The organism is Streptomyces sp. NPDC088261 (genome assembly GCF_044740805.1).
GTDB lineage: Bacteria > Actinomycetota > Actinomycetes > Streptomycetales > Streptomycetaceae > Streptomyces.
On the sequence record NZ_JBIURL010000001.1, the window covers coordinates 1 to 55951 of the forward strand.

Sequence of the window (55951 nt, forward strand, 5' to 3'; positions counted from 1 at the left end):
CTCCGGGCGCTTCCCTTCGGTATTTCGTGTTCCCGACTCTATCAGATGCTTTCGTATCCGATTTCCCCGGCCGGCGGGGCTCGCCTTCCAGGTTTTCGCTTTCGCGTTTCCCTTTCCAGCGATTCCGACTCTACCAGAACCTTTCGGGCCTGATTCCCAGTCAGAGGGGGCTTGCCTTCCCGGCCCTTCGGCCGTTCCGACGAGTGAGACTTTAGCGGAATCACTGGTCCCGACGCTAATCGGGGCCGCGTCCCTTCGAACGCGGATTCCTCATTTCGCAAAGGCGCACGCAAAACAAGGCGACCTGTTGTCGCTTGCTTGTCGTGTTGTCCTGCGGAATGACTGCCCGGGGACCGGACCTAGCCGGTGCTCACGTCGGACAGCTCGCAGCACATTACGGAGGTGTGTACCGCGTGTCAAATCGAGGGCCGGCGGCTAGTCTTGGGGCCGTGACAACGCATGCGTGCATCCTTCAGTGGTGGACCGCCTGACGGCGGCCGCCCCACGCATGTGCTCAACGGCCGCCGCTTTCGGCGGCCGTTCGCGTTTCTCCCCCCGGGAGGCGGCCGCACGGGCGGCGGCTCCGATCAGGAGGGTGATACGAGATGACGCGGATCTTCAGCGGGATCAAGCCCACGGGACATCTGACGCTGGGCAACTACCTCGGAGCCGTGCGGCGGTGGGTCGAGGTCGACCAGCACCGGGCGGACGCGGTGTTCAGCGTGGTGGATCTCCACGCGCTCACCGTCGAGCACGATCCGGCTCGCGTGCGCAGACTCACCCGGCAGGCCGCCACGCTGTTGCTGGCGGCCGGACTGGACCCCGCCCTGTGCACCGTATTCGTACAGAGCCATGTGGACGAGCACACCCGGCTGTCGTACCTGCTGGAGTGCACGGCGACGGACGGCGAGCTGCGGCGCATGATCCAGTACAAGGAGAAGAGCGCCGAGGCGCGGACGTCCGGGGAGAGCGTGCGGTTCTCCCTGCTGTCGTATCCGGTGCTGATGGCGGCGGACATCCTGGCCTACCGGACCGACGAGGTGCCGGTGGGTGAGGACCAGACGCAGCATGTGGAGCTGACGCGGGATCTGGCCGTGCGGTTCAACCAGCGGTACGGACACACGTTCGCGATTCCGAAGGCCACGCGTCCGCCGGTGGCCGCGCGGGTCATGAACCTCCAGGACCCGACGTCGAAGATGGGCAAGTCCCACGACTCCGGCGCCGGGATCGTCTATCTGCTCGACGAGCCCGACGTGGTGCGGAAGAAGGTCATGCGGGCCATGACCGACAGCGGCTCCGAGGTCGGGTACGACCGGGAGGCAAGTCCGGGTGTGGCGAATCTGCTGGAGATCCTCGCCGCGTGCACGGACGGGAACCCGGTCGACCTGGCCGGTGGATACGCGTCGTACGGCGCGCTGAAGAAGGACACCGCGGACGCCGTGGTCGAGGTGCTCCGGCCGTTGCGCGAGCGGCACGCGGTGCTGGCGGCGGATCCCGGTCAGGTGGACGCGGTGTTGAAGGAGGGGGCGGAGCGGGCGAGAGGGATGGCGCGGCCGGTGGTCGACGCGGCCTATCGGGCGGCCGGTCTGCTGCCCGCGGGTTGAGGGGGCGGACGGAGGGGAGGGGGCGGGCCTGGCCGTGTGGGGTGGGGGGACCCGCAGCCCAGCGCCCGCCGCCCGCCGTCAGCCGTCAGCCGTTGCCGGAGGCGAGTTCGCGGCTGCGGTCGCGGGCCGCTTCGAGGGCAGCGATGAGGGCCGCGCGTACGCCGTGGTTCTCCAGCTCGCGGATGGCGCTGATGGTGGTGCCGGCCGGGGAGGTCACGGCTTCGCGGAGCTTCACCGGGTGTTCGCCGCTGTCGCGGAGCATCACGGCGGCGCCGATGGCGGCCTGGACGATGAGGTCGTGGGCCTGGGCGCGGGGCAGGCCGAGGAGGATCCCGGCGTCGGTCATCGCCTCGACGAGGAAGTAGAAGTAGGCGGGGCCCGAGCCGGAGAGGGCGGTGGCCGCGTCCTGCTGGGACTCGGGGACGCGGAGCGTCTTGCCGACTCCGCCGAAGATCTCCTCGGTGTGGGTGAGGTGCTCGGCGAGGGCGTGGCCGCCGGCGGAGATGACGGACATGCCCTCGTCCACGAGGACGGGCGTGTTGGGCATGACGCGGACGACGGGGGTGCCGGTGGCGAGGCGTTCCTCGATGAACGCGGTGGTGATGCCCGCGGCCGCGCTGATGACGAGGCGATCGGGGGTGAGGTGGGGGCCCAGCTCGTCCAGGAGCTTGCCCATGTCCTGGGGTTTGACGGCGAGGATGAGGGTGTCGGCGCGCTTGGCGGCGTCGGCGTTGGTGACGGGTTCGACGCCGTAGCGGTCATGGAGTTCCGTGGCCCGTTCGGGGCGGCGGGTGGTGACCAGGAGGTGCGCGGGGCGCCAGCCGGCCCGGATCATGCCGCTGAGCAGAGCCTCGCCGATTTTTCCGGTGCCGAGGACTGCGACTGTCTTGCTCATTACGGGGTCACCTCGCCGGTGGGTGGGTGGGGCGGTCGTACGTGACCATCCTCGCACCGGGGGCGGCGGGGAGCGGGCGGTGTCCGAGGGGCGGGCGCCGGGTCGCGGGTGGGCCTGGGGCCAGGCACGTACGAGGGTCGGGCCGCACGGCGGTCAGGGTGCGGCCGTCAGGCCGTACGGCGGCGGAGGGTCGCCGCGCCGAGGGCGAGGACCAGGACGGCGCAGCCCGCGACGACCAGGGTGTCGCGGACGAAGTCGCCGGTCATGTCGGTGTGGCGGAGGACCTGGTTCATGCCGTCGACGGCGTACGACATGGGCAGGACGTCGGAGATCGCCTCCAGGACGGGCTGCATGGCGGGGCGCGGGGTGAACAGTCCGCACAGCAGCAGCTGGGGGAAGATCACCGCCGGCATGAACTGGACGGCCTGGAACTCGGACGCGGCGAAGGCGGAGACGAAGAGGCCGAGCGCGGTGCCGAGCAGGGCGTCGAGGAGCGCGACCAGCAGCAGGAGCCAGGGGGAGCCGGTGACGTCGAGGCCGAGGGCCCAGACGGCGAGGCCGGTGGCGAGGGTGGACTGGATGAGGGCGAGCAGGCCGAAGGCGAGGGCGTACCCCGCGATCAGGTCGCCCTTGCCCAGGGGCATGGCGAGGAGGCGTTCGAGGGTGCCTGAGGTGCGTTCGCGCAGGGTGGCGATCGAGGTCACCAGGAACATGGTGATGAGCGGGAAGATGCCGAGCAGCGAGGCGCCGATGGAGTCGAAGGTGCGCGGGCTGCCGTCGAAGACGTACCGGAGCAGGAAGAGCATCACGCACGGGACGAGGATCATCAGCGCGATCGAGCGCGGGTCGTGGCGGAGTTGGCGCAGGACGCGGGCGGCGGTGGCGAGGGTCCTGGCGGTGGAGAGGAGGCCGCCGGGGCGGGAGCCCGGGGCGGGGGCGCTCGGGGTGCCCGCGCTGTCTCCGGTGGCGCCGGTGAGGGGGGTCGTGGTGCTCATCGGGCGCTCTCCTGGAGTGCGTTGGCCTCGTCGACCAGGTGGAGGAAGGCTTGTTCGACGTTCTCGGAGTCCGTACGGCGGCGCAGGGCGTCGGGGGTGTCGTCGGCGAGGATCTCGCCGTCGCGCATGAGGAGCAGGCGGTGGCAGCGTTCGGCTTCGTCCATGACGTGGGAGGAGACGAGGATCGTGGCGGCGCGACGGGCGGCGATCCGGTGGAAGAGCTCCCAGAGGTCGCGGCGCAGGACGGGGTCGAGGCCGACGGTCGGTTCGTCGAGGACGAGCAGTTCGGGTGAGCCGAGCAGGGCGACGGCGAGGGAGACGCGGTTGAGCTGGCCGCCGGAGAGGCGGCCGGCGAGCGCGTCGGCGTGGGAGCCGAGGTCGACGTCGGCGAGGGCGCGGGCCACGGATTCCTCGCGGGCGTCGCGGCGGGCGCGTCCCGGGTCGAGGACGGCGGCGAAGTAGTCGAGGTTCTGGCGGACCGTGAGGTCCGTGTAGACGGACGGCGCCTGGGTCACGTAGCCGACGCGTGAGCGCAGGGTGGCGTGTCCTGCCGGGTGGCCGAGGACGTCGAGTGTGCCGGTGACCTGGGCCTGGGTGCCGACGACGGAGCGCATCAGGGTGGACTTGCCGCAGCCGGAGGGGCCGAGGAGGCCGGTGATCCGGCCGGGCGGCACGGCGAAGTCGAGACCGCGCAGGACGGTCCTGTCGCCGCGCCGGACGGTGAGGCCGCGGGCCAGGACGGCGACTCCCAAAGAATTCATCATGTGATGAATAATGCGAGCACCGGCTGCCGCCGTCAAGGGGGTTGGCGGCGGCGGGGCCTTCGGGTGGCCGCCTTCCCGGGGCCGGGTGGGGGAGCCCGGGTAATTCGTTGGCGGGGCGCGGCGACCGCTGCTAGGTTTCCGGTGGCCGTGCGAGAGAACGAGGAGGTGGTACCCGTGAACGCTGTATCGACATGGGTGCTCCTCTCCGGGGTCATGGTCGGGCGATAGGTCGTCCGGGAGCGCCGTACACGCGCACTCCCGAAAGGCACGACCATGCGATTCACTTCCGAACAGCGCCTCGACAGCGGCGTTCTGGAACGCGAGTTCATCCTCGGCGAGATCCCCGGCACCCTGTGGACGCCCGCGTCCGCCGCACCTGCCCCGCTGGTCCTGATGGCCCACAACAACGGCCTGCCCAAGGCGGAACCCCGTCTGGTGGCCCGGGCCCGGTACACCGCGGCCCTCGGCTACACGGTCGCCACCATCGACGCCGCCGGGTGCGGGGACCGTCCCCGTTCCGCCGCCGACGAACAGACCCGCACCGAACTCCGCCGGGCGATGCGGGCCGGCGAACCGGTCGACGAGATCTTCGAGTCCTTCATCGGCCCGCTGGTCGACCGCGCGGTCCCGGACTGGCGGACCACCCTGGACGCGCTCCTCGCGCTGCCGGGGATCGACGGCCCGGTCGGGTACTCCGGGGGATGGACCGCCCTCGGCATCCGCATGGCGGTGACCGAGCCGCGCATCGCGGCCGCGGGCTTCTTCGCCGGGGGGTACGTGCCCCGCGCCCTGCGCGAGGAGGCCCGGCGGATCACCATTCCGCTGCTGTTCCTGGTGCAGTGGGACGACGAGGGGAATCCCCGGCAGCGGGCCCTGGATCTGTTCGACGCCTTCGGCAGCGAGGAGAAGACGCTGCACGCCAATCTGGGCGGGCACACCGGCACCCCGGCGTTCGAGCTGGAGGACGGCTGCCGGTTCCTGGACCGGCACCTGAAGTAGCGGTGGGCGGGCCCCCGGAGAGGAGACATCCGGTCCGGGGGCCCGTCGCCGGACGCCCGCCGGACGTTACGGGCGCGCAGGCACCGCCATACGGCCCTGAGTTGCGGTCGCCGCGAAGAGGGCGGGCGGGGCCGGCCGGCGGGCGAACCGGCTCCCCCGCCTGGTCAAAACGCCTTCGCCCCAGGTCTTTTCGTCGGCACGGACGCGATCTCCAGGAGGACATAGGGGACTTTCGGTGATCTTCTTCCCCATGTGAGCCGGCCCGGTCCCGGGCCGGCCGGGCCTTTGGAGTCCGTATGACGATCCACCGCATCGCTCTCGCGTCCCTGACCACCGTCGTTCTCGCGGTCGGCGGCACCGCGTTCACCGTGGCGCCCGCCGGCGCCGCCCCGGCTGCCGCGCAGCGCGTGGCCGTCCCCGACCCCGCCGCCTGCGCCGCCGCCACGACCACCACGGAGGCCGCCGTGACCAAGGCCCGTACCGCCGCGGTCGCGGCGGCGGCGGACGCGGCCGGCGCCGCAGCAGCGCTCAAGACCCTCACCGCGGCCCTGGCCGCCGTCCCGCCGGACGCGGCCGCCGTCACCGCCGCCGCCACGACCGCCACCGCCACGGCGGCCGCGGCGGTCACCTCCGCCGAGGCGGCGGTCGCCGCCAACGCCGGCGCGGTCACCGCCGCGCTGGCCGCGGTCACCACCTGCAAGGTCTAGGAGGAGGAGCGGTGCTGCGCCGTGACCCCGCGCAGCCACCGGACAGAGCCCGGGACGAATCCCGCACCGCGTCGTCCTCCTTCCCGGTTTTCGCGGCTACTGGGAAGACGACGCGGGAGGCCGGAACGTGAGGGTCAACTCGACCACGTACGACTCCTCCACCGTCCCGTCGGGGAAAAGCCTCAGCAGTTCGTCGCGCTCCCGGTCGAGGAAGGCGGTCGTGGCCTCGTCCCCCAGCACGCGGAAGACGGAGTGGCTGCCCAGGTTGTCCAGGTGGGTGCGGAGAGGGACGCGGCGGGACCACGGCACCCGCCGCCGCACGGTCTCGGGCCCCGTCGGCAGGTGCCGGTCGCGCTCTCCCGTGCCGTGGGCCCCGTGGGCCTGGCCGCCCGTCTCCTCCCGCAGCCGGGCGTCCTGCTCGGCGATCCAGGGCACGGCGCGGTCCGAGACGTTCCACCACAGGGCCAGCGCGCCACCGGGCCGCAGCACCCGCATCGCCTCGGGCAGGGAGCGGGCCGGGTCGGTCCAGTGCCAGGCCTGGGCGTACGTGATGAGGTCGGCGGAGGCGTCGGCGAGGGGCAGCGCGTCGCCGAAGCCGCGTACGAGCGGGACGTCCGGGACGGAGAGCCGCAGCCGGGCCGCCATCCCGGGGCCGGGTTCGACGGCCACGACGCGCGCGCCGCGCTCCCGCAGCAGCCGGGTGGCGATTCCGGTGCCCGCGCCGACGTCCACGACCCGCGCACCCCGCAGCGGGCGGCCGGTCGCGGCCTCGATGGCGTCGAAGAGGGCGGGCGGATAGCCGGGGCGGGCGGTGTCGTACTGCTCGGCGACGGCGTCGAAGGAAAGAGCGCGCTCGTTCATACGGCACATCCTGGCTTGAGCCGCGTTTCCCGGGCCACGTTTTACGGGCCGCGTTTCCCGAGCAGCCTTCGCCGGGCTCGCGTTCCCGAGCAGCCTTCCAGCCGCGTCCTAGCGGCGTTTGGGCCGGCGCCCCTTCGCGGTGCTCCGGGCCGCCGGGTTGCCGGTACGGGCCGACCTCCGGCGTTCGTACTCCGTGACCGCCGTCTCGTACTCGCGGCGCCGCAGGCCCTCCCCCGGCGCCTCGGTGAGCGAGCGCACGAAGTACGCGAGCAGCGAGCCGACAAAGCCGATCATCTTGAGACTGCGCAGGGACGCGTCCCGGTCCGGGTCGGCCGGGCGGCGGGAGAAGCCCGCCCACGTCTGGCGGAACGCGAGCACACCGCACACCGCGAACATCACCACCAGCAGCACGTCCACGAAGCCGCCGACGCCCGCGATCGCCAGCCCCTCGTACGCGAAGTTCAGCACGAAGCACGCGACCACGACGGCGGTCAGCGAGCCGGTGGCCGCGCCGGCGCGGCGCAGGCCGTAGCCGCCGTCGTGGCCGACCCAGGTCGTGCCGAAGAAGGGCAGCGCCTCGGGCTCGGGACCGCCGGCGGGACCGGTGGCGGGACCGCCGGCGGGACCGGTGGCCGAGGCGGCTGTAGCAGCTGTGGCCGCCGGAGCCGTGGCCCCCGCAGCGGTCTTCGCCTCGGTGGGGCGCTCGGGTCGTTCGGTGTGCTCGCTCACGGGATCGAGTATCCCTGGTCCCCTGGCCGGATCCCGCCGTACGCACGGTGACGGTCGTGTCACCGTGCGCACGGCGCGGCGGCGTCAGGAGCAGTGCGGCGCCACGTACCCGTCGGACCCCGTGTGGACGTACGAGTCCGAGACGAACTGGCCGTTCGCGATGCAGTCCCAGAGGTTGGTGGTCCCGTACGGCCCCGAGATCCACTCCCCCGGCTTCTGGCAGTTGATCGGCACACTCGCGCCGTACGCCAGCACCCGCACGATCTGGTAGTTCGTCCCCGGCCCGCTGCGGACGTTCACCCGGTAGCCCGGCGCGACCGGGTACCGCGTGGCCGTCGCCGCCATCGTCTCCACGGCCGGTTCGGGAATCGTGGCCTCGGCCGGTTCCACCAGCGCCACGGCCGGCTCGGCGGTCCCCCCGCCCGTCTCTTCCCCGGCCACCGGAGTGTTCTCCGCCTCTTCGATCGACATTCGTCCTCCCCCATTGAAGGTGCGCACCCTGCGCCGCGCAGGCTAGCAACCCGTGGCTGGATCGCACGCATCATCGACTAGGCTCCGTGCGTCGCGCTTGCGCACAACACACGGGGGTGGGCGATGCCACCACTGCGCAACACCGGGCAGGCCCCGGAAGCGGAGCGTCCGGAATACGCCGGTCGCTACCTGCTCGAATCCGACCTGGGTTCGGGTGGAATGGGTGCGGTCCATCTGGCCACATCCGCTTCGGGGTTGCGCCTGGCCGTCAAGATCATTCACTCCCATCACGCCTCGGATCCCGAGTTCAGAGCCCGTTTCCGGCAGGAGATCACGGCCGCCCGCCGGGTCAGCGGCGCGTTCACCGCGCCCGTCGTGGACGCCGACCCGGAAGCCGAACGGCCGTGGATGGCCACGCTGTTCATCGACGGCCCCACCCTGTCCGAGCGGGTGAAGCGGAGCGGGCCGCTGAGTACGGACGAGCTGATCCAGCTCGGCGCGGGCCTGGCGGAGGGGTTGCGGGACATCCACCGGGCCGGGGTGGTGCACCGCGACCTCAAGCCCAGCAACGTGCTGCTCGCGGCGGACGGTCCCAAGGTCATCGACTTCGGCATCTCGCGTCCCACGGACAGTGATCTGCACACGGAGACGGGCCGGTTGATCGGCACGCCGCCGTTCATGGCGCCGGAGCAGTTCCAGCGACCGCGTGAAGTCGGCCCGGCGGCCGACGTGTTCGCGATGGGCGCGGTGCTCGTCCACGCGGCGACCGGCAAGGGGCCCTTCGACTCGGACAGTCCGTACATCGTGGCCTACCAGGTCGTGCACGACGAGCCGGACCTGTCGGGCGTGCCCGAGCGCGTCCAGCCGCTGGTCGCCCGCTGCCTGGCGAAGGAGCCGGCCGACCGGCCGACGCCCGACGAGCTGATGGCCGCGCTGCGTACGGACCAGAAGGGGACGGCGACCGCGCTCGTACCGCCGAGCCGACGGCCCAGGACCGACGGCGGCGACCCGACCCCCACCACCCATCCCAAGGCCGGCCGGTCCCGCGGTGGCCGGGCGTGGACCGTGCTGTCCCTCAACCGCCGCCGCCCACGCGCCCGTTGGGCCGCGGTCGCCGCCGTCCTGGCCGTCACGGCCGGGGCGGGTCTGGTGGGGATGCACGCGGCGGACGACGGGCACGGCCCGGCGCCCGCGAAGACCCGCCCCGGCCAAGCGGGCGCCGCGCCAAGGGAGTTCCGCCCCTGGGACCTCCAACTGCGCGGCGGTACGGGCGAGAACCGCATACCCGCCTGCGCGGCGGACGGTACGGGCGTCTACTGCGCGGCTCCGGGCATCAAGGCGGCCCGGCTCGACCCGGTGAACGGCCACCTCGACTGGTCGAAGAAGAGCACCGATACCACGCCGGACAGCGTGGGCGGCGCGGCCCCCGTCCTGTCGGGCGGCCTCCTGCACGTGATCACCGGGAACGGCGGCCGCCTGGAGGCGCTCGACCCCGCTTCGGGCGCGAAGCGCTGGGACGCCGACCTCTCCTCGTACCCCGTCGTCCGCCACGCCGGTGACACGGTCCTGCTGGTGGCCGGCGACGGCATGGTCCGCGCCCTCGACGGCGCGACGGGCAAGGAACGCTGGACGGAGCCGCGCGGCGGTCCGGGCTCGCTCTGGGTGGCGGCGGACGGCGGGGGCTCCGGGCCGAACGGCGGACTGTTCGCCGTGACGGCGTCCTCCGACGGTACGTCCACACAGGTCAGCGCGGTCGATCCCGCCACCGGCGCCCTGCGCTGGGAGAAACGGATCACCGGCACGCTGACGCCGGTGTCCGCGTCGGACGGCGCGCTGTTCCTGCTCGCCGGCAATCTCGACAGCATGACGGTCGGAGTCGTACGGCTGGACACCGCGACCCGGGACGTACGGCGCGTCCCGCTCTCCTCCCCGCTCGACCAGGCGCAGGCCACCGTCGCCGGGGACACCGTCTACCTCATCGGCTACTCGGGGTCGTTGACGGCCGTCCGCACCAAGGGGAACGGGGCCGCCGAGCGCTGGCGGCTGGAGACCTCCGTCGCGTGGACGTCGGCCCCGGTGGTCCTGAACGGGCGGCTCTACCTGAGCGCCGGGGACGGGCGGCTGCTCGCGGTGGACGCGCGGCGCGGCGTGCTGGAGGGCGAGACGAAGCCCCGTATGGACGACGGGCGGCACACGTTCACCGCGACGCTGGCCGCGCCGGTCGCCGTACCGGGCCGGGTGTACGCCAGCGCGCCCGACGGTTCCGTCTTCGCCGTCGACAGCCGCGACCCCTCGCGCTGGTGACGCGCGGCACCTGACGGCGCCGAGGCGCCCGCCGACACGACGGCTGTCGGCCCCGCCCCCCGGAACCTCGGGGGCGGGGCCCACAGCCGTACCGAAAGACCGGTCAGCCCAGCCGCGAGACGTCCCGCACCGCGCCCTTGTCCGCGCTCGTCGCCATCGCCGCGTACGCCCGCAGCGCCGCCGAGACCTTGCGCTCGCGGCCCGTCGGCGCGTACACCCCGCCGAGAGCCGCCCGCCGCGTCTCCAACTCCTCGTCCGAAACGAGCAGTTCGATCGAGCGGTTCGGGATGTCGATCCGGATCCGGTCGCCGTCGTGGACCAGCGCGATCGTGCCGCCCGAGGCCGCCTCCGGCGACGCGTGCCCGATCGACAGCCCCGACGTACCGCCGGAGAAGCGGCCGTCGGTGACGAGCGCGCACGCCTTGCCGAGGCCGCGGCCCTTCAAGTACGAGGTGGGGTAGAGCATTTCCTGCATCCCGGGGCCGCCGCGCGGACCCTCGTACCGGATGACGATCACATCGCCCTCCGCGATCTCCTTGCGGAGGATCTTCTCCACGGCCTCGTCCTGCGACTCGCAGACGACGGCCGGACCCTCGAAGGTCCAGATCGACTCGTCCACGCCGGCCGTCTTCACCACACAGCCGTCGACGGCGAGGTTGCCCTTGAGGACCGCGAGTCCGCCGTCCTTGCTGTACGCGTGGGCCACGTCGCGGATGCAGCCGCCCGCCGCGTCCGTGTCGAGGGTGTCCCAGCGCTCGGACTGCGAGAAGGCCTCGGCGGAGCGGACGCAGCCGGGCGCCGCGTGCCACAGCTCGACGGCCTCCTCGGACGGCGAGCCGCCGCGCACGTCCCACGTCTCCAGCCACGGCTTGATGCCGGGCGAGTGGACGGTGTGCACGTCCTCGTGGAGCAGTCCGCCGCGGTACAGCTCACCGAGGATGGCGGGGATGCCGCCGGCGCGGTGGACGTCCTCCATGTAGTACGTGCCCCCGGGGGCGACGTTCGGCGCGACCTTGGCCAGGCACGGGACGCGGCGCGAGACGGCGTCGATGTCGGCGAGGTCGTAGTCCAGCTCGGCCTCCTGCGCGGCGGCGAGCAGGTGCAGGATCGTGTTCGTCGAGCCGCCCATGGCGATGTCGAGGGCCATGGCGTTGTCGAAGGCGGCGCGGGTGGCGATGGCGCGGGGCAGGACCGACGCGTCGTCCTGCTCGTAGTAGCGCTTGGTGATCTCGACGACCGTACGGCCCGCGTTCTCGTACAGCGCCTTGCGGGCGGTGTGGGTGGCGAGCACCGAGCCGTTGCCGGGCAGGGACAGGCCCATGGCCTCGGTCAGGCAGTTCATCGAGTTGGCGGTGAACATGCCGGAACAGGAGCCGCAGGTCGGGCAGGCGTTCTCCTCGATACGGAGGATGTCCTCGTCCGAGACCGACTCGTTGACGGCGTCCGAGATCGCGTTGATCAGGTCGAGCTTGCGGACCGTACCGTCGACCAGGGTCGCCCGGCCGGCCTCCATCGGGCCGCCGGAGACGAAGACGGTCGGGATGTTGAGGCGCAGGGCGGCGTTCAGCATGCCCGGGGTGATCTTGTCGCAGTTGGAGATGCAGATCAGCGCGTCGGCGCAGTGCGCCTCGACCATGTACTCGACGGAGTCGGCGATCAGGTCGCGGGAGGGCAGGCTGTAGAGCATGCCGCCGTGGCCCATCGCGATGCCGTCGTCCACCGCGATCGTGTTGAACTCGCGCGGCACGGCGCCCGCGGCCTTGATCGCCTCGGAGACGATCCGGCCGACCGGGGCGAGGTGGGTGTGCCCGGGGACGAATTCGGTGAAGGAGTTGGCCACGGCGATGATCGGCTTGCCGATGTCCGCGCTCGCCACCCCGGACGCCCGCATCAGGGCACGTGCGCCCGCCATGTTCCGGCCGTGGGTGACCGTGCGGGACCTCAGCTCGGGCATCGTCGCTCGCTCCTTCGGTGAATCCTCGGATCCGGGGTCGAAAATGACTGTCTACGAGCGTACGCCCCGGCTCCAGGATCTGGACAGGTTGTCCGCAATACGGAACGACTGCCCACTTTCCGGTCACGCGGCCTTTCCGGTCACGCCTTCGCTCAGGCCCCCGCGTCCGCGTCCGTCAGGTACCGCTGGAGCGTCGGCGCCACCATCGCCACGATCTCCTCAGGAGGCACCGACGCGAGCGGCTCGGCCTGGATCACATAGCGCAGGAACATGATCCCGACCATCTGCGACGCGGCCAGCTCCGCGCGGAACGTCGGGTTCGGTACGTCCAGCTCCTCCGCGATCCGCTCCAGGATCCGTTGCAGCACGAACGTACGCAGGATCTTCGCCGCCGCGTCGTGCGTGAGGGCGGACCGGATGATCGCGAGGAGAGGCGCCCGGCTCACCGGGTTCTCCCACACGCCCAGGAAGAACCGGGCCAGCCGCTCGCCGAGCCCTTCCGTACCGCCGGCCAGCAGCTTCGACACCACCAGGGCGGGCTCGAAGGAGACCTCGACGGCGGCGCCGAAGACCTCGTCCTTCGTACCGAAGTAGTGGTGTACGAGGGCCGGGTCGACGCCCGCTGCCTTCGCGATGCCCCGGACGGACGTCTTGTCGTAACCGCTCTCGGCGAATTCCGTACGGGCGGCCTCCAGGATCATCTCCCGGGTGCCGGGGCCGGTCGCGGACCGGTCGCGCGCGGGGCGTCCGCGGCGGCGCGGAGCCGTATCGGTCATGAAGGACGCGCCCCCGCCGAGGAGGAGGACGGGGTCACCGGAGGGGCCACGGGCCCGGCCGATGCCGATGCCGACGCCAGATGCAGCCGCGTGAAGGCCAGCGCTTCCGCCAGATCGGACTCGCGCTCCGCCGACGACATCGCGCGCCGGGTGTTGACCTCGATCACCACATGCCCGTCGAAGGCGCCGCGCGCGAGGTTCTCCAGCAGCTCGGCGCAGGGCTGCGAGCCGCGCCCCGGCACCAGGTGCTCGTCCTTCGCCGAGCCGTTGCCGTCCGCGAGGTGGACGTGCCCCAGCCGGTCGCCCATCCGCCCGGCCATCTCCAGGGCGTCGTTGCGGGCGGTCGCGGTGTGCGAGAGGTCGATGGTGAAGTGCCGGTAGTCGTCCTTGGTGACGTCCCAGTCGGGGGCGTACGCGAGCATCTCGCGGTCCCGGTAGCGCCACGGGTACATGTTCTCGACCGCGAACCGTACGTCCGTCTCGTCCGCCATCCGCCAGATGCCCGCGACGAAGTCACGCGCGTACTGGCGCTGCCAGCGGAACGGCGGATGGACCACCACCGTCGTCGCGCCGAGCTTCTCGGCCGCCGCCCTGGCCCGCCGGAGCTTCACCCACGGGTCGGTCGACCAGACCCGCTGCGTGATGAGCAGGCAGGGGGCGTGCACCGCGAGTATCGGGACCCCGTGGTGGTCGGAGAGGCGGCGCAGCGCCTCGATGTCCTGGCTGACGGGATCGGTCCAGACCATGACCTCGACGCCGTCGTAGCCCAGGCGCGCGGCGATCTCGAAAGCCGTCGCCGTGGACTCGGGATAGACCGAGGCCGTCGACAGGGCGACCTTCGCATCCGGGATGCGCACCACTGGTTCTGCCACGGAGACAGCGTACGGGCCGTCACCGGGTGGTCGGGAGATGATCCAGCCGGTTCAGGATGACGCCCTCGCGCAGCGCCCAGGGGCAGATCTCCAGCACCTCGACCCCCAGGAGATCCATCGCGCCCTCCGCGACGAGGGCTCCCGCCAGCAGTTGCGCGGATCTGCCCTCGGAGACGCCGGGCAGGGCGGCGCGCCGGAGCGTGGTCATCCCGGCGAGCTTCGGAACCCACTCCTCCAGTGACGAACGACTCAGTTCGCGCTGTACGTAGAGCCCCTCGGCGGAGCGCGCCGCGCCGGCGATCCTGGCGAGCTGGCGGAAGGTCTTGGAGGTCGCGACGACGTGGTCGGGCTTGCCGAACCGCGCGAATTCCCCGACGGTACGGGCGATCTCGGCGCGTACGTGGCGGCGCAGCGCCCGTACCGCCTGGGGGTCGGGCGGATCGCCGGGCAGCCAGCCGGCGGTGAGGCGGCCCGCGCCCAGCGGCAGCGAGACCGTGGCGTCCGGCTCCTCGTCCAGGCCGAACGCGATCTCCAGCGAGCCGCCTCCGATGTCCAGGACCAGCAGTTTCCCGGCGGACCAGCCGAACCAGCGGCGGGCGGCGAGGAAGGTCAGCCGGGCCTCCTGGCGGCCGGTGAGGACTTCAAGATCCACCCCGGTCTCGGCCTTGACACGCCCGAGGACCAGATCGGCGTTGCTGGCCTCCCGCACGGCGGAGGTCGCGAACGCCAGCACGTCCTCGCAGCCCTTGTCCTCGGCGGCCTGGAGCGCTCCGGCGATCGTCGTCACGAGGCGGTCGAGGCCGACCGGCCCGATCGCGCCGTCGGCGTCGAGCAGTTCGGCGAGCCGCAGCTCGGCCTTGTGCGAATGCGCGGGCAGCGGGCGGGCGCCGCGGTGGGCGTCGACCGCCAGCAGATGGACGGTGTTCGAACCGACGTCGAGGACTCCGAGTCTCATGGACCGAACGCTACTGCCGACGCGGCATACGCTGGACCCGTGCCAAAGACGAAAAAGGCGAAGCCGGACAAAGCCGCGGTCAAGGTCCGGGACACCGTTCCCCAGGACGCCGTTTCCGCTGAGAGCGCGCGGACGCACCCCGATACGAAGTACCAGCAACTGGAGGCGCACAAGGACCTGGCGGGCGCGCGGGGTGTCCCCGACGAGAAGGGCATCGACTTCGCCCGCGCGTGGGTGGAGTTCCCGGATCCGGCGGACGAGGACCAGGTCTTCCGCTGCGACCTGACGTGGCTGACCTCGCGGTGGTCGTGCATCTTCGGCAGCGGCTGCCAGGGCATCCAGGCGGGCCGCGCGGACGACGGGTGCTGCACGCTGGGCGCGCACTTCTCCGACAAGGATGACGAGAAGCGGGTCGCGGGGCATGTGGCGCGGCTGACGCCGGAGCAGTGGCAGTTCCACGAGGAGGGCACGGCGGGCGGCGGCTGGACCCAGACCGACGAGGACGGCGAACGCCAGACGCGCCGCTGGAACGGCTCGTGCATCTTCCAGAACCGCCCCGGTTTCGCGGGCGGCGCGGGCTGCTCGCTGCACATCCTGGCGCTGTCCGAGGGCCGGGAGCCCCTGGAGACGAAGCCGGACGTGTGCTGGCAGCTGCCGGTGCGGCGGACGTACGACTGGATCGAGCGGCCCGACGACACGAAGGTGCTCCAGGTGTCGATCGGGGAGTACGACCGGCGGGGGTGGGGGTCGGGGGGGCACGATCTGCACTGGTGGTGTACGTCGGCGACGTCTGCGCATGGGGCGGGGGAGCCGGTGTTCCGGACGTATGCGCCTGAGCTGACGGAGCTGATGGGGGTGGCGGGGTACGAGGCGCTGGTCGCGCTGTGCGAGGTTCGTCTGGCGAGTGCGTTGCCGTTGCTGGCGCCGCATCCGGCGGACCCGGGGGCGTAGGCGTCTGCGACGGTGTCCGTCGCGCTTCCTTTGTCCTCGCGCCGGACGGGCGTGTGCGCCCGGGTGGTGGGCGCGGCTTACTGATGTCCTCAATCGCCGGACGGGCTGGGTGTGTCGTGGTGACGGGGGGCGGGGCCTCCGGAGGCACGTATGTCCGGACTGCATGTTTTACGGCGCGTGCACGAACTCGTTTCGTTAACGGTAGCCATGCGCCACAAAACACGCTTTACGTCCGGACACACGCACCTCCTCCGACCCCACCCCCCTCACGCCGGGGGTGAACTGAACGACCCCGCCCGCCCCGGGGTCCCCGCGGACCGTTGCGCGGGCGCGGCTTACTGATGTCCTCAAACGCCGGACGGGCTGGATGGTGCCCCCGCGCGGTGCGCCGGTGCGGGTCAGGGTCGTCCTCAAGCGCCGGACGGGCTTGGAGGCGTCCGGGAGGGCTGGGGGTGCGTCGGGGCGGGGCGGATTGTGGTCTCCGCGCCGGTGATGGGTGCGGGTTACCGATGTCCTCAAGCGCCGGACGGGCTTGAAATGCCCCGGTGCCGGCTGCGGCTGCCTCCCGCCCCGCCCCGGAGCGGGCCGGGTAGTGACGCGGGCCTGGAAGGGGGACGGGCAGGGGTCGTGTCCGGAACGTAAAGCGTGTTTTGTGTCGCATGGCGAACGTCAACCAATACGACCGGTCGCACGCGACGTAAAACATGCAGTGCAGGACACGACCCCTGACCGGCCCCCGGCAACCGGCCCGCACCCAGGCCACCGGGCCGCAGCGGCACCATCAAGCCCGTCCGGCGATTGAGGACATCAGTAAGCCGCGCCCACCACATGGGCGCAGACGCCCGTCCGGCGCGAGGACAAGAAGGAAGCCGCGCCCATCCGTGGGCGCAACGCCGTCAGGTTGGCGGGGGTGTGGGCGGCGCGTCCGTCGCGGACGGGGACGGGGATGGTGGCGTTGGCGTGGGGGGCTCGGGATCCGTGGGGGCCGAAGGGGTCGGATCGGGCGGGCCGGTCGGGGAGGGGGCCGAGGGGCCCGGACCAGGGCCGGGGTCCGTCGGGTGGCTCGGCCCGGCCGAGGGTGGGGGCGAGGACGGGGACGGCGGCGCCGTACCGCCGTAACCGTCCAGCCTCACCACCGCCCCCGACGGATGCAGCAGAATCCGAGCCGTCCAAGCCCCCCGCGGCTCGTACCGCCGGTCCACCCACACCCGCACCGTCACCACACCCCCAGGCAAAAGCCGCCCCGAGCTCGCGCTCAACCGCACCCACCGCGCACTCGTACCCGCCGACCACGTCACCGCCGCGCCCCCGTACGCCCGGAGCGTGAGCGTGGTCGTGCCGCCCGACGACCGCGCCTCGACCGAGAGACGGCCGGGAGCCGGCTGCCCGGGCCGGGCCGGACGCGGGGGCGGGCCGGCGCTGACCACCTCGACGGACACGTCAGGCGTACCGTCACCCCCCGGGCCCCCCGGCCCACCCGCCAGGAAGCCGTTCCCGGCCCGGACCTCCGCGCTGCCCGCGTTCTCGTAACGCTCGTACCCCCGCGCCTCGTCGCCCGCCCGGCCACCGGGCCTGTCCCGCGCGCTGATCGAGGGCCCGGCCTGCACCTCGCCCGTCTGCGGCCCGCCCCGGTACGCCGCCCAGAGCGCGAGCACGGGCGCGGCGACGACCGTCGCCACGACGGTCGTGGTCACGGCGCGGGCGCGCAGCCGGTCGCGGCGGGCCGCGCGGTCCTTGGGGTCCATCGGGAAGCCGTTGCGCCCGAAGCGCGGAGACGTCGCGCGGCCGCGCGGCGCGCGGATCATCGCCGTGTACGCGGCGGCCCTCGGCGCCTCGATCAGGGGGAGGACGGCCGGTGAGGTACGGGTACGGGCCGAGGGCGTCGTACGGGAACCGGGCCACGGCGCCGACGCCTCCGCGCGTTCGGCGACCCGGCGGCAGCACGGGCAGTCGTCCACGTGCCGGACCAGTTCGCGCCGGAGCGTGGCGGAGAGCAGGGCCTGGGGGTCGCCGGTGAGCCGGGCCACGGAGGGGCAGCTGCCGGTCTCGACGACCGCGAGGGCGGCGCGGGTGCGCTCCACCTCGCAGGCGGCGGAGGCAAGCAGTTCACGCGCCGCCGTCGGCTCCATCGACAGGACGGCGGCGACCTCGTGCGGGCCGAGTTGGTGCCGTACGGCCAGCTCCAGGATCTCGCGCTGCTCGGGCGTCGTCCCGGCGGCCTCGGGCCAGGCCAGCTGGGCGAGTTCGTACCGACGACGCTCCTCGGTCGCGGCGACGGAAACGGGGTCGGGGGCGAGGGCGGGACGGTTGGCGGAGGAGGTAGTGGTGGCGGAGGTGGAAGGGGCCGGGCCGCCGCCGGGGCCGTCAGCAAGGTCGGCGCCACCGCGCCCCGTCGCACCCCGCGCGTCCGCCCCGGCCGCCACACGCGGGCCGCCCCGGTGGGACCCGCCGTCGCTCCGGTGCCGGTGGCCGGGCGACCCGGCGGCGACCGGCCGGGCCGACCCGCCCCCCAGGGGCGCGTGCGCCCCCCCGCGCTGGTCGGTGAGTTTGCGCAGACACGCCCAGCGGGCCAGCGCGTACAGCCACGCCTTGCGCTCCCCCGCGTCGGACGGCGAGCGGCCGAACTGGCGCTCCGAGAGGGCCAGGACGTCGCCCAGCGCCTCCGTCGCCGCGTCGTGGTCCCAGAGGACGGAGAGGCAGTAGGTGAACAGGCCGTCCAGATAGGGCTCGTACCGTACGGGGGGCCGCCGCTCCAGGGGGCGGGGGGCGCGACGGGGCGCGCGGTGTGCGCCGGTGGTGTGCGGGGAGGTTTCCGGACTGCTGCTGGTCACCCGGTGACGTTAGACAGAGCTGCCCGCGCCCATCTCACTCCTTGAGCCCATTTAATCCTAACGAGTGACGGTATCCCTCAAAAGGGGACAGCTTTCCCTCATTCCGGCGGGCGGAAGGCAAGGACGGTGTTGTGCCCGCCGAATCCCGCCGACGTGCTGAGCGCCAGCCGGACCGGGTGTTTGTACGCCTCGCCGGTGACGAGGTCCAGCTCGCCCGTCCCGCTGTCGGGACGCCGGAAGTTGGCGGTGGGCGGGGCCAGTTGGTGGGAGACCGTCAGCGCGGTGAGCGCGGCCTCGATGGAGCCCGCCGCGCCCATGGGATGCCCGGTGACCCCTTTCGTGGAGGTGACCGTCGGCGGGCGCGCGCCGAAGAGCCGGCGCAACACGCCCGCCTCCCGCGCGTCGTTGAGCGGGGTGCTCGTGCCGTGGGCGTTGATGTGGTCCACCTCCGCCGGACCGGCGCCCGCCGAGGCCAGGGCCCGTACCAGCGCCTCGCGCAGTCCGCGCCCCTCGGGGTGCGGGGCCACCGGGTCGTGCGCGTCGGTGGTGGAGCCGTGCCCCGCGAAGAGCGCGTGCACCGGCGCACGCCGGGCGGCGGCGTCCGCCGTACGTTCCAGTACCAGCACCCCCGCGCCCTCCGCGAGGACAAATCCGTCCCGGTCCGCGTCGAACGGCCGCGACGCGGCGGCCGGATTCCCCGCCCGCCCGGACAACGCGCCCATCTGCGCGAACGCCGTCACGCACAGCGGCGTGACCATGGCGTCGGTGCCGCCCGCGACGGCGAGGTCGCAGGCTCCCTCCCGCAGGAGCATCGCGGCGACGATCAGCGCGGTGGCCCCCGACGCGCAGGCGGTGGCGGTGTGCAGGACGGGGCCCCGCGCGTCGAGGGCGAGGGCGGTCTGCCCGGCGGCCATGTTCGGCAGGAACGCCGGGAGGGTGAGCGGCGAGACCGAACGCGGGCCGGTGCGGAGCAGCCTGGTGTGCTGGCTCTCGTACGTCGTGACTCCGCCCGCCGCCGACCCCATGACCACCGCGACCCGGGCGCCGTCCCAGGACGCGGGGTCGAGCCCGGCGTCCGCGACCGCCTCCCGGGCCGCCGTGACGCCGAACTGCGTGCAGCGGTCGAGCCGCCACGCCTGCCGTACGCCGACGTGGATCCGGGGGTCGAAGCCCGGGACGCGGCAGGAGAACGGAACGGGGAGGCCCGCCAGTTCGGGGTCCGTGGCGGCGGTCGGCACCCCGGCGCAGACGCGGTCCCAGGTCGCCCGCGTGCCGATGCCCGCGGGGGTGACGAGGCCGATGCCGGTGACGGCGAGCGGTTCCGTACGGTCGGCCCCCGCGCGACCGCTCACCGCGCGGTTCCGGTGTCGGCGGCGTCAACAGGACTGCCGTCCTCGGGCAGTTGGTCCGCGACCAGGCGCGCGAGGTGGTCGATCGACAGCTCGGCGTCCGCGTCGGCGTCGTCCAGTTCGACACCCCAGCGCTCCTGCACCGTGACGAGCAGCTCCACCACCGCCAGGGAGTCCAACTCCAGCTCGGCGAGGGTCGATCCGGGCTTGACGGCGTCGGGGTCGACGTCGAACTTGTCGACGAGCAGGGTCACGAGGTACTGGCTGACAGTTTCCATGACGGATGACTCCGGTCTGTGTCGGAAAGCGAAAGGGGGTGGGGTGTCGGGTCGGAGGACAGAGGACGGACGGACGGCCAGGTGAGCGCGATCGCTCCCCACGTCAACCCGCCCCCGAAGGTGGTGAGCAGCGCCCGCGCGCCGGGCCTGACGAGCCGCCGGGCCGCCGTGTCGGCGAGGGCCAGCGGGATGGAGGCGGCGGCGGTGTTGCCGACGTCCGCGATGTTGCCGAAGCGGTGGTGGGCGGGGATGCCGAGCCGTTCGGCCACCGAGTCGAGGATGCGCTGGTTGGCCTGGTGGCCGATGAACGCCTCGACGCTCGGGGCGGGCCAGCCGGCCCGGTCGAGCGCGGTCCGCGCGGAGCGCGTCATGTGCGTCACGGCCTGGGCGTACACCTGCCGTCCCCGCATCCGGAAGTACCGCGCGTCACGGTCCAGTTGGGCCGTCTCCGGGAGCCGCGAGCCGCCCCCGGCGACGGCGATCAGGTCGCTGCCCGAGCCGTCCGCGCCGAGGTCGGCGGCGACGAGGGCGCCGGGCTCGCCCCGGTCCCCGGCCCGCAGCAGGAACGCCCCGGCGCCGTCGCCGAAGATCGGGGCGGTGTCGCGGTCCCGGGGGTCGACGATGGCCGAGTACTTCTCGGCGCCGATGACCAGCGGATGGCGGCACGTGCCGTGGGCGATCAGGGCGTTCGCCGTGGTCAGGGCGTACAGGAAGCCCGAGCACACAGCCGCGAGGTCGAAGGCCGGCACGGGGCCGAGGCCCAGCCGGTGGGCGACGTCGGGGGCGGTGGCGGGGCACGGCCGGTCCGGGGTGGTGGTCGCGATCAGCACCAGGTCGGGCCGGATGCCGGGCGCGGACCGCATGGCCGCCTCCCCGGCGGCGAGGGCCAGGTCGCCGGTGCTGACGCCGGGGGCGGCGTGGCGGCGGCGGGCGATGCCGGTGCGGGAGCGGATCCACGCGTCGGTGGTCGCCAACTCCCCCCGGGCCACGATCTCTTCGTTGGAGAGCGAGCGCGGCGGGAGGCAGGAGCCGATGCCGCAGACGACGGCGGTGGAGGCGGAGTCGGGAGACACGTTCACGGCGTGGGTTCCGGGACCGGCAGCGGGTCGGCGGCCTGCGAAGGCAGAGGCGAGGGCGAAGGCGCCGGAGCCGCGAACGGGGACGGCGGCTTGGGGGTCCCCGCCAGACCCCCGTCCGGTACGGACATCCCCCCGTCCAGCACCAGCGCGTGCCCGGTCAGGTACGCGGACGCCGGCGACGCCAGGTAGAGCGTGGCCGCCGCGACGTCCGCCACCTCGGCCCAACGCCCCAGCGGCACATGCCCCATGAGCCAGTCCGAGAGCGGCCCGCTGCCGTAGGCGAACGCCGTCATGTCCGTACGGGTCCAGCCGGGGCAGAGCGCGTTGACCCGGACCCCCTGGTGCGCCCAGCCCGTCGCCAGACTCCGTACCAGCGAGATCTGCGCCGCCTTCGAGGCCGCGTACGCCTCCATGCGCGGCGCCCCGACCACCCCGGCCACGGACGACATCAGCACCAGACTGGCCCGGGAGGACTCCACGAGGTAGGGGTACGCGGCCCGGCACACGGCGGCGGTGGCGCCGAGGTTGACGTGCAGCACGCTGTCCCAATCCCGCTGGAAGGACTCCTGGAGGGGCAGGACGACCGGCGAACCGTCGGCCTCCATGGGCAGGACGCCCGCGTTGTGGACGACGATGTCGAGGCCGCCGAACGCCCGCGCCGCCCGGTCCACGACGTGGACGGCCTGGGCGGTGTCGGCGAGGTCGCCGGGCACGAGCACGGCCGTGCGCCCCTGCTCCTGGACGAGGGTGGCGGTCTCCTTGAGCGCGTCGGCGGTACGGGCGGAGAGGGCGACGTCGGCGCCCGCCTCCGCGAGGGCCTGGGCGACGGCCCGGCCGATGCCCCGGGAGGCGCCGGTGACCAGGGCGCGGGCGCCGTCGACGCGGAAGGTGGACAGGACGGTGCTGCCGACGCGGGTGGTGCTCGTACCGCTCGCGCCGGTGCTGCTCGCGCCGGTTCCGCTCGCGCTGGTGGTCACTGATGGCTCCTTCGACGGTCCGTGGGAGAGGGAGAGGAGGGGAGAGGGGGCGCGGGAGGTGGAGGGGGCGCGGCGGGGATCCCGGCGCCGGGGGCGCCGGTCCAGTCCAGGAGGGCGCTGCCCCAGGTGAGGCCCGCCCCGAAGACGGTGATCAGGACCCGGCCGCCGTCCGGTACGAGCCCGCGCGCGGCGGCGGTCGCCAGGGCGTACGGGGCGGAGGCGGCGCCGATGTTGCCCACCTGGTCCCCGACGATGACCAGGCGCCCGGGCGGGATGCCCATCTCGGCGCCGAGCCGTTGCAGCAGCACGGGATTGGGCTGGTGGACGACGAACGTGTCGATGTCGTCCAGGACGAGGTCGTTGCGCTTGAGCGTGTCCTCGACCAGGCGCGGGAAGACGTCCACGATGAAGTCGCGGACGGCCCGGCCGTCCATGTGGATGAAGTGGGCGCCGCTGTCGAGCGTCGCGGCGGTGGCCGGCCTGCGGCTGCCGCCGGCGGGGATGAGGACGTGGTGGGCGCCGCGTCCGTCGGAGCCGAGGCGGAACTCCCGGAAGCCGCGGCCCTGTTCGACCGGTCCCAGGATGGCCGCGGCGGCGCCGTCGGCGAAGAGGACCGCCGTACCCCGGTCGGTGAGATCGAGGAACTTGGAGTACGTCTCGACGCCGACGACCGCCGCGTACCGCGCCCGGGGGTCGCCGCGCAGCCAGTCGTGGGCGACCTTGGCGGCGAACAGCCAGCCGGAGCAGGCGGCGCTGACGTCGAGGGCGACCGCGTGACGGGCGCCGGTGAGGGCCTGGACCCGGCAGGCCGTGGAGGGGCCCAGCTCGTCGGGGGTGGAGGTGGCGGAGACGAGGAGGCCGATCTCGTCGGTCCCGATGCCGGCCGCGTCGGCGGCGGCGCGCACGGCGGCCGCCGCGAGGTCGGAGGCCGCCTCGTCGGGGGCGGCGACGTGGCGGGTGCGGACGCCGGTGCGCTCGGCGATCCACCGCGGGGTGACCCCGGCGGACCGGGCCACCTCCTCGTTGTCGCGCTGCCGGGCGGGGAGGTGGGCGCCCATGCCGAGGACGCCGATGGAGGGATCCGTACGCGCGCTCATGTGGCCCCGCCCGGTCGGGTGTTGGTGTGGTGGCTCGGATGCGGACCGATCCCGTACGGGTCGGTCCCATACATGCCGGTTCCGTACGAGCCGGTCCCGTACGGGTCTCCCCCGCACGGGACCGACCCGCTCGCCCCCGCGTCCAGCGCCTCGACGAGTGCCGCCGCGTACTCGTCGGCGGCCAGCGGCGCGGGGGCGAGTCCCTCGGGCAGGGCCAGGCCCCGCTCCAACAGCGGGAGGTACGGGGTGAGTTCGTCGCACCGGTCGTCCATGAGCGCGGGCAGCGCGGCGACGGCCGGGCCGTCCAGGACCCCCGTGGACTGGAGGACGCCGGACAGGCGGTGCGCCTGGAGCAGTCCGTACAGCGCGGCCAGCGGCGGCAGCGCCTGCTTCACCCCGGGCTCCTCGGCGCCGTTCACGGCGGCGGTCAGGTTCTCGGCCGCGAGCCGGTGCGCGTACACCTCGCCCAGCTGTTGTGCCTGCCAGAGCAGGGGGTTCCACAACTCCAGCCCTTCCAGGCCCTGTTCGGTACGGGCCCGCAGCGCGCCGCGCAGGTCGGCGGTGAGCCGGCGTTGCAGGGCGCGGGTGACGGCGGGCCACCACGCGGGGCCGGCCGGGGAGAGGGCGTGGTGCGGAGTGCCGGGCTCGGGCTCGGGCGGTACGTCGTCGGTGGCGAGGGCGCGGCCGGTGTCGAGCGTGATCAGCGTGCTGTCGCCGCCCGCGCTGTCGAAGGCGTGGGCGAAGCCCTGCCAGGACTGGAGCCGGTTGACGTCCAGGAACCCGGCGAGTCCGCTGCGGTGCTGGCAGGAGGCGGCGAGCCGGGCGGTCTCCCGTACGGTGAACGCCTTGTACGCGGCCAGCGGCCGGTCGACGGCCGACCAGGGCGCGAAGGTCATCTTCGCGCCGGCGCGCACCTGGCCGGGGACCGCCCCCGTCGCCCGGCCGGGGGCCGCTCCTGTCCCCCGGCCCGGGACCGCCCCCGTCCCCTCGGGAGGCCGGTGGGCCGCGCTCCACGTGTCGCGGGCCGTGCCCGCCGTACAGCTCAACGCGAAGGCCTCCGCCACGGCACCGAGCACGGCGTGCTGCTGGGTGCGGTACGTGAGCACCGGCGCGCCGGGCGCGAGCCTGCCGTGGGAGCGCCGGTGGGCGGAGTGGCGCAGGGTCGTCACGGCGGCGCCGCGCGCCATCGCCGCCATCGCGGTCGGCAGGGTCGCCCAGAGCGCCTGCCCGACGGACAGGGTCCGCCGGAGCCGGGCGTCGGGGGTGCCGAGCGGGTCGTGCGGGACGCCGTCCGCGTCGAGATCGGCGCTGTCCCGCAGCCAGTTGTCGTACGGGACCCTGACCTGGTCGAAGCGGACCACGGCGTACGCGAGGGGCAGCGCGTGCGCGGAGAGCGGGTCCGAGATGTGGACGCCGGGCACGGTCACGCCGTCGTCGTCGCTCAGCTCGACGGCGAACGAGAACACCCCCGCCTCCCGCCCCCCGGAGAGGACCCGCGCGCAGACGACGGCCGTCTGCGGGAGGCCGAGCACGGCGACGGCGGAGAACTTCGCGGCGCGGGCGTCGGGGGTGTGCAGGACGAACTCCCGGCGCTCGGGGTCGAAGGTCGCGGTGGTGCGGATCGCGAGGTGGCTGCTGGCGTCGCCGATCTCGGTGACCATGAACACGCCCCGGGCGCGCGCCCCTTCGAGCCGCGCCAGGGCGGGGGCGGGCCGGTCGCCGCCGGAGAGCGTGAGGACGGAACCGGCGCACAGGATGTAGTGCGAGAGCACCGCCATGTAGAGGCTGGGGTCGGCGGCGGCCACACAGGCGCTGACCTCGGCCAGCAACTCGGTGTCGGAGAAGACCTCCTGGACGCCGGGCAGGGACTCGGCGAGGCGGCGCAGCCGCAGGTGGACGGCGTGTTCGTCGGGGAGTCCGGCCTCGGCGGGGAGCGGGGCGGGCCCGCCGGCGAGCGCGGCCACGATCCGCTCGCGCACGTCGGGCGGGCAGGAGGTGCCGGTGATCCGGGCGAGTTCGGCGAGCGCCGCTTCGGAGACGGTGAAGGGGGCGGCACCGGCCTCGGTGCCGGGGGCGGTTGCCGAGGTGGGCGCGGTGACGGGCGGGTTCATCCGACGGCTCCGGGGTGGGGTACGGGTACGGGGTGCGGCGACCAGTCGAAGCCGGGGTCGGCCAGGGGCGCGCGGGCCAGGGCGCCGGGCACGATGTGCCGGGCGTTGCGGGTCAGCGCGCCGCCCGTTCCCGCCTCCAGCAGCAGGGCGGGGCCGGGGGCCGCGCGGCGCAGGGTCTCGGGCAGCCGGGCGGGGCGGGTCAGGCAGTGCGCCAGCGCGGCCGGGAGGTCGGTGCCGGGGCCGTGGACGCCCTGGGCGACGGCCGAGTGGACGGGCAGCAGGGGCGGCCGGGCGGGCAGGGTCGCGACGAAGGCGGCGAAGGCGGTCGCCGTCCGGCTGAGCGACGGGTGGTGGGAGAGGAACGGCAGGCGCAGCCGGGTGGCCGGGAGCCCGCGCTCGTGGGCGAGTTTCTCCACGCGTGCGAGGGCGGGCAGCGGGCCGGCGAGCACGGTCTCGTGGGAGTCGTTGACACAGGCCACGACCACCCGTTCCGAGGAGGGTCCGAGGGCGACACCGGCCGTCCGCACGAGGGCGTGGGCGGATTCCTCGCCCGCGCCGAGCAGCGTCAGTCCTCCGGGGCAGTCGTGCAGCAACTGCCCCAGCCGCAGGGCGATGTGGGCGCCGTCGCGCACGGTGTAGCAGCCGGCGGCGACCAGGGCGGGGATCTCGCCGAAGCTGACGGCCAGCAGCCGTTCGGGGACCCGGCCGGCCGCGCACAGCGCCCGGTGCACGGACAGCGAGGCCCCGTACAGCGCCAACTGGGCGGTCCCCGGCGGCCCTTCGGCCAGGTCGCGTCCGCCGGGCGGGTCGTCGGAGACCAGGCGCGGGCCCAGCGGGGCGAGTCCGTGCTCGACGGCGACCCGGTCGACCTCCTCGAACACCCCGGCGACCGCGTCGCGCAGGGGCGGATGGGCCCGGAGTCCTTTCACCAGAGGGGTGAGAGCGAAATCGCCCTGGCCGGGAAAGAGATGCAGAGTGGCACGCGGAACAGTGCCGGAAGATGAGGCGGGCATTGCCCAGGGCCTCCTGTCGGAAGGAAAGCGAAACATGCGTTCGGCGCCCCCGGTGAACGGGCGGGCCGATCGGCGATCTTCCTCCAGAGTGAAGTACGTGCCCTGCCCCCAAGAATTTTCCGGGGGCCTGACCTGTTAAATGTTCGCCGCTGTCAAAGGAGTGCGGGAACGGGTCGCTCCTCTGGCGTCCCACCCATGATCGGCCGGTGATACGACAGTGATCCGCCAGTGATCCACAGTCGATTCAAGAGGCGCGTGGGACAGATCAGCACTCGGTCCCCTCGCAGACCACAGGGGTCAGGAGAAGCGAATCGGACACCGGAGTGCGGCTGTCCGAAAACCCGGTTGTGGATATCGGACACCGGGCTGTTCCCTGTCGAACGTGTCAAATGTGAGGGCTGCGGAGGACATCGAGGCGCACGCACCCGGCACATTCCCCAATACGGCCGCCGTTCGCATCGGTTACAGGCCGGTAAATTCATATCGTGGTCACGTGCGCGTTTCCTTGAGTGTCGAAGAGTGTCGAAAAGCGCCCGAAGGATGAGTCCGAAAGGTTTCCCATGACGTCACGGCGTCCGCCGAACGGATTGTTCAGGGATCTCCTGGCCGAAACAGGCTGGACCGGTGAGGAATTGGCGCGTGCCGTCAATCGCCTCGGTGCCGAGTCCGGCCTGACCCTCCGCTACCAGCGGGCGTCGGTCTCCCAGTGGGCGGCCGGGGTCCGCCCCAGACCTCCGGCCCCCGAACTGCTCGCGGAGGCGTTCTCCCGCCGGCTCGGCCGGCGGATCACGGTGGCCGACGTGCTGCCGGAAGCGACCGCGCCCGGAGCGGATCCGGTGGCCACGGAGACCGGAGCACCGGTCGAACAACCGACCCCCGCACGGCAGTTGGTGGATCTGGGCCGTCGGGTCGCCCAGCGCGACCGGGCGGCGGCGGCGCTGGTGTACGAACACGATCCGCGCCCCTCCCCCGACACCTGGCACCCGGCCGCGCCGCCCGCGCTCCACACCGCGCACCCCTCGCCCCAAGCCACCCAGCAGGCCGCCCCGCAGCGCCTGACTCCCGCCGCCACCGCCGCTGTCGCCGCCATGATCGACGTCTTCTCGACGGCCGACCGTACGCACGGCGGAGGCTTCGGCAGGGCCGCGCTGGCCGCGTATCTGAGCCAGAGTGTGGCGCCCCTGCTCCGCGCCCCCGGCCCCTCCCCGCTGCGGCGCCAACTCCTGCGCTCCGGAGCCACGTTGAGCTATCTGTGTGCCTTCATGCACTTCGACGACGAACTGCACGGACCGGCCCAGCGCTACTACCGCACCAGCCTGGAGCTGGCCGAGGCGGCCGGTGATCCCACGGCCCAGGCCCTCGCCCTGCGCGCGCTGAGCGTCCAGGCCCACACCCTCAAACACCACCGGCGCGCCCTGGACCTGGCCGAGGAGGCGCATCGCCGGGTGACGGCCCGTACCCCCGCACAGGTCCGCGCGGGCATACTCGGGCAGCTGGCCGTGGCCGAGGCCGCGACCGGCCGGGGACCCGCCTCGACCCGCCGACTGGACGAAGCGGCAAGGGAGTTGGAGAACGCCGACCGGAACGACCCGGCCGTCGGCGCCTATCACAGCGCGTCCCTCGCCCATCAGCACGCGACGGTCGCCGCCCACCTCGGCGACGGGGCCCGGGCCGTCTCCGCCCTCCAGGCCTCCCTCGACCGCCGCCCCGACACCGAACCGCGCTCGCGGGTCATCACCTGCGCCGCCCTGGCCGAACTGCACTTCGCCCGCGGCCATCTGGAGGCCGCCTGCGCGACCTGGCACAGCTTCCTCGACGGATATCCGGCGGTGTCCTCCGCCCGCGCCGACACGGCGCTCACCACGATGAGGTCGCTGACCCGGGTGCACCGCCGCCAGCCCACCGCCCAGGCCCTCATCCAGCGGGCGGCATCACTGCAACGACGTTGACGACGTTAAAAGCCTCACCGCAACGCCGCCGAGCGCCCGCCCTGCTGGGGCAGGTGCCCGGACCCCCGGCCCACGACCCGGCGGTGGGCCTCCTGGCGCACCACGCTGTACGGCCCCAGACCCGACAGCGCCTCGGTGACCTCGGCCAGCAGACCAGCGGGCGCCTCAGGACCGGCGACCACCCCGACGGTGGCGCGACCCGCGAGCCACGCGCGCCGGATGTCCCGTACGTCCGCGACAGGGCGGACGGCGGCCGGCCCCGGCAGACCCGCCAGGAGGACCGGGTCAGGACGGTCGAGCAGCAGGACCACGTCACTCGCCGCCGACAGGGCCCGCAAGGTGTCCCTGCGGTCGGCGGACCGGTAGCACCACTGGTCCGGATGCTGCCCGCGCAGCCGGGGAAAGGTTTCGCGCAGCGCCGTGACAGCCGGCACGACGTCGTCGACCGGGGTGCAGGGCCGTACCACGAAGGACACGCGCTCCGGGTCGGCGACCGCCCGCAGCCGGGCCAGCTGGCGCTCCACCTCGCGGGTGCTGTCGAACGCGACGAGCCGCCCAGAGCCGTCACGCGCACGCCCGGGGCCGACCAGGTCCGCCTCCCCCGGCCAGTCCGCCTCCCCCCACCCGTCCGCCTCCCCCGACCCGATCCGGACCACCGTGTCGCCCCGCCGCAGGAATTCCGCCACCGTCTCCCGGGTCCGCACCACCACCGCGCAGGACACCGCCTCCCCCGTACCGGAAGCAGCGGCCTCCGTACCGGAAGAAGCGGCCTCCCTACCGGTACAGGTGGCCGCCGTCTCGGCGATCAGCAGCCGGCGCGTACGGAAGAGCGCCGCCCACTCCCGTACGGACCGCTCGGCGGCGCCGAGGACGTCCGCGCCCAGGTCCGCCGGACCAGCCACGGCCACCCCGGCCACCGTCCCGTCGACGTCCACGTACGTAGCGGTGTACGCCACCGCGCGATCAGCCCCCGGACGCCCGGCCCCCAGCCTCAGCGGCGCCGGACACACGGAGTGCCCGAGCCGCCCCAGGTCCGCCGCCACGAGCGGCGCGGCCGGACACCGCACCGGCCCCCGCTCCGGGTGCACGGCGGAGGTGGCCACCGTCAGACGGCCCGGGCGGACGGCCTCCGCGGCCCACCGCTCGTACAACAGCGTCCTGTTCACCCTCACGACCCTCCGGCCCGGAACGGGCCGCTCGTCCTTGCTCTCCCGCCCGGATTTGCTCCGGCTTTCACCTGAATTTTCCCCGGACCGGCCACCCGAGGGCGGCATTTCGGAGCTCATCCGGCAGAAGTCACCGGATCGGGGCGGGAGACCGTGCCGGACGGATTGTCAGTGGTGCCCTATACGGTGAGCGTCATGGCAACCGCCCGTACGAAATCCGCCAAGGACAGGCCGTCCTACCGCTGTACCGAGTGCGGCTGGACGACCGTCAAATGGCTCGGACGCTGCCCCGAATGCCAGGCGTGGGGGACGGTCGAGGAGTACGGGGCGCCGGCGGTACGGACCACCGCGGCCGGCCGCGTGTCGACCGCCGCGCTCCCCATCGGCCAGGTCGACGGGCGTACGGCCACGGCGCGCTCGACCGGGGTGGACGAGTTCGACCGGGTCCTCGGCGGCGGGCTCGTGCCCGGGGCCGTCGTGCTGATCGCGGGCGAGCCCGGCGTCGGCAAGTCGACGCTCCTGCTGGACGTGGCGGCCAAGGCGGCCAGCGCCGAGCACCGCACGCTCTATGTGACGGGCGAGGAGTCCGCGAGCCAGGTGCGGCTGCGCGCGGACCGCATCAAGGCCATCGACGACCACCTCTACCTCGCCGCCGAGACGGACCTCTCCGCCGTCCTCGGCCATCTCGACGCGGTCAAGCCCTCCCTGCTGATCGTGGACTCCGTCCAGACCGTGGCGTCTCCGGAGATCGACGGGGCGCCGGGCGGGATGGCGCAGGTCCGCGAGGTGGCGGGCGCGCTCATCCGCGCGTCCAAGGAGCGCGGCATGGCCACGATGCTGGTGGGCCACGTCACCAAGGACGGCGCGATCGCCGGGCCCCGGCTGCTGGAACACCTCGTGGACGTGGTGCTGTCCTTCGAGGGCGACCGGCACGCCAGGCTGCGGCTCGTGCGCGGGGTCAAGAACCGCTACGGCACGACCGACGAGGTCGGCTGCTTCGAGCTGCACGACGAAGGGATCACCGGCCTCGCCGACCCGTCGGGGCTCTTCCTGACCCGCCGGGCCGAGGCCGTCCCCGGCACGTGCCTGACGGTCACCCTCGAAGGCCGCCGCCCGCTGGTCGCCGAGGTGCAGGCCCTGACCGTCGACTCGCAGATCCCGTCCCCCCGGCGCACCACGTCGGGTCTGGAGACGTCCCGGGTGTCGATGATGCTGGCCGTGCTGGAGCAGCGCGGCCGGATCACCGCCCTCGGCAAGCGGGACATCTACTGCGCCACGGTCGGCGGCGTGAAGCTCACGGAGCCCGCCGCGGACCTGGCGATCGCCCTCGCCCTGGCCTCCGCCGCCAGCGACACCCCCCTGCCGAAGAACCTGGTCGCGATCGGCGAGGTGGGCCTCGCGGGCGAGGTCAGACGGGTCACCGGAGTGCAGCGCCGGCTGGCCGAGGCGTACCGTCTGGGCTTCACCGAAGCCCTCGTGCCGAGCGACCCCGGACGGATTCCCGCCGGTATGAAGGTCACGGAAGTGGCCGACATGGGGGATGCTCTGAGGGTGCTGCCGCGCCGAGGTCGTGCGGACGCCCCACGGGACAACAACGCTCGCCGGTAGACTTTGCCCTGGTCTCGCCCATCCGTACGAGCCGGAGGAGTGCAGTGGCAGCCAACGACCGGGCATCAGCACCCGGAAAGTCCGGCGCGGGCTCCGGCAACGAGGCGCTCATGCGCGCCTCCCTGAGCGCCGTCGCGCCCGGGATGCCGCTGCGTGACGGCCTGGAGCGGATCCTGCGCGGCAACACCGGCGGTCTGATCGTCCTCGGCATGGACAAGACCGTCGAGTCGATGTGCACGGGCGGTTTCGTGCTGGACGTGGAGTTCACCGCGACCCGGCTGCGCGAGCTGTGCAAGCTCGACGGCGCGCTCATCCTCGACAAGGACATCACCAAGATCCTGCGGGCCGGCGTGCAGCTGGTCCCGGAGTCCTCCATCCCCACCGAGGAGACCGGCACCCGGCACAGGACCGCCGACCGCGTCTCGAAGCAGTGCGGGTTCCCGGTGGTCTCGGTGTCGCAGTCGATGCGGCTGATCGCGCTGTACGTGGACGGGGAGCGCCGGGTCCTGGAGGAGTCGGCGGCGATCCTGTCGCGGGCGAACCAGGCACTGGCGACCCTGGAGCGCTACAAGCTCCGCCTGGACGAGGTGGCGGGCACGCTCTCCGCGCTGGAGATCGAGGACCTGGTCACGGTCCGGGACGTGACGGCGGTCGCGCAGCGCCTGGAGATGGTCCGGAGGATCGCCACGGAGATCGCGGAGTACGTGGTCGAGCTGGGCACCGACGGCCGCCTTCTCTCGCTCCAGCTGGACGAGTTGATCGCGGGCGTCGAGCCGGAGCGTGAGCTGGTGGTACGGGACTACGTACCGGAGCCGACGGCGAAGCGGTCCCGTACGGTGGACGAGGCGCTCGCCGAGCTGGGCTCGCCCAGCCACGCCGAGCTGCTGGAACTGGCCGTGGTGGCGCGGGCGTTGGGGTACAGCGGTTCGCCCGAGACGCTGGACTCGGCGGTCTCGCCGCGGGGTTACCGGCTGCTGGCGAAGGTGCCGAGGCTGCCGGGCACGATCATCGAGCGGCTCGTGGAGCACTTCGGCGGTCTCCAGAAGCTGCTCGCGGCGAGCGTGGACGACCTCCAGACGGTGGACGGCGTCGGCGAGGCGCGTGCGCGCAGCGTCCGCGAGGGCCTGTCACGGCTGGCGGAGTCTTCGATCCTGGAGCGGTACGTGTGAGGCTTTCCCTCGATTCCCGGGCAGCGGCCGAATCCAGCCCGTCCGGCGTTTGAGGACACCCCGGCCGAAGGCCGGGCCGCACACCCGACACCGCACCGCCCCCGGGTCAGTCCTTCTCCAGCCGGATGGACTTCTGCCCCTGCTGCACCGACGCGCCCGTCGTCGTGATCTCCACCAGATACGTCCCCGGAGCCACCGCGCCGGCAGGCGCCTTCGCGCACTTCGGGGCGCTCTTCTTCCGGTCCCATTCCACGGTCCGGGTGATCGTCGCGCCCGCCGGGATCTCGAACAGCGCCCGGCCCGTCTTCGGGCAGTCCTTGGAGGACCAGAGCTGCTCGTCCTCGGCGTCGGTGACGGTCAGCACCACGGCCTTCGGCCCGAAGTCCGCCTTGCAGGTGGTGGGGGACGTGTTGGTGGCGATGAGCCGGAACGCGGGCTTCTCGCCGGGCTCGTACGCGTTCTTGCTGACGTCGAGGCGCAGGATCAGCGAGCCCCGGACGCAGTTGGGGAGGGTGGAGCCGGCCGGCACCTGCCGCCCCGAGTTGACGCCCCCGGCGCCTCCGGCACTCCCGCCGCCCCCGGTGCCGCCCGTGCCCGCCGTGGCCGTACCGCCGCCGCCCGTACCGCCGTTCGCGGCACCGCCCGTACCACCGGAACCGGCACCGCCGGAACCCGCGCCGCCCGTACCGGCGCCACCCGCACCGGCACCGCCCGCGCCACCAGCACCCGCGGTGTCGCCGTTCTTGCCGCCGTCCCCCGCGCCGGCGTCCGTACCGCCGTCGCCGCCGCTCCCGCCGGTGCCGCCCGACTCGTCGCGCCCGCCCGGCTGTTCGCTGATGGCGGGCCCGGATCCCGAGGGTCCCGGGGTGATGGACGTGGCGGGGTTGGCTCCGTCCGACCGGTCGTCGTTCTTCTTGCCGCCGTCCCCACCGGAGGTGACGATCCACACGACCAGCAACGCGAGCAGCGCGATCAGCGTCGCCGCTACTGCCCTCCGTCGCCAGTAGATGGGAGAGGGGAGCGGCCCGACCGGATTACGCAAAGATCCCACGTCGCAAACTGTACGAGAGATCTCCGCCAACTCCCGCCCCCATGCCGTCCGTCTTCGCAAGTTTTACGGATCATCAGCCTGCGAGCGTCCTGACGGAGGCCGGTCAGGTGCCGAAGCCACCCCGCCGCACGTCGAAGGCACCCCGCCGCACACGCGTCCGATGCGCCGTCCGCGCGTCGGAACATGCCAGGATCGGAGATGCCATGACTGCTACCTCTCCGACTCCCGAGACCTCCGCGACGCCGCCGGCCCCGGCCCCGGTGTCCGCCACCGCCCTCCACGCCCCTGTCATCGCGTGGTTCGACACCCACGCTCGCGATCTGCCCTGGCGCCGCCCGGAAGCGGGGGCCTGGGGGGTGATGGTCAGCGAGTTCATGCTCCAGCAGACCCCGGTGAGCCGGGTGCTCCCGGTCTACGAGGCGTGGCTCGCGCGCTGGCCGCGCCCCGCCGACCTGGCGAAGGAGCCGCCCGGCGAGGCGGTCCGGGCGTGGGGGCGGCTCGGCTACCCCCGCCGCGCGCTGCGCCTGCACGGGGCCGCGCAGGCGATAACAGAGCGGTACGGCGGGGATGTGCCCAGCGAGCACGCCCAGTTGATCTCGCTGCCCGGGATCGGCGAGTACACGGCGGCGGCCGTCGCGTCGTTCGCGTACGGACAGCGCCACGCCGTTCTCGACACGAACGTGCGCCGGGTCTTCGCGCGGGCGGTCACCGGCGTGCAGTTCCCGCCGAACGCGACCACCGCCGCCGAGCGCAAGCTGGCCCGCTCCCTGCTGCCCCCGGACGAGCCGACCGCCGCCCGGTGGGCCGCCGCGTCCATGGAGCTGGGCGCGCTGGTGTGCACGGCGAAGGGCGAGGAGTGCGTACGGTGCCCGATCGCGGACCGGTGCGCGTGGCGGCTGGCGGGCAAGCCGGCGCACGACGGGCCCGCCCGGCGCGGGCAGACGTACGCGGGCACGGACCGCCAGGTGCGCGGCAAGCTGCTGGCCGTCCTGCGCGAGGCGCTCACGCCCGTACCGCAGGAGGTGCTGGACGCGGTGTGGGAGGAGCCGGTGCAGCGGGCGCGGGCGCTGGACGGGCTGGTGGCGGACGGCCTGGTGGAGCCGATGGAGAACGGGGTGTACCGCCTGCCCCTGAGCTGACGCCCGGGCGGTCCGCGGAGTGCGGAACTCCACGGACCGTCTCGCCTTCCGTTACACAACCGATGGACAGCCGTGCGTTTGCCGACGGCTGCCCCGCACAGCCCCGTGACAACCGCTCCGTAATTTCGGTGGCGCAAGGAAGTACGCGGGAACGGTCACGGGGTCGGAGGCGGTTGGCATGGCGCAGGGCGAAGTGCTGGGAGAGGTGCTCGGGTTCGAGGAGTACGTACGGACCCGGCAGGAGGCCCTGCTGCGCAGCGCCCGCCGGCTCGTGCCCGACCCGGTGGACGCCCAGGACCTGCTCCAGACCGCCCTGGCCCGTACGTACGGCCGCTGGGACGGCATCGCCGACAAGTCCCTCGCCGACGCCTACCTGCGCCGCGTCATGATCAACACCCGTACGGAGTGGTGGCGCGCGCGCCGCCTCGAAGAGGTCCCCACCGAGGAGCTGCCCGACGCGAGCGTCGAGGACGGCACCGAGCAGCGCGCCGACCGGGCCCTGCTGATGGACATCCTCTCCGTCCTGGCTCCGAAGCAGCGCAGTGTGGTGGTGCTGCGACACTGGGAGCAGATGAGTACGGAAGAGACGGCCGCGGCGCTGGGAATGTCGGCCGGTACGGTCAAGAGCACGCTCCACCGGGCGCTGGCCCGGCTCCGCGAGGAGCTGGAGAGCCGGTCCGCCGCCGAGGCGGAAGCGCGTGTGCTGGAACGGGCGGAGCACGGCGGCGGCCTCATCGGCCGCCAGGATCGGGGGCGGGAGCGGTGCGTGGCCTGAGGGGCCCGGTCCGGCCGGCGACGGCGGGACGACGCGCGGCGCGTACGGGGGCCATGGCTGGTGCGGCCGCGCTGTGCCTGCTGGCCGCCGGGTGTTCGACCGGCGGTACGGGTACGAGGGACGAGGGCGCGGCCGTCACCGCGCCCGTGGAGCGGGGGGTTCCCACGCCGGGGGCGTCCGCGGTCCCGCCGGTGAAGACGGTGGACGCGGCCTCGCTGCTGCGCGACGACCCCAGGGTCAGCAGGCGGATCAAGGCCGACCTCAAACCGTGCTCCGAGGGCGCCTACCCGGTGGACACCTCGTACGGAAATCTGACCGGCGGGCCCGTCCCCGACGTGGTCGTGAACGTGATGACCTGCGGGGACGCGGTGGGCATCGGCACGTACGTGTACCGCGAGAAGGACGAGACGTACGAGAACGTCTTCGCCGTCGAGGAACCGGCCGTCTATGCCACCATCGACCGGGGGGAGCTGGTCCTCACCCAGCAGGTGTACGCGAAGGGTGATCCGGTCGCGTATCCCTCCGGGGAGGACGTGGTCACGTACAGCTGGAGCGACACCAAGTTCACCGAGCGCTACCGCGTGCGCAACAACTACAGCAGCGCGGTCGGCGACGGGGCGGTGGAGGCGCCGGACGTGGTGGACCCGACGGTGCCGCGTCAGAACTGACCCCTCCGTCCCTCACCGACCGAGAGCAGAGAGAGCCGCCCGATGGCAGAGACCCATGTGCTGTTCGTCGAGGACGACGACGTCATCCGCGAAGCCACGCAGCTCGCGCTGGAGCGGGACGGCTTCGTGGTGACCGCGATGCCCGACGGGCTCGCCGGTCTTGAGGCGTTCCGCGCCGACCGCCCCGACATCGCGCTGCTCGACGTGATGGTCCCGGGCCTGGACGGCGTCAGCCTGTGCCGCCGTATCCGCGACGAGTCGACCGTGCCCGTGATCATGCTGTCGGCGCGCGCCGACGCGATCGACGTGGTGCTGGGCCTGGAGGCCGGCGCGGACGACTACGTCACCAAGCCGTTCGACGGGGCGGTGCTGGTGGCGCGGATCAGGGCCGTACTGCGCCGCTTCGGGCACGCGGGCCGGGCGGCCGGGGCCCCGGCGGGGCGGGAGGGGCCGGACGAGCGGGGGGTGCTGACCTTCGGCGAGCTGGAGATCGACACGGAGGGCATGGAGGTACGCAGGGGCGGGGTGCCGGTCGCGCTGACGCCGACGGAGATGCGGCTGCTGCTGGAGTTCTCGACGGCGCCGGGCACGGTCCTGTCCCGCGACCGGCTGCTGGAGCGGGTCTGGGACTACGGCTGGGGCGGGGACACCCGGGTGGTGGACGTGCACGTCCAGCGGCTGCGTACCAAGATCGGGCAGGACCGGATCGACACGGTTCGCGGCTTCGGCTACAAGCTCAAGGCGTGACGCATGAGGCTCCGCCCATGAGGCGCCTGGCGCTGCGGACCGGGGTCCGCTGGAAGATCAGCATCGCGATCGCGGCGGTCGGCGCGCTGGTCGCGGTGGCGCTGAGCCTGGTGGTGCACAACGCGGCCCAGGTCTCGATGCTCGACAACGCGCGCGAGGTGCAGCTGGAGCGGCTGCTGTTCGCGCAGCGGATGTACGACACGACCAAGGAGCCCAAGTTCGGCACGAAGGTCAACGACCCGGCGCTGCCGCACGATCTGCGGGAGAAGATGGCGCAGGGGCGGCGGGCGACGTACGTGCAGGACGTCAGCGAGGGGGTGCCGGACGTCTGGGCGGCCGTCCCGCTGGGGAACGGCACGGTGCTCTCCCTGCACAACAAGTTCGCCGACCGCAGTACGACGATCATGAAGGACCTGGACCGGGCGCTGATCATCGGCTCGGTGTCGGTGGTCTTCGGCGGCTGCGCGCTGGGGGTGCTGATCGGCGGCCAGCTGTCCCGCAGGCTGCGCAGGGCGGCCGCCGCGGCGGGCCGGGTCGCGCAGGGCAACACGGAGGTACGGGTCGGGGAGGCGGTCGGCGGGGTCGTACGCGACGAGACCGACGAACTGGCGCGCGCGGTGGACGCGCTGACCGACGCGCTGAACGAACGGATCGAGGCGGAGCGCCGGGTGACGGCGGACATCGCCCACGAACTGCGCACCCCGGTGACGGGCCTGCTGACGGCGGCGGAACTGCTGCCGCCAGGCCGCCCGACGGAGCTGGTGAGAGACAGGGCCCAGGCGCTGCGCACCCTGGTGGAGGACGTCCTGGAGGTGGCGAGGCTCGACAGCGCCTCGGAGCGGGCGGAACTCCAGGAGATCGAGCTGGGCGAGTTCGTGAAACGGCGGGTCACCGCCCTGGACCGGACGATCACCGTGCACGTGACGAACGACTCCTGGGTGAACACCGATCCCCGCCGCCTGGAACGCATCCTGGGCAATCTGCTGGCCAACGCGGCGAAGCACGGCGGGACGCCGGTGGAGGTGACGGTCGAGGGCCGGGTGGTACGGGTACGGGACCACGGCCCCGGCTTCCCCGACGCGCTCCTGCGCGAGGGCCCGAGCCGCTTCCGCACGGGCGCGACCGACCGCGCGGGCCACGGCCACGGCCTGGGCCTGACCATCGCGGCGGGCCAGGCCCGCGTCCTGGGCGCCCGCCTGACCTTCCGCAACGCGTCCCAGGACCCCACCCCCACCCCGGAAACACCCCCCGGAGCGATAGCGGTCCTCTGGCTCCCCGAACACGCCCCCACCACCACAGGCAGCTTCCCGATCCTCCACCTCCCGGACCCGAGGTGACGCGGCGGACGCCGCGTCGGGCCTTGCCTTGTACAAGCCTCCGTCACAACCTGGGCAGCGGCAGGTCCGGCATCCGCGGATGCCGGAGGCACTGGCCGTCCTCGTCGGCGCGCAACGTAAACGTCTCCGGTTCCGGTCGTCCGGCCGCGTCGTAAGCGTCCAGGACGTGCTCGACACGCTCCCACAAGCGCACCCGTCCACCCTCACGCACCTGCCAAACTCCTTCGTGAGGCGTCAAAGTGGCCGCTGAGCCCGTGACAACGTCAGCCAGGTGCACCACTCCGCCGACGGTGGTCATCTGCGCGTCCGGCACCGCGCACTGGGCGAGGAATCGCAGGCGAAATGCCTCCTCGGTGGCTTCGGTGATCCGCTCGGGGCCGTGCCGAGCCACTCGAAATTCGTCCGGTAGGCCAGCAGCCCAATGTGCGGGGTTGCCGAATGCGGGCGCCGTGTGGGTACGCGCGGACATGAACGAAACAGTGCCACTCAACAACCGACCCTCGGCGATACCGTCGCCAGCAGTGGTCAGCAGGACACGGGCGTACCCGTGGAGCCAGCCCGAGAGGGTGACCAGGATCTTCCCACCCTCGCGCGCTTGGGCCAGCAGTGCGCGTGGCACCGCCCGAAAGGAGCAGGCAGCCACGATCCGGTCGAAGTGGGCTTCGGGCCAGTACCCGTACAGACCGTCCGCCACCGCCAGCGTCGGTGTGTAGCCGCATTCGTGCAGCGCGCCAGCCGCCGTCTCCAGCCGACGGCCGTCCACCTCGACCGACGTGACGCGGCCCGAACCCAGACGCTCGCAAGCGAGCGCTGTCGAATAGCCGGTTCCTGTGCCGATCTCCAATACGGTATGACCCTCTTGAAGGTCGGCGTCCGACCACATCCGCAGCACAAGCGAGGGCAGTGTGGAGGACGAGGTCGGAGCCCCACCGTGCCTCGTCGCTGGTTGTCTCCAGTCGGGTTCATCGCTGTCGAACTGTGTGATGAGCGTGCTGTCGGAGTACGCGGCGGCCAACCACCGGTCGTAGTCGAGCCCGGCCGTGACCGGCTCCCACACTGTCAGGCCCTGGCCATCAGGTTCGTCAGTAGGCAGGTAGAAGCCGGGCACGAACCGATGCCTGGGCACCTCTGCCACAGCCTGTTTCCACGCCGGATCAGTGAGGACGCCGTCCTTGGCGAGCGCCCTTGTCATGGCCTCGCGCAGTCGCGCGGAGTCGGTCTCAAGATCGGCGGGCATCATCGCACCGCCTCCTTCCCGCTCAGGATGTCGGCGAACGCCTCGGTGATGGCCCGGGCGTCCGGGAGCCAGCCCCACTGCCCGTTCGGATTGCACTCGATCGCAGTCCAGTGTTCCGGGACATCTCCTGCGCCGGTCAGCGCGAAATCGAAGCAGCCGAAGACCAGGCCGAAGGAGTCAAGGTAGCCGTACAGGGCCTCCTTGACGGGGGGAGGGACGGCGATAGGGGCATGGATGAGCTCGTCCCAGTTCCCGCGGCGCCAGTCCAGCGCCCCGTCCGGGGCAGCTACCTGCTGGGCAAAGACACGACGCCCCACCACGGTGACCCTGACGTCGCCGGTCTTTGCGATCTCGGCCTGGAACAAGTGCGCGGTCACCGTGATCGAGTCATCAAAGGTGTCAGGATCGACGCGCTGGGCCCAAATCGCGCCGGAGTGGCCGTTCTCGTCCCGGGGTAGGCCGCGGAACGTCTTGTAGATCACACGGCTGTGTTCTGCGGCGAACTCGCGGGCCACCTCGGCGTCATTGGTGACCAGAGTCGGCGGGATCGTCAGCCCGAGCTGGGTGAAGCGTTGCAGTTGAGCCGGCTTGAAATCGGCCCGGGTGACCGCAGCCGGGTGGTTGACGTACGTCGCGGCGTACAGATGGCTGATGACGCCGCCGAGTCCGTGCCGGGCCTCGGCGGCGGCGAAGTCTCGCTGCTGCGGCGGGAGATGCGCGTACCGGGCGGCGTAGGAGGTGGGGCGGCGGTAGTAGACCGCGCCCACCTCCGCCAATTCCACCTCTCTGCTGGTCGAACGCAGCCGCCCTGTCCACACAGGGCTGTCGGGCCGGATACGGAACCCGAAGGTCAGGTCGGATCCGATGTCGGCGGGGTCGACGCGTGCGACAGGCACCTCGCGCTCGTTCAGCGCGGCAATGACCATGTCCGCTGTGAAGTCTTCCAGCGCGGTGACGACCAGGACGGTGGAGGGCATTGATCAGTCCGACGCGTAGTCGGTGGTGTTGTCGTCCTGGGTCTGCGACTGCGGATCCTGCCCGTCACCACCTCCGGACATGGACGCGGTGCCAGTCGTCTTTGACGTGCCGTGCTTGCCCATCTCCACCACCTGGCCGGCGCTGTCGGTGTAGCGGGCGACCTGGGTGACCGGGTCAAGCGCCACCGTCTGATACAACGGTGGGCCGGCCGGGAGCCGACCGGTGACTAATCCCATCGCCCATGGAGCTTTGGGTCCTGTCGTCGTCATGGGTTGTCCTTTCTTCGTCGCCGAGCAGTCAGCCATGCGGCTGCCGTGGGTACAGAATCGATGTCGGTCAGGTGATCTGACCAGTACCGTGGAGGTCGCGAACCGTGGCGAAATTGCCACGCATGGTAATCGCAGGTGGGGAAGGTGAGACGTGATGACGGACAGACCCGGGAATCCGCACCTGGCGCTGTGGATCGCGACAGCAGGCCCGTCTCACGGTGAGATCACCCGCAGGATCGCGACGGCCGCCAAAGTCCGAGGTCACCGGCAGATCGCGCCGGATGCGACACGCGTTCGGCGCTGGATCGACGGTGAGAAACCCCGCCCGCCGGTCCCCACTCTCCTCACCGCAGTTCTGTCCGAAGCAGTCGGCCAGCCACTCACTCCCAGTGATCTCGGCCTGACGCCCGCAGGTCCGGTACTGGATGACATCCAATTGCCGCTGCTGACCGAAGCAGCCGCTCGCACCCTGTCCGGATGGGCGCGGATGGACCTGTTCATGAACCGTCGCGACACCTTCAAACTCACCATTGGCGCCCCGCTGATCCTCGCCGCCGAACGGATGCTCGGCGGCACCGCCCGAACGATGAACGGCACCCGGCGAGGCTTCGACGCCGACGCCGCAACCGCCCTGGAAGAGGTAACCGCCTTCTTCACCGCGGCCGATGCCTCCAAGGGCGGTGGTTTGTACCGCCCGGCTGTCGTCGCCCAACTCGCAGAGGTGGCCCGCCGCATTGAGGACGGTGTGCCTCCGAGTCTCCGTACGCGGGTATTCATGGCTGCCGCCGACCTGGCGGCACTCGCCGGGTGGGTCAGTCACGACTGCGGCAGGTACGCGACCGCACAGCGGTATTGGAGCTACGGCGTGTACGCGGCGGGCGAGGCCGGGCAGCCACAGCGGGGCGTGGAGATCGTCACGCGCATGTCCCACCAGATGATTTACCTCGGCCATCCACAAGATGCCCTCGCTCTTCTCGGCGTGGCCGCCGCGAAGGCGGACATGCCCGCGACCCGAGCGCTGGTCGCGTCCCAGACCGGCCGGGTGCACGCGGCCCTCGGTGACGAATATCTGGCGGACACGCACCTCGGCAACGCCGACGAGCTCCTGGCCGACGGCCTCGGCGACCACGTTCCTGAATGGGTCACGTACTTCGACGCAGCCGAGCACGAAGGCGCCCGCGCGGTCTCCGCACGCGACCTCGCCGGACTCCGCCGTGGCGGCAAGGCCGCGAGCATCCACTTCGAGGCGGCACTCAAGCTCCGCAGGCCTGGGTTCGACCGGGTACGTCTGATGGACGGTGTCGGGCTCGCCGCCGCGCTGCTCGACGAAGGCGAGGTGGAGCGGGGTGCGGCCGCGGCCCAACTGGCTCTCGACTCCGCCGCGCACGTCGACTCCACTCTCGTGACTTCAAGGCTCAACACTCTGCTCGACGCCGCACGTCCATACCGGACAACCGCGGTGGACGACGTGCGTACGAGAGCGAAGGATCTCGTTGCCGCCCGCTCGACCACGATCGCGGCCTGAGATCATCGAGTACATGGCCAAGCACCGCCGACCCGGCCCGCCGAACCAGCCCTCGCGCGCCGTCCCGCGCCCGGATGCCGACGATCCACTCGCCGCGTACAACAAGCGGCGCCTCCCGCCGATGGACCAGTACCGCCGCCACCGGACCACGCACGGTCGTGCTGCCCACCTACGCCCCGACGAGCCGCGTGTCCTGGAGGAATGGGACGGCTTCACCTACCAGGTGGTCGGCACAGCGCGCGACCTCGCCGCGGCACAGGCATGGGCTGACGGGCCGCTTGCCGAGCAGTGACCTTCACGACGATCCGGCGCGACCGCCACCCACCGAATAAGCCTTCGCCGACCGCGCTTGTTGCGACCGCTCATCGGGAAGCTCGTACAGGCCGCTCAGAACCCGGCGCAGCAGTTCTGTGTCGTGCGGGCAATCGTCCATACCAGTCAGGACGTCGGGACCTAGGCCCGTCCCGCTCAGGCGCTCACAGGACACGCGCCTCTACCAGCCCTTCGGCTGGAAGCAGATTCCCTTGCCCTCGCTACCGAGCACAACCCGGTAGCCGGGTGCCAGCAGTTCGAGGATCTCCAGGCCTCGTCCACTGACGCTGCCCTCCGTGGCCACCCGGCGTTCCGGCAGGCGGTGGGAGCCGTCCCAGATCTCGAGCCGTAGGGACGGGTAGAAAATGCGCACCTGGAACGAAAGACCCTCGGCGTGCCGAACCGCGTTGGTCGCGACCTCGCTGACCAGTAATTCGCACAGGTGGACGTCGGCACCGTCCACCGTGGAACACACCGCGCCGGCCCAACGGCGCGCGATACTCACGGACTCCGGGCGGCTCTCGAAGGATCTCTCGGCCAACAGCCCCTCGTCCGAGGGACCTTGTACGTGCCGATCTGCGTGCATGGCAGCCTCCAGCGTGCGACCGCGCCGGGCAGCCGCGTAGGCGATGACGCACCGACACAGAACCCACCCGGTGCGTGACATGTGAGTCTGTTGCAATCGCACCCACATTTGCAACTGCTGTCGCGGAAATACGCTCGGAAGTGCCATCGGCAGGCGCGCCGCGCTACGCTGCGCGACAGTTCTGACGAGCCGCAAGGGAAGGCTGCCGGGTGTCGGTCAACACATCAGCGATGGTCGCTCGCCAACGCTTCGGCGACGCGATCCAGCAACTCCGCCTGAAGGCGCGCGCAGCCGACGGTCAGAAGATCAAGCAGATCGACGCTGCCAAGGCCCTGCGTCGCAAGACCGTCGACCGCGTCTCCCGCATCGAGCGGGGAGCGGCTTGGCCCACCGAGGCCGAGTTGACCGCACTGCTCAGCCTCTACGAAGCCGACTTGGCGACGCGGGTCCAGTTGGAGACGATGCTGCGCGAGGGAACCGCGATCGAAGGAGCATGGTGGACCTCCTTCTCGGACGAGTTCCACGAGAGCTTGATGGAGTTCATCGCATACGAAGACGCGGCCTCAAAGATCATTTCCTGCGCAGGCAGTCTCGTGCCCGGCCTCTTCCAAACGTCCGACTACGGTCGCACCATCACCACTGCGCTGACGAGATCCGCCCTGTCTCCACATGCGATGGAGCGGTCCGTGGAGCTTCGCCGCAATCGTCGTGGCATCTTCGACAGGAACCGTCCGCCAGAGGTCGAAGTCATCATCGGTGAAGGGGCACTACGGCACGAAGTGGGAGGCAGGAAGATCATGACTCGCCAGCTCGACTCGTTGATCGAAGACGGAACGGAGCGTCATGTCACGTTCCGCGTCGTTCCGTTCACCGCTCCCGCCAGCTTCAGCTACGTGTTGAGCCTTTTCGAGTTCGGGGGAGCCAACGAGAGGCCGTTGGGGGCCGTCGATGCCATGGCCGGCATGAGCTTCCGAAAGGACCCGCGGGAGATGCGAGAGCTTCGAGGGTTCGTGGATGCCCTGCGGGAGATCTCACTCTCACCGTCCGACTCCTTGGAAAAGATGAGAACTCTCAGGAAAGAGATGTCGCGTGACTAGGGATGAACTCTCCACAGCAGCCGAACTCAGGAAGCTCATAGCTCAGGATCTGACAGCAGTGAAGTGGACCAAGTCCGCTCTGTCCGCCGGTGGAACCGGCGACTGCCTGGAAGTCGCCCGGGTCGACGGCGGATGGATCCTGCGGTCCACCGTCCTGCCCGAGTGCGTGATCCCGCTGACGAACAGCGAGTACGAGGCGTACGTCGGCGGTGTGCGGGCCGGGCAGCCCGGGCTCGTGCCGTAAGGCGCGACAGGACGTCCCCCGGTGCGCGTGCGCCGGGGGACGTCCTTGGTGTGTGCCGCTTGTGTGCCGCGTCGGTGTCAGGCCGACTGGGGGACCCTGCCGTCCGCCGGGGACGGGTCTTCCGCCGGCTTCGGGCCCGCGCCCCGCAGCGGGACCTCCTTGACGAAGAACGCCGCCACGAAGCCGATCACCGCGATCGCCGCGCCCAGCGTGAAGGCGCCGTGGATGCCGGTCGACACCGCGTGCTGGTACGCCTCGCGCGCCGCGTCCGGCAGCTTCGCCAGGCTGGCCGCGTCCAGTTGCGCGGACGCGAGGCCGCCGCCGGTGCTGCCGCCCCTCGCCGCCATCTCGTCCTGTACGCGGGAGTTGAAGAGCGCGCCCATGATGGCGACGCCGAACGAGCTGCCCAGCGTACGGAAGAGGGTCGTCGAGGAGGACGCGACGCCCATGTCCCTGGCCTCGACGCTGTTCTGCGCGACCAGCATCGTGATCTGCATCAGGAAGCCCATGCCCGCGCCGAGCACGGCCATGTAGAGGCCGGACGTCAGCCGCGAGGTCTCGGTGTCCATCTGCGCGAGCAGGAACAGCCCGACCGTCATCAGGGCGCCGCCCAGGATGGGGAAGATCCGGTACTTGCCGGTGTTGGTGGTGACCCGGCCCGCGATCAGCGAGACGACCATCATCGACAGCAGCATCGGCAGGAGCAGCAGCCCCGAGTTGGTGGCGGAGGCGCCCTGCACGGCCTGCTGGTACAGCGGCAGGAAGAGCACCGCGCCGAACATCACGAAGCCGGTGAGGAAGCCGATCACCGACATGAGAGTGAAGTTGCGGCTGCGGAAGATGTGCAGCGGCAGCAGCGGCTCGGCGGTCCGCTTCTGGACGACGACGAAACCGATGAGCGCGACCACGCCGAGCGCGATCAGCTCCATGATGATCGCGGAGCTCCAGTCGTACTCCGTACCGCCCCACGTCGTGACCAGCACGATCGAGGTGATGCCGACGGTCAGCAGCCCGGCGCCGAGGAAGTCGATCCTGACCTTCGAGCGGTCCTTCTTCGGCAGGTGCAGGACGGCCGTGACCATCGCCAGCGCCACCGCGCCCAGCGGCAGGTTGATGTAGAAGCTCCAGCGCCAGCCGAGGTGGTCGGTGATGGCGCCGCCGACCAGCGGTCCGCCGATCATGGCGAGGGCCATCACGCCGGCCATCATGCCCTGGTACTTGCCCCGCTCGCGGGGCGGGATCAGGTCGCCGATGATCGCCATCACGCCGACCATCAGACCGCCGGCGCCCAGGCCCTGTATCGCCCGGAAGCCGATCAGCTGGCTCATGTCCTGGGCCATCCCGCTCAGCGCGGAACCGATCAGGAAGATCACGATGGAGGTGAGGAAGACGCCCTTGCGGCCGTACAGATCGCCGAGCTTGCCCCAGATCGGGGTCGAGGCGGCGGTGGCGAGGGTGTACGCGGTGACCACCCACGACAGGTGTTCGAGACCGCCCAGCTCACCGACGATCGTCGGCATGGCCGTACCGACGATCATGTTGTCCAGCATCGCCAGCAGCATCGCGATCATGAGCGCGAGCAGCACGATCCGTACGCTGCGCGGCTGAGGCTCCGGCTTGCCGGGCGTCAACGTCCCGGCTGACGGGTTCCCGGGTGCCGCGGCCTGTTCGGCCTTCCCCGTCTGACGGCTCGTCTGACTCATCGTCCCCTACTCCCCTGACTTACTTGCCGCCCGGCAAGCTAGCATTACACTCAGAAGGTAGACGGCTAACTTGCCGGGCGTCAAGTAAGTTTTTTCCCAAGGAGAGCACCGTGGGCAGCACTCAGCACCCCCGACGGGGCAACACCCGTCAGCGCATCCAGGATGTCGCCCTGGAGCTCTTCGCCGAACAGGGATACGAGAAGACCTCGCTGCGGGAGATCGCCGAGCACCTGGACGTCACCAAGGCCGCGCTCTACTACCACTTCAAGACCAAGGAAGACATCCTGATCAGCGTCTTCCAGGACGTGACGCAGCCGATCGACACCCTGATCGAGTGGGGCAAGTCACAGCCCGCCACGCTGGAGACGAAGCGGGAGATCCTGCGCCGCTACAGCGCCGCCCTGCGCGGCGCGTCCCCCCTCTTCCGCTTCATGCAGGAGAACCAGGCGACGATCCGGGACCTGAGCATCGGCGAGACCTTCAAGGTCCGGATGATCGCCCTGATGGAGCTGCTGCTGGACCCGGACGCGACCATGGCCAACCGGGTGCGCTGCACCAGCGCGCTCTTCACCATGCACGCGGGACAGTTCGCCCTCAAGGACATCGAGGGGGACGCCGAGGAGAAGCGCCTGGCCATCCTGGAGGTCTCCACCGACCTCATCACCCAGGCGCACCACGTCGACCTCTGAGAGGGCCGCGCCGAAGGCGACCCTCACTCGGACCGTGACGACACTCAGACCGTGACACCCGCGTGGCGCAGGAAGGTGAGCGGGTTGACCGCCGAGCCGTAGTTCGGGGTCGTACGGATCTCGAAGTGCAGGTGGGGGCCGCTGGAGTTGCCGGTGTTGCCGGAGTACGCGATCCGCTGGTCGGCCTTCACGTGCTGGCCGGCCCACACCTTGATCTTGGACAGGTGCGCGTACTGCGAGTACGTCCCGTCGCCGTGCCGGATCACGATCGCGTTGCCGTACGCGGATCCGTCACCGGCGCCGTTCGGGCCCGCCTTGACCACCGTGCCGCTGTGGGCGGCCTTGACGGTGGTGCCGGTCGGTACGGCGAAGTCCTGGCCGGAGTGCTTGTGGGACCACATGCTGCCGCCCCGGCCGAACTTCGCGCTCAGCTGGTAGTGGTCCACCGGGTCCGTCCAGCCGTGCGCCTTCTTGATCCTTTCGGCCTTCGCCTTGGCCCTGGCCTGGTCCGCCTTCACCTGCGCGGCCTTCTTCCTCGCGTCGGACTCGGCCTTCTTCGCCGCCGCCTCCGCCCGCTCGGCCCGGACCTGCTTGGCGTGCGCCGCGGCCGAGGCCTGGGCGTCGGCCTGCTTCGCCACCGCACCGGACGCCACGGAGGCCGTCAGGGCGGTCGCCGTACGGCTCACTCCGACGTCGGCGCCGTCGCCACCGGTCGCGGCGACCGCGGCCCCCGCCCCGCACGCCATGGACACCCCGAGGCCGGCGGCCACCAGGCCGGTCCGGGTACGCAGGGAGGAGGGAAGGCGGGAGAGACGGAACTGGTCGCGCTGGAACATGCGGGGAAAACCTCCGGGCATGAGGAGACCCGACACGGATGCCGGGCGGTCCCCACCTTGATAACCCAGCCGCCCATCTCCACCCAAACCGCCCATCTACGACAGCGTGTCGTAGGAGTCGGAACGGCATAAAGCCCCTTGACGCGGCCCCCGCCCCACCCGGCCCCGGCGCCCCGGGCCCGCCCCGCCCCGCGTCCGGCACTACGTCCGCTAGTAGTCCCGGAACCCCCTGTGCGGCTTGTCACGGCCTCCGGACCGAAGCCCTGTCCGTTTCAGGACCAAGGGCCCGGCCCCCACGGGCCGACCAGAACCCGGCCCCCCACGGGCCCCCGGAACCCGACGCCCACGGGCACGGGCACGGGCACGGGCACACCAAAAGGGGCTGCCCCGCACCGTGGAAAACGGTCCGGGGCAGCCCCTTCGTGCGTACGCGCCTTCGCGAGGACTACACGTCCTTCGTCAGGTTCGGGCCGCCGCCCGCCGCCTGCTCGATCGGCGGGGCGTCCGGCAGCGCCGACTTCTCCTCGCCGCGGAAGGTGAACTTCTTCGCCTCACCCTCGCCCTCGGTGTCCACGACCACGATGTGACCCGAGCGCAGCTCGCCGAAGAGGATCTTCTCCGACAGCATGTCCTCGATCTCACGCTGGATGGTCCGGCGCAGCGGCCGGGCGCCCAGCACGGGGTCGTAGCCCTTCTTGGCGAGGAGCGACTTGGCGGCCGGGCTGAGCTCCAGGCCCATGTCCCGGTCCTTGAGTCGCTCGTCCACCTTGTCGACCATGAGGTCGACGATCTGGATGATGTCTTCCTCGGTGAGCTGGTGGAAGACCACCGTGTCGTCGACACGGTTGAGGAACTCGGGCCGGAAGTGCTGCTTGAGCTCTTCGTTGACCTTCGTCTTCATCCGGTCGTACGTGCTCTTGGTGTCACCCTGCGCCGCGAAGCCCAGGTTGAACCCCTTGGAGATGTCCCGGGTCCCGAGGTTGGTCGTCATGATGATGACCGTGTTCTTGAAGTCCACGACCCGGCCCTGGGAGTCGGTCAGGCGACCGTCCTCCAGGATCTGGAGAAGGGAATTGAAGATATCGGGGTGGGCCTTCTCGACCTCGTCGAAGAGGACGACGGAGAACGGCTTCCTGCGCACCTTCTCGGTGAGCTGGCCGCCCTCTTCGTAACCCACGTAACCGGGGGGCGAACCGAAGAGACGCGAGACCGTGTGCTTCTCGCTGAACTCCGACATGTCGAGCGCGATCAGCGCGTCCTCGTCGCCGAAGAGGAATTCGGCGAGCGTCTTGGACAGCTCGGTCTTACCGACACCGGACGGACCGGCGAAGATGAACGAGCCACCGGGGCGCTTCGGGTCCTTCAGACCCGCTCGCGTACGGCGGATCGCCTGGGAGAGCGCCTTGATGGCGTCCTTCTGGCCGATGACGCGCTTGTGGAGCTCGTCCTCCATGCGCAGCAGCCGCGAGGACTCCTCCTCGGTGAGCTTGAAGACCGGGATGCCGGTGGCCGTCGCCAGGACCTCGGCGATCAGCTCCTCGTCCACCTCGGCGACGACGTCCATGTCGCCGGCTTTCCACTCCTTCTCCCGCTTGGTCTTCGCCGCCAGCAGCTGCTTCTCCTTGTCACGGAGAGACGCCGCCTTCTCGAAGTCCTGGGAGTCGATCGCCGACTCCTTGTCGCGGCGGACGCCCGCGATCTTCTCGTCGAACTCGCGGAGGTCCGGCGGGGCCGTCATCCGGCGGATGCGCATCCGGGAACCGGCCTCGTCGATCAGGTCGATCGCCTTGTCCGGCAGGAAGCGGTCCGAGATGTAACGGTCGGCGAGCGTCGCGGCGGCGACCAGCGCGGAGTCCGTGATGGACACGCGGTGGTGCGCCTCGTAACGGTCGCGCAGCCCCTTGAGGATCTCGATCGTGTGCGGCAGCGACGGCTCCGCGACCTGGATGGGCTGGAAACGGCGCTCCAGGGCCGCGTCCTTCTCCAGGTGCTTGCGGTACTCGTCCAGCGTGGTCGCACCGATGGTCTGGAGCTCACCGCGGGCCAGCATCGGCTTCAGGATCGAAGCCGCGTCGATCGCGCCCTCGGCGGCGCCCGCACCCACCAGGGTGTGGAGCTCGTCGATGAACAGGATGATGTCGCCGCGGGTGCGGATCTCCTTCAGGACCTTCTTGAGCCGCTCCTCGAAGTCACCGCGGTAGCGGGAACCGGCGACGAGCGCGCCCAGGTCGAGGGTGTAGAGGTGCTTGTCCTTGAGGGTCTCGGGCACCTCGCCCTTGACGATGGCCTGCGCCAGTCCCTCGACGACCGCCGTCTTGCCGACGCCGGGCTCGCCGATGAGCACGGGGTTGTTCTTCGTACGGCGGGACAGCACCTGCATGACCCGCTCGATCTCCTTCTCGCGCCCGATGACCGGGTCGAGCTTGGACTCACGAGCGGCCTGGGTGAGGTTCCGGCCGAACTGGTCGAGGACCAGGGACGTGGAGGGCGTGCCCTCGGCAGGACCGCCGGCGGTGGCGGCCTCCTTGCCCTGGTAGCCGGAGAGCAGCTGGATGACCTGCTGCCGCACCCGGTTGAGGTCGGCGCCCAGCTTCACGAGGACCTGGGCGGCGACGCCCTCGCCCTCGCGGATCAGGCCGAGCAGGATGTGCTCCGTGCCGATGTAGTTGTGGCCCAGCTGAAGGGCCTCGCGGAGCGACAGCTCCAGGACCTTCTTGGCACGGGGAGTGAAGGGGATGTGGCCGGACGGGGCCTGCTGCCCCTGCCCGATGATCTCCTCCACCTGCTGGCGGACCGCCTCGAGCGAAATCCCGAGGCTCTCCAGGGCCTTAGCGGCGACACCCTCACCCTCGTGGATAAGGCCCAGGAGGATGTGCTCGGTGCCGATGTAGTTGTGGTTGAGCATCCGGGCTTCTTCCTGAGCCAGGACGACAACCCGCCGCGCGCGGTCGGTGAACCTCTCGAACATCGTTAATCGCTCCTCAGAGCGGTCAGGCAGTAAAGGGGTCGGTCCCCTCCCTGTCCTTCCGCAGCTTAGTCCCGCAAGCGGGGACCGCTCATTCCAACTGCCGGGTCCCGCGTCCTCGGCCGTGAGCCCCGGACGCCGTCAACAGCTCCAACCTGATGGTGCGAGACGATGTTCCCGCAGGCCAGGCAGATACCCTCATCGGCAGTACGCCGATGGCGAACGTGAGACGCCCGAAACCGCGTGTCGCCCCTCCCCACTAGGAATGTCTTACCCGCAAAGACTGACAGTCCATGCGGCGCACGCCGATTCCCTCCGCTACGGGCGAACAACCTTGCGCTCCGCAATGCGCCCGTACGCCCGCAAGTCGGACACCCAGCGCGAGCCGCCGCACACTTTCCGTAACTCCCGGTCGCTCCGGGGAGTTCCCCGGGCATGACGGCCACCGTTCCGCTCCCCCGCCGCGCACCGCTCCAGGGCGGTCGCGCCCGCCGGGCCTCCGCGTGGGCACGGTGGTACGGCGACGGGCCCGGCGGCCTCGGCTGGCCCACGGACGGGGGATCCCCGCTCGCCCTGCTGACGGGCACGCGCTTCGACGTACTGGAATTGCCCGCGGGCGCCGGTGCGGCCCTGCTGCGGCGGATCGGCCCGACCGGGCCTGTGGCACTCGGTGACGGGCGGATGCGGCTGCTGGTGGCCGCGGGGAGCGCGGACGAGCTGCCGGGGCTGCTCGACTGGCTGGAATGGGGCGCGATCGGCTCCCTGACGCTCGGCCTGACCGCGCTCGGCGCCGGAGACCGGACGCCGGCGCCCGTACCGCCGTGGTGGCCGGCGGAGGGCGTCGCGCAGGGGGCCGCCGTATGGCTGCGGCCCCCCGAGCCCGGACGCGAGGTGGAGGCGACACTGCCGGCGCTCGCCCCGTTCGGACGCGCACCGGGCAACGGGGGCAGTGGGGATGCCCCCGATCTCGTACGCCTCGTGGACGCGGCGGCGACCGAGTGCCACCGGGCCCGGCTGCTGCACAGAATTACGCTCCGTACGAATGCTCAGCCGTTGGCGTTCTCGTAAGCCTCGCGGATCTCGGCGGGAACGCGGCCGCGATCGTTGACGCTGTAGCCGTTCTCCTTGGCCCACTTGCGGATTTCCGCGGTGTCCTTGTTACCGCCCGCCGCGACACGGCCCTTGCCACGGCTGCCCGCGGCACGGCCGCCGGTGCGCCGGCCACCCTTGGTGTACGGATCGAGGAGACCCCTCAGCTTGTCCGCATTGGCGGTAGTGAGGTCGATCTCGTAGGTCTTGCCGTCGAGAGCGAACGTCACTGTCTCGTCTGCCTCGCCACCGTCGAGGTCATCGACAAGAAGGACCTGAACCTTCTGTGCCACCGGATTTCCTTTCATCGAAAAATGCAGTACGCGGAAAGGAAACCGCTTTTCTCAGGAAAACACAAACCCTCGGCAGAGGTTCAGTGGCACGAGAAGACGGGAAACGTGCGCGATTCGGACATAGGGCTCCGGCACATCGGACGCTCACAGGTGCAGAAGCATCCGGCTGTTGCCCAAGGTGTTCGGCTTCACCCGTTCGAGACCCAGGAACTCCGCAACACCCTCGTCATAGGAACGCAGCAGCTCCCTGTACACATCTCGGTCGACCGGCGTCCCGCCGATCTCCGCGAAGCCGCGCTTCGCGAAGAACTCGACTTCGAAGGTGAGGCAGAATACGCGCCGCACTCCCAGCCGGCGGGCCGTCTCCAGGAGCGCGTCCAGCAACAGATGGCCCGCTCCCAGGCCCCTGACCGCAGGATCCACGGCCAGGGTGCGCACTTCGGCGAGGTCTTCCCACATGACGTGCAAGGCGCCGCAGCCGATGACGCGCGCGTCCTCGGCGCGTTCCGCGACCCAGAACTCCTGGATGTCCTCGTAAAGCGTCACCGGCGCTTTGTCGAGGAGGATGCCTTGGCGTACGTAAGGGTCGACGAGTCGGCGGACCGCCGGCACATCCCCGGTCCTGGCCCGCCGGACCGTGAGGGCATTTGCGGATGCATTGGGAAGCGGAACGGCTGTGGACATGCCCGGACGCTATCGCCCCGCCTCCGCGGTCCCCTCGGCGCCCTCGGCCCGCCGTTCCCCGGGGCGGTCTTCCGCCGGGGCGCCTTCCCCCGCGCCCTCTTCCCCCGTGCCCTCTTCCCGCGGCCCGTCTTCCGCGTCGTCGCCTTCCGGGCGGTCGGCGCGGGCCATACGCACGGCGTCTTCGAGAGATCGGCGCTGCTCGGGCGACATCATGCCGAAGAACGCGACAAGGGCGGCGGCCGGGTTGTCACTCTTCGACCATGCCTCGTTCATCAAGGCGGCGGCGTACGCGGCGCGGGTGGAGACCGCCGTATATCGATAGGCGCGGCCGTCGACTTCCCTCCGTACCCAGCCCTTCTGATGGAGATTGTCCATTACGGTCATGACGGTGGTGTAGGCGATGGACCGTTCCTGCTGAAGGTCTTCGAGCACTTCCCGGACGGTGACCGGGCGGTTCCATTGCCAGACGCGTGTCATGACGGCGTCCTCAAGGTCTCCCAATTGGCGGGGCACAGCGCCACCATAGTAGGAGATGTCGGAATGGCCGGTTATTGACGTAACAAAAAGGACGTACGACTGGGAATCAGTCGTACGTCCAGGTCACGGGCGACGGGGTCCAGGGCCGAAGCCGGCGCGACGGCCGCCCGCCCGCCGGTGCCTCAGGCGCCGTGGGTGTCCGGGGTACGGCCCTGCTGGGCGGCCTCGGCACGGGCGAGCGCCGCGTCGACGGCCGCGTCCTCCTTGGCCTTGTTCGAACCGCCCTGGCTCTTGACGATCGTCCGGACCAGCGCGATGAAGAAACCAGCCATCACCACAGGGGGCACGAGCGCGGATACGTAGTCCATGCCGACCAGACTAGCTACCCGGCCGCCCGTTCCTCCGGTGGGGGCTTCGGGCGGCGGCGCGGCGGGAAGACCTCGGACGGCTTGGGCATGGGGCGGGCGGGCTCGCCGGGCTTGCGCGGATCGCGGGGGTCGCGCGACGGCTTCGGCCGGTCCGGCTGCTCGGGCCGCGGCTGCCGGGGCTGTTTCGGTTCGTCCGCGGCGCGGCCGCCGGGGAGCGAGAAGAGCCGCGCACGGGGTACGGACGGCTCCTGGCAGCGGTCCAGCAGGGCGGCGGCGAGGGTGTTACCGCGCAGGGCGCGCAGCGCGGCGAGGTCGTCGGGTCCCGGCCGGTAGTCGGCGGCGAGGGCGTCCTGGAGCAGCTCCAGGTAGCCCCCGACGGAGCCGGGCAGGGCGGCGCGGTACCGGGCGAGGTCCGCGAGCAGGAACGCCCGCATGCGGTCGGCCTCCCCCTCCGCCTCGTCCACGGACTCGGCGAGCCGCAGGCAGGCCCGGACGTCCTCGTCGGGAAGCGGGGCGGGACGAAGGGCGACGGCGAGGGCGCGTCGGAGCACACGCAGCTCGTCAGCGCCGAACGCCATGCCGCCACGGGATCCGTATGGCGTGGGCATGCGGCGACCCTACGCGCTGGGGGGACAAAATCCGCTTAATGGTCCTTCCCGGGCGCGGCCCCGGGGTGCCCTGCCCGGGTTCGCACGGCGCCGCGCGGCCCCCGGCGGTGGCGGGCCGCGGACGGCGTCACATGCGCGAGACGTTGCGTTCGTACACCAGCCGCAGGCCGATCAGCGTCAGCCACGGTTCGTGCTCGTCGATCACCGACGCCTCCCCCAGCACCATCGGCGCCAGCCCGCCCGTCGCGATCACCGTCACCTCGTCCGGGTCGTCGGCCAGCTCCCGCTTCATCCGGGTCACCACCCCGTCGACCTGGCCCGCGAAGCCGTACACGATGCCGGACTGCATCGCCTCCACCGTGTTCTTGCCGATCACGCTCCGGGGCCGGGCCAGCTCGATCTTGCGGAGCTGCGCGCCCTTCACCCCGAGCGCCTCGACGGAGATCTCGATACCGGGGGCGATCACCCCGCCCGCGTACTCCCCGCGCGCGCTGACGGCGTCGAACGTCGTCGCCGTACCGAAGTCGACCACGATCGCCGGACCGCCGTAGAGGTCGACGGCCGCGACCGCGTTGATGATGCGGTCCGCGCCGACCTCCTTGGGGTTGTCCATGAGGATCGGCACGCCCGTCTTGATGCCCGGCTCGACCAGGACCGAGGGAACGTCCCCGTAGTAGCGGCGGGTCACCTCGCGCAGCTCGTGCAGGACGGACGGGACCGTCGAACAGATCGCGATCCCCTCGACCCCTTCGCCCAGTTCGTCGCCGAGCAGCGGGTGCATCCCCATCAAGCCCTGGAGCAGGACGGCGAGTTCGTCGGCGGTGCGGCGGGCGTCCGTGGACACGCGCCAGTGCTCGACGATGTCGTCGCCGTCGAACAGGCCGAGGACCGTATGGGTGTTGCCTACGTCGATGGTGAGCAGCATCAGGCGCCCGCCCCGCCGGGTCCGTCGTGCGCCCCGGCGTCCGTGACGAAGTCGCCGGGGGCCTCCGCGTCGAAGGGCTCGGCCTCGCGCAGGTCCAGGCCGATGTCCAGGATCGGCGAGGAGTGCGTGAGCGCCCCCACCGCGAGGAAGTCGACCCCCGTCTCCGCGTACGCGCGCGCGGTGGCGAGCGTGAGCCGCCCGGAGGACTCCAGGATCGCCCGTCCCGCCACGATGCCGACCGCCTCCGCCGTCTCGGCCGGGGTGAAGTTGTCCAGCAGGATCAGGTCGGCGCCCGCGTCCAGCACCTCACGGACCTGGTGCAGGGTGTCGACCTCCACCTCGACGGCCAGGCCGGGGAACCGGTCCCGTACGGCCTTGAAGGCCTCCGCGACGCCCCCCGCCGCGACCACGTGGTTGTCCTTCACGAGCGCCGCGTCCGACAGCGACATCCGGTGGTTGACGCCGCCGCCGCACCGGACCGCGTACTTCTCCAGGGCCCGCAGCCCCGGCGTGGTCTTGCGGGTGTCCCGTACCTTCGCCGGTGTCCCGTCCAGGACGTCCGCCCACGCGCGCGTGGCCGTCGCGATGCCGGACAGGCGGCACAGGAGGTTGAGCGCGCTGCGCTCGGCGGTGAGCAGGTCGCGGGTACGGGCGGTGACGCTGAGCAGCTTCTGCCCGGCCTCCACGCGGTCGCCGTCCGCGACGTGCCGTTCGACCGCGAACTCGTCGGTGGCCACGACGGACAGGACGGCCTCGGCGACGTGCACGCCGGCGACCGTGCCGCTCTCGCGGGCCGTGAAGTCACCGGTGGCGACGGCGTCCTCGGGGACGGTCGCGACGGTCGTCACGTCCACCCCGTGGTCGAGGTCCTCCTCCACGGCGACG

General features: G+C 71.8%; 53 protein-coding genes (1 of these 53 cut by a window edge). 19 read left to right on the forward strand and 34 right to left on the reverse strand.

Annotated elements, in window-relative coordinates; genetic code table 11:
• The first annotated feature begins 605 nt into the window (after positions 1-605).
• Positions 606-1604: a tryptophan--tRNA ligase gene (gene trpS / locus ACIODU_RS00005; protein WP_401762051.1), complete on the forward strand. Its 999-nt coding sequence runs from the start codon at positions 606-608 to the stop codon at positions 1602-1604.
• A gap of 85 nt (positions 1605-1689) precedes the next feature.
• Here the strand turns inward: trpS and proC are convergent, their stop codons facing one another.
• The 3 genes from proC to ACIODU_RS00020 all read right to left on the reverse strand — a co-directional run bounded on the left by proC (position 1690) and on the right by ACIODU_RS00020 (position 4258).
• On the reverse strand, positions 1690-2499 hold the full coding sequence (proC, locus tag ACIODU_RS00010) for a pyrroline-5-carboxylate reductase (RefSeq protein ID WP_356433060.1): 810 nt from the start codon (positions 2497-2499) through the stop codon (positions 1690-1692).
• A gap of 167 nt (positions 2500-2666) precedes the next feature.
• A complete protein-coding gene (locus ACIODU_RS00015) occupies positions 2667-3494 on the reverse strand; it encodes an ABC transporter permease (RefSeq protein ID WP_401762055.1) in 828 nt (275 codons plus the stop codon).
• Positions 3491-4258 carry an ABC transporter ATP-binding protein gene (locus tag ACIODU_RS00020; RefSeq protein ID WP_401762058.1) on the reverse strand — a complete coding sequence of 256 codons (768 nt, stop codon included), beginning with the start codon at positions 4256-4258 and terminating at the stop codon, positions 3491-3493. The genes ACIODU_RS00015 and ACIODU_RS00020 overlap by 4 nt, the downstream gene beginning before the upstream one ends.
• A 273-nt stretch (positions 4259-4531) precedes the next feature.
• Here ACIODU_RS00020 and ACIODU_RS00025 point away from each other — a divergent pair, with 273 nt between their 5' ends.
• Positions 4532-5257, forward strand: coding sequence for a dienelactone hydrolase family protein (locus ACIODU_RS00025; protein WP_401762061.1), 726 nt, complete (start codon positions 4532-4534; stop codon positions 5255-5257).
• A gap of 296 nt (positions 5258-5553) precedes the next feature.
• A complete protein-coding gene (locus ACIODU_RS00030) occupies positions 5554-5964 on the forward strand; it encodes a hypothetical protein (RefSeq protein WP_356433052.1) in 411 nt (136 codons plus the stop codon).
• Between the two features lie 96 nt (positions 5965-6060).
• Here ACIODU_RS00030 and ACIODU_RS00035 read toward each other — a convergent pair whose 3' ends face one another.
• From ACIODU_RS00035 to ACIODU_RS00045, 3 genes are all read right to left on the reverse strand, one after another.
• Positions 6061-6834: a class I SAM-dependent methyltransferase gene (locus ACIODU_RS00035; protein ID WP_401762063.1), complete on the reverse strand. Its 774-nt coding sequence runs from the start codon at positions 6832-6834 to the stop codon at positions 6061-6063.
• A 99-nt stretch (positions 6835-6933) separates the two neighbouring features.
• Positions 6934-7554, reverse strand: a complete 621-nt coding sequence (locus ACIODU_RS00040; RefSeq protein ID WP_401762066.1) for a hypothetical protein — start codon at positions 7552-7554, stop codon at positions 6934-6936.
• Between the two features lie 84 nt (positions 7555-7638).
• Positions 7639-8025 carry an SH3 domain-containing protein gene (locus tag ACIODU_RS00045; protein WP_401762068.1) on the reverse strand — a complete coding sequence of 129 codons (387 nt, stop codon included), beginning with the start codon at positions 8023-8025 and terminating at the stop codon, positions 7639-7641.
• Positions 8026-8148: 123 nt separating this feature from the next.
• Here ACIODU_RS00045 and ACIODU_RS00050 point away from each other — a divergent pair, with 123 nt between their 5' ends.
• Positions 8149-10329: a PQQ-binding-like beta-propeller repeat protein gene (locus ACIODU_RS00050; RefSeq protein WP_401762070.1), complete on the forward strand. Its 2181-nt coding sequence runs from the start codon at positions 8149-8151 to the stop codon at positions 10327-10329.
• Positions 10330-10432: 103 nt separating this feature from the next.
• Here ACIODU_RS00050 and ilvD read toward each other — a convergent pair whose 3' ends face one another.
• The 4 genes from ilvD to ACIODU_RS00070 all read right to left on the reverse strand — a co-directional run bounded on the left by ilvD (position 10433) and on the right by ACIODU_RS00070 (position 14886).
• On the reverse strand, positions 10433-12283 hold the full coding sequence (ilvD, locus tag ACIODU_RS00055) for a dihydroxy-acid dehydratase (protein WP_401762073.1): 1851 nt from the start codon (positions 12281-12283) through the stop codon (positions 10433-10435).
• Between the two features lie 152 nt (positions 12284-12435).
• Entirely contained in the window at positions 12436-13059 is a 624-nt protein-coding gene (locus tag ACIODU_RS00060) for a TetR family transcriptional regulator (RefSeq protein WP_356433047.1), read from the reverse strand.
• On the reverse strand, positions 13056-13931 hold the full coding sequence (locus tag ACIODU_RS00065; protein WP_401762076.1) for a sugar phosphate isomerase/epimerase family protein: 876 nt from the start codon (positions 13929-13931) through the stop codon (positions 13056-13058). Before ACIODU_RS00065 ends, ACIODU_RS00060 begins: the two co-directional genes overlap by 4 nt.
• Positions 13932-13950: 19 nt before the next feature.
• Complete coding sequence (locus ACIODU_RS00070; protein ID WP_356433045.1) at positions 13951-14886, reverse strand: Ppx/GppA phosphatase family protein; 936 nt, start codon at positions 14884-14886, stop codon at positions 13951-13953.
• Positions 14887-14925: 39 nt separating this feature from the next.
• On the opposite strand from ACIODU_RS00070, the gene ACIODU_RS00075 reads away from it, so the two are divergent.
• Entirely contained in the window at positions 14926-15837 is a 912-nt protein-coding gene (locus tag ACIODU_RS00075; RefSeq protein ID WP_356433044.1) for a hypothetical protein, read from the forward strand.
• 896 nt (positions 15838-16733) lie between these two features.
• Here the strand turns inward: ACIODU_RS00075 and ACIODU_RS00080 are convergent.
• From ACIODU_RS00080 to ACIODU_RS00115, 8 genes are all read right to left on the reverse strand, one after another.
• Positions 16734-18668 (reverse strand): hypothetical protein, encoded by a 1935-nt coding sequence (locus ACIODU_RS00080; RefSeq protein ID WP_401762079.1) that lies wholly within the window; start codon positions 18666-18668, stop codon positions 16734-16736.
• Positions 18669-18766: 98 nt separating this feature from the next.
• The gene (locus ACIODU_RS00085; RefSeq protein WP_401762081.1) at positions 18767-20020 is read right to left on the reverse strand and encodes a beta-ketoacyl-[acyl-carrier-protein] synthase family protein; all 1254 of its coding nucleotides are present in this window, start codon (positions 20018-20020) and stop codon (positions 18767-18769) included.
• Positions 20017-20295, reverse strand: a complete 279-nt coding sequence (locus tag ACIODU_RS00090; protein WP_401762083.1) for an acyl carrier protein — start codon at positions 20293-20295, stop codon at positions 20017-20019. Before ACIODU_RS00090 ends, ACIODU_RS00085 begins: the two co-directional genes overlap by 4 nt.
• Positions 20268-21374 carry a beta-ketoacyl-ACP synthase III gene (locus tag ACIODU_RS00095; RefSeq protein WP_401762086.1) on the reverse strand — a complete coding sequence of 369 codons (1107 nt, stop codon included), beginning with the start codon at positions 21372-21374 and terminating at the stop codon, positions 20268-20270. The genes ACIODU_RS00090 and ACIODU_RS00095 overlap by 28 nt, the downstream gene beginning before the upstream one ends.
• Positions 21371-22270 carry an SDR family NAD(P)-dependent oxidoreductase gene (locus tag ACIODU_RS00100; protein WP_401763465.1) on the reverse strand — a complete coding sequence of 300 codons (900 nt, stop codon included), beginning with the start codon at positions 22268-22270 and terminating at the stop codon, positions 21371-21373. Before ACIODU_RS00100 ends, ACIODU_RS00095 begins: the two co-directional genes overlap by 4 nt.
• Positions 22271-22347: 77 nt before the next feature.
• A complete protein-coding gene (locus ACIODU_RS00105) occupies positions 22348-23448 on the reverse strand; it encodes a 3-oxoacyl-ACP synthase III family protein (RefSeq protein ID WP_401762089.1) in 1101 nt (366 codons plus the stop codon).
• Positions 23445-25559, reverse strand: coding sequence for an acyl-CoA dehydrogenase (locus tag ACIODU_RS00110; protein WP_401762091.1), 2115 nt, complete (start codon positions 25557-25559; stop codon positions 23445-23447). The genes ACIODU_RS00105 and ACIODU_RS00110 overlap by 4 nt, the downstream gene beginning before the upstream one ends.
• A complete protein-coding gene (locus tag ACIODU_RS00115; RefSeq protein ID WP_401762093.1) occupies positions 25556-26488 on the reverse strand; it encodes an acyltransferase domain-containing protein in 933 nt (310 codons plus the stop codon). The genes ACIODU_RS00110 and ACIODU_RS00115 overlap by 4 nt, the downstream gene beginning before the upstream one ends.
• Before the next feature lie 644 nt (positions 26489-27132).
• Here ACIODU_RS00115 and ACIODU_RS00120 point away from each other — a divergent pair.
• Entirely contained in the window at positions 27133-28521 is a 1389-nt protein-coding gene (locus ACIODU_RS00120) for a hypothetical protein (protein WP_401762095.1), read from the forward strand.
• A 14-nt stretch (positions 28522-28535) separates the two neighbouring features.
• Here ACIODU_RS00120 and ACIODU_RS00125 read toward each other — a convergent pair whose 3' ends face one another.
• A complete protein-coding gene (locus ACIODU_RS00125; RefSeq protein WP_401762098.1) occupies positions 28536-29687 on the reverse strand; it encodes a hypothetical protein in 1152 nt (383 codons plus the stop codon).
• A 195-nt stretch (positions 29688-29882) separates the two neighbouring features.
• On the opposite strand from ACIODU_RS00125, the gene radA reads away from it, so the two are divergent.
• Both radA and disA read left to right on the forward strand, forming a co-directional pair.
• Complete coding sequence (radA, locus tag ACIODU_RS00130; RefSeq protein WP_401762100.1) at positions 29883-31295, forward strand: DNA repair protein RadA; 1413 nt, start codon at positions 29883-29885, stop codon at positions 31293-31295.
• 44 nt (positions 31296-31339) lie between these two features.
• Positions 31340-32464, forward strand: coding sequence for a DNA integrity scanning diadenylate cyclase DisA (gene disA, locus ACIODU_RS00135; protein WP_161307535.1), 1125 nt, complete (start codon positions 31340-31342; stop codon positions 32462-32464).
• Between the two features lie 106 nt (positions 32465-32570).
• On the opposite strand, the gene ACIODU_RS00140 is transcribed toward disA, so the two are convergent.
• Positions 32571-33515: a hypothetical protein gene (locus ACIODU_RS00140; protein WP_401762103.1), complete on the reverse strand. Its 945-nt coding sequence runs from the start codon at positions 33513-33515 to the stop codon at positions 32571-32573.
• Positions 33516-33718: 203 nt separating this feature from the next.
• Here ACIODU_RS00140 and ACIODU_RS00145 point away from each other — a divergent pair, with 203 nt between their 5' ends.
• The 5 genes from ACIODU_RS00145 (at position 33719) to cseC (ending at position 38181) form a co-directional block, all read left to right on the forward strand.
• A complete protein-coding gene (locus tag ACIODU_RS00145; RefSeq protein ID WP_401762106.1) occupies positions 33719-34654 on the forward strand; it encodes an A/G-specific adenine glycosylase in 936 nt (311 codons plus the stop codon).
• Positions 34655-34832: 178 nt separating this feature from the next.
• Positions 34833-35429, forward strand: coding sequence for a SigE family RNA polymerase sigma factor (locus ACIODU_RS00150; RefSeq protein ID WP_356420463.1), 597 nt, complete (start codon positions 34833-34835; stop codon positions 35427-35429).
• A 53-nt stretch (positions 35430-35482) separates the two neighbouring features.
• A complete protein-coding gene (locus ACIODU_RS00155; protein ID WP_401762109.1) occupies positions 35483-36097 on the forward strand; it encodes a hypothetical protein in 615 nt (204 codons plus the stop codon).
• A 42-nt stretch (positions 36098-36139) separates the two neighbouring features.
• A complete protein-coding gene (gene cseB, locus ACIODU_RS00160; protein WP_401762112.1) occupies positions 36140-36844 on the forward strand; it encodes a two-component system response regulator CseB in 705 nt (234 codons plus the stop codon).
• 17 nt (positions 36845-36861) lie between these two features.
• On the forward strand, positions 36862-38181 hold the full coding sequence (cseC, locus tag ACIODU_RS00165) for a two-component system sensor histidine kinase CseC (protein ID WP_401762114.1): 1320 nt from the start codon (positions 36862-36864) through the stop codon (positions 38179-38181).
• A gap of 43 nt (positions 38182-38224) precedes the next feature.
• Here cseC and tgmC read toward each other — a convergent pair whose 3' ends face one another.
• From tgmC to ACIODU_RS00180, 3 genes are read right to left on the reverse strand one after another with little or no spacing between them, the layout of a single operon-like run.
• The gene (gene tgmC / locus ACIODU_RS00170) at positions 38225-39421 is read right to left on the reverse strand and encodes an ATP-grasp peptide maturase system methyltransferase (RefSeq protein ID WP_401762116.1); all 1197 of its coding nucleotides are present in this window, start codon (positions 39419-39421) and stop codon (positions 38225-38227) included.
• On the reverse strand, positions 39418-40395 hold the full coding sequence (gene tgmB / locus ACIODU_RS00175) for an ATP-grasp ribosomal peptide maturase (protein ID WP_401762118.1): 978 nt from the start codon (positions 40393-40395) through the stop codon (positions 39418-39420). The genes tgmC and tgmB overlap by 4 nt, the downstream gene beginning before the upstream one ends.
• A 3-nt stretch (positions 40396-40398) precedes the next feature.
• A complete protein-coding gene (locus ACIODU_RS00180; RefSeq protein ID WP_401763468.1) occupies positions 40399-40632 on the reverse strand; it encodes a putative ATP-grasp-modified RiPP in 234 nt (77 codons plus the stop codon).
• 187 nt (positions 40633-40819) lie between these two features.
• On the opposite strand from ACIODU_RS00180, the gene ACIODU_RS00185 reads away from it, so the two are divergent.
• Entirely contained in the window at positions 40820-42190 is a 1371-nt protein-coding gene (locus tag ACIODU_RS00185) for a Tat pathway signal protein (RefSeq protein ID WP_401762121.1), read from the forward strand.
• Positions 42191-42203: 13 nt separating this feature from the next.
• Positions 42204-42482 (forward strand): DUF6087 family protein, encoded by a 279-nt coding sequence (locus tag ACIODU_RS00190; RefSeq protein ID WP_401762124.1) that lies wholly within the window; start codon positions 42204-42206, stop codon positions 42480-42482.
• Between the two features lie 201 nt (positions 42483-42683).
• Here the strand turns inward: ACIODU_RS00190 and ACIODU_RS00195 are convergent, their stop codons facing one another.
• A complete protein-coding gene (locus tag ACIODU_RS00195) occupies positions 42684-43088 on the reverse strand; it encodes an ATP-binding protein (RefSeq protein WP_401762126.1) in 405 nt (134 codons plus the stop codon).
• Positions 43089-43297: 209 nt separating this feature from the next.
• Here ACIODU_RS00195 and ACIODU_RS00200 point away from each other — a divergent pair, with 209 nt between their 5' ends.
• Both ACIODU_RS00200 and ACIODU_RS00205 read left to right on the forward strand, forming a co-directional pair.
• Positions 43298-44185 (forward strand): DUF5753 domain-containing protein, encoded by an 888-nt coding sequence (locus ACIODU_RS00200; protein WP_401762129.1) that lies wholly within the window; start codon positions 43298-43300, stop codon positions 44183-44185.
• On the forward strand, positions 44178-44429 hold the full coding sequence (locus ACIODU_RS00205; protein WP_401762131.1) for a DUF397 domain-containing protein: 252 nt from the start codon (positions 44178-44180) through the stop codon (positions 44427-44429). Before ACIODU_RS00200 ends, ACIODU_RS00205 begins: the two co-directional genes overlap by 8 nt.
• 77 nt (positions 44430-44506) lie before the next feature.
• Here ACIODU_RS00205 and ACIODU_RS00210 read toward each other — a convergent pair whose 3' ends face one another.
• Positions 44507-46132, reverse strand: a complete 1626-nt coding sequence (locus tag ACIODU_RS00210) for an MDR family MFS transporter (RefSeq protein WP_401762134.1) — start codon at positions 46130-46132, stop codon at positions 44507-44509.
• 110 nt (positions 46133-46242) lie between these two features.
• Between ACIODU_RS00210 and ACIODU_RS00215 the strand changes: the two genes are divergently transcribed.
• Positions 46243-46821 (forward strand): helix-turn-helix domain-containing protein, encoded by a 579-nt coding sequence (locus ACIODU_RS00215; protein ID WP_356420477.1) that lies wholly within the window; start codon positions 46243-46245, stop codon positions 46819-46821.
• 44 nt (positions 46822-46865) lie between these two features.
• Here ACIODU_RS00215 and ACIODU_RS00220 read toward each other — a convergent pair whose 3' ends face one another.
• Both ACIODU_RS00220 and ACIODU_RS00225 read right to left on the reverse strand, forming a co-directional pair.
• Positions 46866-47657, reverse strand: a complete 792-nt coding sequence (locus tag ACIODU_RS00220; protein ID WP_356420480.1) for a M23 family metallopeptidase — start codon at positions 47655-47657, stop codon at positions 46866-46868.
• 445 nt (positions 47658-48102) lie between these two features.
• Positions 48103-50625 carry an ATP-dependent Clp protease ATP-binding subunit gene (locus ACIODU_RS00225; protein ID WP_167029193.1) on the reverse strand — a complete coding sequence of 841 codons (2523 nt, stop codon included), beginning with the start codon at positions 50623-50625 and terminating at the stop codon, positions 48103-48105.
• A gap of 432 nt (positions 50626-51057) precedes the next feature.
• On the opposite strand from ACIODU_RS00225, the gene ACIODU_RS00230 reads away from it, so the two are divergent.
• Entirely contained in the window at positions 51058-51690 is a 633-nt protein-coding gene (locus tag ACIODU_RS00230) for an SCO3374 family protein (protein WP_356420484.1), read from the forward strand.
• Here the strand turns inward: ACIODU_RS00230 and ACIODU_RS00235 are convergent.
• The 7 genes from ACIODU_RS00235 to nadC all read right to left on the reverse strand — a co-directional run.
• On the reverse strand, positions 51669-52004 hold the full coding sequence (locus ACIODU_RS00235; RefSeq protein WP_161308513.1) for an Lsr2 family protein: 336 nt from the start codon (positions 52002-52004) through the stop codon (positions 51669-51671). The genes ACIODU_RS00230 and ACIODU_RS00235 overlap by 22 nt on opposite strands.
• Before the next feature lie 144 nt (positions 52005-52148).
• Positions 52149-52688: an amino-acid N-acetyltransferase gene (locus ACIODU_RS00240; RefSeq protein WP_356420487.1), complete on the reverse strand. Its 540-nt coding sequence runs from the start codon at positions 52686-52688 to the stop codon at positions 52149-52151.
• A 9-nt stretch (positions 52689-52697) separates the two neighbouring features.
• Entirely contained in the window at positions 52698-53201 is a 504-nt protein-coding gene (locus ACIODU_RS00245) for a BlaI/MecI/CopY family transcriptional regulator (RefSeq protein ID WP_401762140.1), read from the reverse strand.
• Positions 53202-53347: 146 nt separating this feature from the next.
• Positions 53348-53533: a hypothetical protein gene (locus ACIODU_RS00250; protein WP_401762142.1), complete on the reverse strand. Its 186-nt coding sequence runs from the start codon at positions 53531-53533 to the stop codon at positions 53348-53350.
• Between the two features lie 14 nt (positions 53534-53547).
• Entirely contained in the window at positions 53548-54111 is a 564-nt protein-coding gene (locus tag ACIODU_RS00255) for a hypothetical protein (RefSeq protein ID WP_356421095.1), read from the reverse strand.
• Positions 54112-54268: 157 nt separating this feature from the next.
• Positions 54269-55066: a type III pantothenate kinase gene (locus tag ACIODU_RS00260; protein WP_356420495.1), complete on the reverse strand. Its 798-nt coding sequence runs from the start codon at positions 55064-55066 to the stop codon at positions 54269-54271.
• Positions 55066-55951, reverse strand: partial view of a carboxylating nicotinate-nucleotide diphosphorylase gene (gene nadC, locus ACIODU_RS00265; RefSeq protein ID WP_401762146.1) — the 3' portion only. The gene runs 230 nt beyond the window's last position; only the last 886 of its 1116 coding nucleotides appear in the window; its start codon lies beyond the right edge, outside the window; the stop codon is at positions 55066-55068. The genes ACIODU_RS00260 and nadC overlap by 1 nt, the downstream gene beginning before the upstream one ends.

What these genes read in the sequence shown, in the direction of transcription:
- ACIODU_RS00025 (WP_401762061.1), top strand. Translation starts at nt 4,532, where the DNA reads ATGCGATTCACTTCCGAACAGCGCCTCGACAGCGGCGTTCTGGAACGC.
- ACIODU_RS00230 (WP_356420484.1), top strand. Translation starts at nt 51,058, where the DNA reads ATGACGGCCACCGTTCCGCTCCCCCGCCGCGCACCGCTCCAGGGCGGT.
- cseC (WP_401762114.1), top strand. Translation starts at nt 36,862, where the DNA reads ATGAGGCGCCTGGCGCTGCGGACCGGGGTCCGCTGGAAGATCAGCATC.
- ACIODU_RS00150 (WP_356420463.1), top strand. Translation starts at nt 34,833, where the DNA reads ATGGCGCAGGGCGAAGTGCTGGGAGAGGTGCTCGGGTTCGAGGAGTAC.
- ACIODU_RS00060 (WP_356433047.1), bottom strand. Translation starts at nt 13,059, where the DNA reads ATGACCGATACGGCTCCGCGCCGCCGCGGACGCCCCGCGCGCGACCGG.
- ACIODU_RS00250 (WP_401762142.1), bottom strand. Translation starts at nt 53,533, where the DNA reads ATGGACTACGTATCCGCGCTCGTGCCCCCTGTGGTGATGGCTGGTTTC.
- ACIODU_RS00240 (WP_356420487.1), bottom strand. Translation starts at nt 52,688, where the DNA reads ATGTCCACAGCCGTTCCGCTTCCCAATGCATCCGCAAATGCCCTCACG.
- tgmB (WP_401762118.1), bottom strand. Translation starts at nt 40,395, where the DNA reads ATGCCCTCCACCGTCCTGGTCGTCACCGCGCTGGAAGACTTCACAGCG.
- ACIODU_RS00220 (WP_356420480.1), bottom strand. Translation starts at nt 47,657, where the DNA reads ATGTTCCAGCGCGACCAGTTCCGTCTCTCCCGCCTTCCCTCCTCCCTG.
- ACIODU_RS00260 (WP_356420495.1), bottom strand. Translation starts at nt 55,066, where the DNA reads ATGCTGCTCACCATCGACGTAGGCAACACCCATACGGTCCTCGGCCTG.
- proC (WP_356433060.1), bottom strand. Translation starts at nt 2,499, where the DNA reads ATGAGCAAGACAGTCGCAGTCCTCGGCACCGGAAAAATCGGCGAGGCT.
- ACIODU_RS00255 (WP_356421095.1), bottom strand. Translation starts at nt 54,111, where the DNA reads ATGGCGTTCGGCGCTGACGAGCTGCGTGTGCTCCGACGCGCCCTCGCC.
- ACIODU_RS00090 (WP_401762083.1), bottom strand. Translation starts at nt 20,295, where the DNA reads ATGGAAACTGTCAGCCAGTACCTCGTGACCCTGCTCGTCGACAAGTTC.
- ACIODU_RS00035 (WP_401762063.1), bottom strand. Translation starts at nt 6,834, where the DNA reads ATGTGCCGTATGAACGAGCGCGCTCTTTCCTTCGACGCCGTCGCCGAG.
- cseB (WP_401762112.1), top strand. Translation starts at nt 36,140, where the DNA reads ATGGCAGAGACCCATGTGCTGTTCGTCGAGGACGACGACGTCATCCGC.
- ACIODU_RS00210 (WP_401762134.1), bottom strand. Translation starts at nt 46,132, where the DNA reads ATGAGTCAGACGAGCCGTCAGACGGGGAAGGCCGAACAGGCCGCGGCA.
- ACIODU_RS00120 (WP_401762095.1), top strand. Translation starts at nt 27,133, where the DNA reads ATGACGTCACGGCGTCCGCCGAACGGATTGTTCAGGGATCTCCTGGCC.
- ACIODU_RS00020 (WP_401762058.1), bottom strand. Translation starts at nt 4,258, where the DNA reads ATGATGAATTCTTTGGGAGTCGCCGTCCTGGCCCGCGGCCTCACCGTC.
- ACIODU_RS00225 (WP_167029193.1), bottom strand. Translation starts at nt 50,625, where the DNA reads ATGTTCGAGAGGTTCACCGACCGCGCGCGGCGGGTTGTCGTCCTGGCT.
- ACIODU_RS00145 (WP_401762106.1), top strand. Translation starts at nt 33,719, where the DNA reads ATGACTGCTACCTCTCCGACTCCCGAGACCTCCGCGACGCCGCCGGCC.
- ACIODU_RS00195 (WP_401762126.1), bottom strand. Translation starts at nt 43,088, where the DNA reads ATGCACGCAGATCGGCACGTACAAGGTCCCTCGGACGAGGGGCTGTTG.
- ACIODU_RS00070 (WP_356433045.1), bottom strand. Translation starts at nt 14,886, where the DNA reads ATGAGACTCGGAGTCCTCGACGTCGGTTCGAACACCGTCCATCTGCTG.
- trpS (WP_401762051.1), top strand. Translation starts at nt 606, where the DNA reads ATGACGCGGATCTTCAGCGGGATCAAGCCCACGGGACATCTGACGCTG.
- ACIODU_RS00050 (WP_401762070.1), top strand. Translation starts at nt 8,149, where the DNA reads ATGCCACCACTGCGCAACACCGGGCAGGCCCCGGAAGCGGAGCGTCCG.
- ACIODU_RS00110 (WP_401762091.1), bottom strand. Translation starts at nt 25,559, where the DNA reads ATGAACCCGCCCGTCACCGCGCCCACCTCGGCAACCGCCCCCGGCACC.
- ACIODU_RS00030 (WP_356433052.1), top strand. Translation starts at nt 5,554, where the DNA reads ATGACGATCCACCGCATCGCTCTCGCGTCCCTGACCACCGTCGTTCTC.
- ACIODU_RS00105 (WP_401762089.1), bottom strand. Translation starts at nt 23,448, where the DNA reads ATGAGCGCGCGTACGGATCCCTCCATCGGCGTCCTCGGCATGGGCGCC.
- tgmC (WP_401762116.1), bottom strand. Translation starts at nt 39,421, where the DNA reads ATGATGCCCGCCGATCTTGAGACCGACTCCGCGCGACTGCGCGAGGCC.
- ACIODU_RS00185 (WP_401762121.1), top strand. Translation starts at nt 40,820, where the DNA reads ATGACGGACAGACCCGGGAATCCGCACCTGGCGCTGTGGATCGCGACA.
- ACIODU_RS00180 (WP_401763468.1), bottom strand. Translation starts at nt 40,632, where the DNA reads ATGGGATTAGTCACCGGTCGGCTCCCGGCCGGCCCACCGTTGTATCAG.
- ilvD (WP_401762073.1), bottom strand. Translation starts at nt 12,283, where the DNA reads ATGCCCGAGCTGAGGTCCCGCACGGTCACCCACGGCCGGAACATGGCG.
- ACIODU_RS00190 (WP_401762124.1), top strand. Translation starts at nt 42,204, where the DNA reads ATGGCCAAGCACCGCCGACCCGGCCCGCCGAACCAGCCCTCGCGCGCC.
- ACIODU_RS00045 (WP_401762068.1), bottom strand. Translation starts at nt 8,025, where the DNA reads ATGTCGATCGAAGAGGCGGAGAACACTCCGGTGGCCGGGGAAGAGACG.
- ACIODU_RS00155 (WP_401762109.1), top strand. Translation starts at nt 35,483, where the DNA reads ATGGCTGGTGCGGCCGCGCTGTGCCTGCTGGCCGCCGGGTGTTCGACC.
- ACIODU_RS00015 (WP_401762055.1), bottom strand. Translation starts at nt 3,494, where the DNA reads ATGAGCACCACGACCCCCCTCACCGGCGCCACCGGAGACAGCGCGGGC.
- radA (WP_401762100.1), top strand. Translation starts at nt 29,883, where the DNA reads ATGGCAACCGCCCGTACGAAATCCGCCAAGGACAGGCCGTCCTACCGC.